The 55,207-nt window shown below is 65.8% G+C and carries 30 protein-coding genes; 18 read left to right on the top strand and 12 right to left on the bottom strand.

Annotated features, from left to right (window positions below; genetic code table 11):
- The 4 genes from K940_RS0117270 to K940_RS0117255 all read right to left on the bottom strand — a co-directional run.
- A partial coding sequence (locus K940_RS0117270; protein ID WP_036528987.1) for a non-ribosomal peptide synthetase occupies positions 1-11,417 on the bottom strand: 11,417 nt, incomplete at its 3' end.
- A 352-nt stretch (positions 11,418-11,769) separates the two neighbouring features.
- Entirely contained in the window at positions 11,770-12,537 is a 768-nt protein-coding gene (gene cobM / locus K940_RS0117265) for a precorrin-4 C(11)-methyltransferase (protein ID WP_028478574.1), read from the bottom strand.
- A 117-nt stretch (positions 12,538-12,654) separates the two neighbouring features.
- Entirely contained in the window at positions 12,655-13,080 is a 426-nt protein-coding gene (locus K940_RS0117260; protein WP_028478573.1) for a PPOX class F420-dependent oxidoreductase, read from the bottom strand.
- 83 nt (positions 13,081-13,163) lie between these two features.
- Positions 13,164-13,490, bottom strand: coding sequence for a hypothetical protein (locus K940_RS0117255; protein WP_028478572.1), 327 nt, complete (start codon positions 13,488-13,490; stop codon positions 13,164-13,166).
- Positions 13,491-13,723: 233 nt separating this feature from the next.
- Between K940_RS0117255 and K940_RS0117250 the strand changes: the two genes are divergently transcribed.
- From K940_RS0117250 to K940_RS34135, 3 genes are all read left to right on the top strand, one after another.
- Positions 13,724-14,971: a hypothetical protein gene (locus K940_RS0117250; RefSeq protein ID WP_196812242.1), complete on the top strand. Its 1,248-nt coding sequence runs from the start codon at positions 13,724-13,726 to the stop codon at positions 14,969-14,971.
- Positions 14,968-15,447: a hypothetical protein gene (locus K940_RS0117245; protein WP_028478570.1), complete on the top strand. Its 480-nt coding sequence runs from the start codon at positions 14,968-14,970 to the stop codon at positions 15,445-15,447. Before K940_RS0117250 ends, K940_RS0117245 begins: the two co-directional genes overlap by 4 nt.
- 81 nt (positions 15,448-15,528) lie before the next feature.
- Positions 15,529-15,996: a winged helix-turn-helix transcriptional regulator gene (locus K940_RS34135; RefSeq protein ID WP_369797519.1), complete on the top strand. Its 468-nt coding sequence runs from the start codon at positions 15,529-15,531 to the stop codon at positions 15,994-15,996.
- A gap of 97 nt (positions 15,997-16,093) precedes the next feature.
- Here K940_RS34135 and K940_RS0117235 read toward each other — a convergent pair whose 3' ends face one another.
- The gene (locus K940_RS0117235; protein WP_028478569.1) at positions 16,094-16,936 is read right to left on the bottom strand and encodes an ADP-ribosylglycohydrolase family protein; all 843 of its coding nucleotides are present in this window, start codon (positions 16,934-16,936) and stop codon (positions 16,094-16,096) included.
- Positions 16,937-17,206: 270 nt separating this feature from the next.
- On the opposite strand from K940_RS0117235, the gene K940_RS0117230 reads away from it, so the two are divergent.
- Together K940_RS0117230 and K940_RS34130 are read left to right on the top strand one after the other, a co-directional pair.
- Positions 17,207-17,659, top strand: coding sequence for an NAD(P)/FAD-dependent oxidoreductase (locus tag K940_RS0117230; RefSeq protein ID WP_231390415.1), 453 nt, complete (start codon positions 17,207-17,209; stop codon positions 17,657-17,659).
- Complete coding sequence (locus tag K940_RS34130; RefSeq protein WP_369797518.1) at positions 17,559-17,768, top strand: hypothetical protein; 210 nt, start codon at positions 17,559-17,561, stop codon at positions 17,766-17,768. Before K940_RS0117230 ends, K940_RS34130 begins: the two co-directional genes overlap by 101 nt.
- A gap of 65 nt (positions 17,769-17,833) precedes the next feature.
- Here K940_RS34130 and K940_RS28795 read toward each other — a convergent pair whose 3' ends face one another.
- Both K940_RS28795 and K940_RS30910 read right to left on the bottom strand, forming a co-directional pair.
- Positions 17,834-19,087 (bottom strand): MFS transporter, encoded by a 1,254-nt coding sequence (locus tag K940_RS28795; protein ID WP_231390417.1) that lies wholly within the window; start codon positions 19,085-19,087, stop codon positions 17,834-17,836.
- Entirely contained in the window at positions 19,080-20,219 is a 1,140-nt protein-coding gene (locus K940_RS30910; protein ID WP_231390416.1) for an aromatic ring-hydroxylating dioxygenase subunit alpha, read from the bottom strand. The genes K940_RS28795 and K940_RS30910 overlap by 8 nt, the downstream gene beginning before the upstream one ends.
- Before the next feature lie 199 nt (positions 20,220-20,418).
- Between K940_RS30910 and K940_RS0117215 the strand changes: the two genes are divergently transcribed.
- The 3 genes from K940_RS0117215 (at position 20,419) to K940_RS28785 (ending at position 23,747) form a co-directional block, all read left to right on the top strand.
- Positions 20,419-21,423, top strand: coding sequence for a serine/threonine protein phosphatase (locus K940_RS0117215; RefSeq protein ID WP_028478566.1), 1,005 nt, complete (start codon positions 20,419-20,421; stop codon positions 21,421-21,423).
- A gap of 236 nt (positions 21,424-21,659) precedes the next feature.
- A complete protein-coding gene (locus K940_RS0117210) occupies positions 21,660-22,943 on the top strand; it encodes an IPT/TIG domain-containing protein (protein ID WP_028478565.1) in 1,284 nt (427 codons plus the stop codon).
- Between the two features lie 156 nt (positions 22,944-23,099).
- Entirely contained in the window at positions 23,100-23,747 is a 648-nt protein-coding gene (locus K940_RS28785) for an NUDIX hydrolase (RefSeq protein WP_196812238.1), read from the top strand.
- A gap of 262 nt (positions 23,748-24,009) precedes the next feature.
- On the opposite strand, the gene K940_RS31735 is transcribed toward K940_RS28785, so the two are convergent.
- Together K940_RS31735 and K940_RS30900 are read right to left on the bottom strand one after the other, a co-directional pair.
- Complete coding sequence (locus tag K940_RS31735) at positions 24,010-24,405, bottom strand: gamma-glutamylcyclotransferase family protein (RefSeq protein WP_081706431.1); 396 nt, start codon at positions 24,403-24,405, stop codon at positions 24,010-24,012.
- Positions 24,406-24,512: 107 nt separating this feature from the next.
- Positions 24,513-25,613, bottom strand: a complete 1,101-nt coding sequence (locus K940_RS30900) for a hypothetical protein (protein WP_051407289.1) — start codon at positions 25,611-25,613, stop codon at positions 24,513-24,515.
- Between the two features lie 370 nt (positions 25,614-25,983).
- On the opposite strand from K940_RS30900, the gene K940_RS32400 reads away from it, so the two are divergent.
- Both K940_RS32400 and K940_RS0117185 read left to right on the top strand, forming a co-directional pair.
- Positions 25,984-26,220 (top strand): hypothetical protein, encoded by a 237-nt coding sequence (locus K940_RS32400; RefSeq protein WP_155980924.1) that lies wholly within the window; start codon positions 25,984-25,986, stop codon positions 26,218-26,220.
- Entirely contained in the window at positions 26,217-26,525 is a 309-nt protein-coding gene (locus K940_RS0117185; RefSeq protein WP_028478563.1) for a hypothetical protein, read from the top strand. Before K940_RS32400 ends, K940_RS0117185 begins: the two co-directional genes overlap by 4 nt.
- A gap of 42 nt (positions 26,526-26,567) precedes the next feature.
- On the opposite strand, the gene K940_RS0117180 is transcribed toward K940_RS0117185, so the two are convergent.
- A complete protein-coding gene (locus tag K940_RS0117180; RefSeq protein ID WP_028478562.1) occupies positions 26,568-27,185 on the bottom strand; it encodes a TetR/AcrR family transcriptional regulator in 618 nt (205 codons plus the stop codon).
- A 93-nt stretch (positions 27,186-27,278) separates the two neighbouring features.
- Between K940_RS0117180 and K940_RS0117175 the strand changes: the two genes are divergently transcribed.
- The 8 genes from K940_RS0117175 (at position 27,279) to K940_RS0117140 (ending at position 37,713) form a co-directional block, all read left to right on the top strand.
- On the top strand, positions 27,279-28,877 hold the full coding sequence (locus K940_RS0117175) for a carboxyl transferase domain-containing protein (RefSeq protein WP_028478561.1): 1,599 nt from the start codon (positions 27,279-27,281) through the stop codon (positions 28,875-28,877).
- Between the two features lie 5 nt (positions 28,878-28,882).
- A complete protein-coding gene (locus K940_RS0117170; protein ID WP_028478560.1) occupies positions 28,883-30,934 on the top strand; it encodes a biotin carboxylase N-terminal domain-containing protein in 2,052 nt (683 codons plus the stop codon).
- Positions 30,931-32,091: an acyl-CoA dehydrogenase family protein gene (locus K940_RS0117165; RefSeq protein ID WP_028478559.1), complete on the top strand. Its 1,161-nt coding sequence runs from the start codon at positions 30,931-30,933 to the stop codon at positions 32,089-32,091. The genes K940_RS0117170 and K940_RS0117165 overlap by 4 nt, the downstream gene beginning before the upstream one ends.
- A complete protein-coding gene (locus K940_RS0117160; RefSeq protein WP_028478558.1) occupies positions 32,088-32,576 on the top strand; it encodes a MaoC family dehydratase in 489 nt (162 codons plus the stop codon). The genes K940_RS0117165 and K940_RS0117160 overlap by 4 nt, the downstream gene beginning before the upstream one ends.
- Positions 32,573-33,385 (top strand): CoA ester lyase, encoded by an 813-nt coding sequence (locus K940_RS0117155; RefSeq protein ID WP_028478557.1) that lies wholly within the window; start codon positions 32,573-32,575, stop codon positions 33,383-33,385. Before K940_RS0117160 ends, K940_RS0117155 begins: the two co-directional genes overlap by 4 nt.
- Before the next feature lie 30 nt (positions 33,386-33,415).
- Positions 33,416-35,350: an acetoacetate--CoA ligase gene (locus K940_RS0117150; protein ID WP_028478556.1), complete on the top strand. Its 1,935-nt coding sequence runs from the start codon at positions 33,416-33,418 to the stop codon at positions 35,348-35,350.
- Positions 35,351-35,393: 43 nt separating this feature from the next.
- A complete protein-coding gene (locus K940_RS0117145; protein ID WP_028478555.1) occupies positions 35,394-36,635 on the top strand; it encodes a TetR/AcrR family transcriptional regulator in 1,242 nt (413 codons plus the stop codon).
- A 205-nt stretch (positions 36,636-36,840) separates the two neighbouring features.
- Complete coding sequence (locus tag K940_RS0117140) at positions 36,841-37,713, top strand: aldo/keto reductase (RefSeq protein ID WP_028478554.1); 873 nt, start codon at positions 36,841-36,843, stop codon at positions 37,711-37,713.
- A gap of 94 nt (positions 37,714-37,807) precedes the next feature.
- On the opposite strand, the gene K940_RS0117135 is transcribed toward K940_RS0117140, so the two are convergent.
- Positions 37,808-38,026: an MbtH family protein gene (locus tag K940_RS0117135; RefSeq protein ID WP_028478553.1), complete on the bottom strand. Its 219-nt coding sequence runs from the start codon at positions 38,024-38,026 to the stop codon at positions 37,808-37,810.
- A 56-nt stretch (positions 38,027-38,082) separates the two neighbouring features.
- Positions 38,083-55,194 carry a non-ribosomal peptide synthase/polyketide synthase gene (locus K940_RS28770; protein WP_255342603.1) on the bottom strand — a complete coding sequence of 5,704 codons (17,112 nt, stop codon included), beginning with the start codon at positions 55,192-55,194 and terminating at the stop codon, positions 38,083-38,085.
- Positions 55,195-55,207: the final 13 nt, after the last annotated feature.

The following is a 55,207-nucleotide window of genomic DNA, read 5'->3' as shown; positions in this document are numbered from 1 at the left end:
TGGTCCAGATCCAACGGAACATACGCCCCACCCGCCGCATGCACCGCATACATACCGACCACCAGATCGACCGAACGACGCATACCGAGCGCGACATACGACTCCGGGCCAACGCCGGCGTGTTTGAGCCAACGCGCCAAACGGTGTACCCGACCTGCGAATTCGGTGTAGGACAGACTCGTCCCCTCGAAGCTCAGCGCGTCGGCATCCGGGGTACGAGCCGCCTGCGCCTCGAACAACGAAACCAGCGTCGCGGCAGCGCCGCCTTCGGGCGAGGTGAGCGCCGCGTCGACCGGGAATACGGTGTCGTTCCACCGTTGGGTCACCAATACCCGTTCGCTCTCGTCCAACAGATCGATGTCGCCGATCGCAATCGACGGATCGGCCGAAACGGCGCACAGGATGCGGAGGAAACGCTCGGCGAAGGCACTGGCGAACAGTTCGTCGAAAAGGTCTGTGGCGTAGACCAGCTCGGCAGCCATCGCCGACTCGGAGCCGGGCGCTTCGCTGAGCGTGAGCTGGAGGTCGAACTGCGCCGCCGGCTGGTCGATGCCCAGATCGGACACAACGAGACCGGGCAGTTCCAGAGTGGTGCGGCCGAGGTTCTGGAACGACAACATCACCTGGAAAAGCGGATGGCGCGCCTGCGAGCGGGTCGGATTGAGCACCTCGACCACCCGCTCGAACGGCACGTCCGCGTGCGCGAAGGCTCGCAGATCGCCCTCACGGACCTGACCGAGCAGGTCGCTGAACGACTCGGCACTGTGTACTTGTGCGCGCAGCACCAGAGTGTTGACGAACATACCGACCAGGTCGTCGAGCGCCTGTTCACCGCGACCGGCGACCGGCGTACCGACCGCGATGTCACCGGAGCCGCTCAACCGAGCGAGCAACGCAGCGAACGCGGTGTGCACCACCATGAACAGAGTTGCGCCATGCATGTGCGCGACCCTGTTCAGTGCTTCGATCAGTTCGCCGGGCACGTCGAACCGGTGGGTACCGGCACGGTAGGACGCCACCGCAGGTCGCAAACGGCCAGACAGGCGCAATTCGTCCGGCAGACCGGCGAGAGCAGCGCGCCAGTAGTCGAGTTGCTCGGAGATCAACGAGGTCGGATCGTCTTCGGAGCCGAGTAGATCTCGCTGCCACATCGCGAAATCGACATAGTGCACCGCCAACGGAAGCCAGCCGGGATCAGCGCCCGACGTCCGCGCGGCATAAGCGGTCATCAAGTCGCGCACCAATGGACGCATCGAGAAGCCGTCGGCCGCGATGTGCTGCACCACAACGACCAGAACATGATCGTTCGGTGCGAGTCGGTAGGCGCGCAGACGTACCGGCGGCTCGGTTGCCACGTCGAAGCCACGTCCGACGAACTCATCGAGGGCGTGCGGCAATCGTTCCTCGGCGACGTCGATGACGTCGAGATCCGGGGCAGCCTTCGTCGCGGACAACACTCGCTGATAGGCCACGCCGTCCTGGGACGGGTAGATGGTGCGCAGCACTTCGTGTCGTGCCACCACAGCTGCGATCGCGCCACGAATCGCCGGGACATCCAAAATACCACGCAGCCGCACCGCGGCTGGGATGTTGTAGGCCGCCGCCCTACGCGATGTGGTCACCGCGGGTTCGGAGATCTCGGCGGCGAATCGGTTGAGGAACCACATGCGCTGCTGCGCGAGCGACAACGGCGGATGCTGCGGTCGCACCTGCGGCGTGAGAGCTCGGCGCGCACCGGTCCCGTGTGATTCGACCCGAGCGGCCAAAGCGGCGACCGTTGGCGCCTCGAACAACGCGCGCACACCTATTCCCGTGCCCAATGCCGCATTCAACCGCGCGACTACCTGCGTGGCGACCAACGAGTTGCCGCCCGACTCGAAGAAGTTGGTGTCGACACCGACCCGGGACACGCCGAGCAGATCGGCAAAGACCTCCGCGACGACTTCTTCGATCGGGGTCGAGGGTGCGCGGAACACGGCGGCTTCGAACGCCGGTGCGGGCAGCGCTTTGCGGTCCAACTTGCCGGAAGCGTTGACCGGGAACGACTCCAGCTCGACCAACGCCGACGGAATCATATAGCCGGGCAGCACGGCATCCAGTGCCATCTTCACCTCGTCGGCGTCGAGCGTCGCCTCCGGCTCGGCGACGAGATAGCCCACCAGGCGGTCGCCGGCATGCGCATCGGAGCGCACGACGACGACCGCCTGCGCGACACTCTGTTGTGCCAGTAGGGCGGCCTCGATTTCACCGAGTTCGATGCGGAGGCCCCGCAGCTTCACCTGGAAGTCGGTACGGCCGAGGTAAGCGAGTTCACCGACTGGGCTCGACGCGACGTTCATCGCGGTGGGCCAGGCGACCAGGTCACCGGTGCGGTACATGCGGGCGCCCGCGGGACCGAAGGGGTTGGCGACGAACCGATCCGCGGTCAGGTCCGGGCGCCCCAGGTATTCCAGCGCCAGCTGATCACCGGCGAGATACAGCTCACCCGCGACCCCCGGCGCGACCGGATGCAAGCGGCCATCGAGGACGAAGACCTGGGTGTTCCACACCGGCCGGCCGATCGGCACCGACACTGTGTCGGCATCGGTGACTTCGTGATATGTCACCTCGACCGCGGCCTCGGTGGGTCCGTACAGATTGTGCAGCCGCGCACCGGTCAACGCACGCAACCGAGCCGCGGTCGAGGCGGGCAGCGCTTCACCCGACGTGAACACCTGACGCAGGCGAGGCGCCAGCAGCTCCTCATTGTTCTCGGTCTCCAACCCCGCAACGAACACCGAGAGCATGGATGGAACGAAATGCACCGTCGTGATCTGCTTCTCGGCAATGATCCGGGCCAGATACACCGGGTCACGATGTCCGTCCGGCTGCGCGACGACCATGCTGGCTCCGGTCTGTAGCGGCCAGAACAACTCCCACACCGACACATCGAATGTGGCCGGCGTCTTCTGCAAGACCGCGTCATCGAGACCGATCGGATACTCGTGTTGCATCCACAGCAGTCGGTTCACGATCGCGGCATGCCCGACCACGACGCCCTTCGGTCGCCCGGTGGATCCCGAGGTGAAGATCACATACGCAGGGTGCTGCGGCCGCAGCGGTCGAGTGCGTTCATGATCGACTATCGGCGCACCGCTGGTCGTAGCGAATCCGGGCTGCTGCTCGATGCCGTCGATGGACAGCAGTGCAACCGACGACTGCCAGTCCAGTCCGAACCCGTCCGCCTCACGATACAAGATCATCTCGGGCCGGGCGGTCGTGAGGATGTAGTCGATCCGGTCGGCGGGCTGATCCGGGTCCAACGGCAGGTAGGCCGCGCCGGTCTGCACAACCGCGTACATTCCGACAACCAGTTCGGTCGAACGTCGAAGCGCGAGTGCCACAACCGTTCCCGGTCCGACGCCTGCGCCGATCAATGTCCTCGCAATGCGGTTGACCCGCTCGTGCAGCTCGCGGTAGGTCCAGCGCTCATCGGCGAACTCCAGCGCGATGGCTTCGGGCGTCGCGGCTACCTGCGCATCGAACAACGAAGCCAGCGTCTGGGCCGGCACTTCACGCGCGGTGTCGTTCACCTCGCTCAACAACCGCGCACGCTCTTCGGGCGCGAGAAGATCGATGTCACCGATCACTACGTCCGGGTCGGCAGTGACGGCCGCGAGGACGCGGTCGAGGCGCTGAGCGAATGCCGCGACGGTCGGCTCGTCGAACAAGTCCAGAGCGTAGGAGAACTCGGCCGACATACCGGCTGTATCACCCAGTTCATCCTGGGTTTCGGACAGAGTGAGTTGCAGATCGAACTTGGCCAGGCGGGCGTCGTAGTCGATACTCTTGACCGAGAGGCCGGGCAGCTCCAGATTGGCGTGTCGAGTGTTCTGAAAGGTCAACATCACCTGGAACAACGGGTGACGCGCCTGGGAGCGAGCGGGATTGAGCACCTCGACCAAACGCTCGAATGGCACCTCCGCATTCGCGAATGCGTGCAGGTCGGTCTCGCGCGCCTGGGCCAACAAGTCCGCGAACGGACGTGCACTGTCCACCTCGGTGCGTAGCACCAAGGTGTTGACGAACATGCCGATCATGTCGTCCAGCGCGGCTTCGCCACGCCCCGCGACCGGCGTGCCGACCGCGATGTCGCTGGCCCCGCTGGAACGGGCGAGCAGCACCGCCAGCGCACTGTGCAGCACCATGAACAGCGAGGCGTTGTACCTGCGTCCCAGCTCTCCCAGAGCCTGTTGGGCCTCGCCGGAGATCACGAAGGGGTAAGTGCCGCCACGATAGGACGCCGCCGCAGGCCGAGGCCGATCCGACCCCAACACCAATTCGTCCGGCAGATCAGCGAGTTCACGAGACCAATACCGAATCTGTTTCGAAATCAACGAGTTCGGGTCGTCTTCGGAGCCGAGTACCTCGCGCTGCCACAAGGCATAGTCGGCATACTGCACCGGCAGCGCCGACCAGGCCGGCGCTTCCCATGACGTGCGGGCGGCGTAGGCAACCATGACGTCGCGAGACAACGGACCCATCGACCAGCCATCGGCGGAGATGTGGTGGACCACCATGCCCAGCACGTACTCGGTGTCACTGATTTCGAAAAGTCTTGCGTGCAGCGGTACTTCATCGGTTACGTCGAAGGCCATGGAAGCGAGATCGACCAGGTGGTCGATCAAGCTGCGTTCGGACACCCGCACCGGAGTGAGGTCGGGCACGATCTGCGCCGCGTCCAGCACCACCTGCACCGGGCCGGAGATGGTCTCCGGGAAAACGGTCCGCAACGACTCGTGTCGATCGATCACATCGATGACCGCGACCTGCAGCGCCGCGACGTCCAGTTCGCCGGACAGGCGGATGGCGACGGGGATGTTGTTGACCGCCGAGGCCGTATCGAATCGGTTGAGGAACCACATGCGCTGCTGCGCCAATGACAACGGCACCTGCTCCGGGCGCTGCCTGGGGACAAGCGCTGTGCGTGCACCGTCACCGGCGTGCGACTCCACCCGTGCGGCCAGCGCCGCCACCGTGGATGCTTCGAAGAGCATGCGCACCGGAACTCTGGTATCCAATGCGATGCCCAGGCGCGAGGCGACCTGCGTCGCGACCAATGAATTGCCGCCCAGCTCGAAGAAATCGTCATCGACCCCGACACGGGCGACGCCGAGCACCTCCTCGAAGGTCTGTGCGACGATCTCCTCGATCGGTGTGGTCGGGGCGCGGAATTCGCGCACCTCGAACATGGGGGCCGGCAACGCCTTGCGGTCCAGCTTGCCGGAGGCGTTGAGCGGGAACTCCTCGAGCACCACGATCGCCGAGGGCACCATGTAGGCAGGCAACGTACGGTGCAGCGCGTTCTTGATGCTGTCGAGATCCACCGGTCCACTTGCGGTGACCACGTATGCGACCAGTTGGTCACCGGCCACGGTGTCCAGGACGACCACCACTGCCTGAGTAACGGACGGGTGCTCCAGGAGGGCAGACTCGACCTCACCGAGTTCGATACGTTGGCCGCGGAACTTCACCTGGAAATCGGTGCGCCCGATGTACTCCAGCACCGCGCGGTCGCCCGGCTCGGCATCACGTGGCAGCACCCACCGCGCCAGGTCACCGGTACGATACAGGCGGGAACCGGGCGCACCGAACGGGTTGGCGACGAAGCGATCGGCCGACAAGTCGGGGCGGCCATGGTAGCCGCGGGCGACCTGCGCACCGCCCAGGTACATTTCGCCGGGTACGCCTACCGGAGCCGGGTGCAGCCCCTCGTCCAGCACGTAGGCCTGCGCATTCCACACCGGACGACCGATCGGCACTGCGGTGGGGGACGTCTCGGCGAGGTGCCACGCTGTGGCGTGCACAGTGAACTCTGTGGGGCCGTACAGGTTGTGCACCGCAGCGCTGGTGAACCGCCGCCACGCGGCGACCGTCTCGGGCGGCAAGGCCTCACCTGCTACCAGGACCGCACGCAGCGACGCGCATTCGGCCGAGGAGGCCGCTCCGAGAAACACCGAAAGCATCGAGGGTACGAAGGAGGTCATCGTCACCCGATGCCGCCCGATGATGTCCGACAGATATATCGGATCGCGATGCCCTTCCGGTGCGGCGATCAGCATGTGCGCGCCAACGCTCAACGGAGCGAACAGCTCCCACACCGAGACGTCGAAGGTGACCGGCGTCTTCTGCAGGATCATATCGGCCGGACCGATCCGGTATTCGGCGGTGATCCAGGCGATCTGGTTGACCACCGAGGCGTGGGTGACCGCCACGCCCTTGGGGCGACCGGTGGAGCCGGACGTGTAGAGCACATACGCCGTATTGGCCGGGCGCAACGGTGCGCGGCGCTCCGCGTCGGTGATCGGCGCGTCGCTGTACTCGGTGAGATCGAGGTCGTCCACCGCTAGCACCGGAACGCTCACGGTGGAGACGGGGTCGGCGGTGGTGGTCAACACACAGACCGGCGACGAACTGTCCAGCACGTACTCGGTGCGCTCGGCCGGATGATCCGGGTCGATCGGCACATAGCCGCCGCCCGCGGTCAGGGTGGCGTAGATCGCCACGAGCATGTCCACCGATCGTCGGATACCGACCGCGACCAGTGATTCCGGACCGACGCCGGAATCGACCAGTTTGCGTGCCAGGCGATTGACTCGCGCGGCGAATTCGGCATAGGACAGTTCGACCTCGGGACCGAACTCACCCGCGCCGCCGTCGAATACGACGGCAGGATCCTCCGGCTGCGCGCGCACCTGTTCTTCGAACAAGTCGAGCACAGTGGTCGTCGCGACGGCATGACCTGTGTCGTTCCACGCGGTCAGTACGCGAGCACGCTCGGCGCTCTCGAGAATCCCGATGTCGCGCACGGTCGTCTGCGGTGCGCTGGCGGCGGCGTCGAGCGTACGCACGAAGCGACGACCGAACTCGGTGACCGTCGGGGCGTCGAACAGGTCGGTGGCGAAGGAGACCACCGCTGTCATGCCGGCGGGTTCACCGCGAACACCGTGGTCCTCGGTAACCGTCCACTGCAGGTCGAACTTGGCGATGTCCACCTCGAGCTCGTCGGCGGTGACCGAGAGGCCAGGCATCTCCAACGTCGCGTGTGACATCTCCTGGAACGACAACATCACCTGGAAAAGTGGGTGACGCGCTTGGGAGCGCGTCGGGTTGAGCACCTCGACCAAGCGCTCGAACGGCACGTTCGCGAAGGCGAAGGCGGACAGGTCGGCGTCCCTGGTGCGGCCGAGGAACTCGGCGAACGTCTCGCCGCCGTCCACCTCGGATCGCAGGACGAGAGTGTTGACGAACATACCGATCAGGTCGTCGAGCGCTTGCTCGCCTCGTCCCGCGACCGGGGTGCCGATGGCGATGTCCCGGGTCCCGGACAACCGCGCCAGCAGTACAGCCAGCGCCGCATGCAGCACCATGAACAGACTGACACCCTGCGCTCGGGCCAGTGCGGCGAGGCGTTGGTGCAGTTCGGCATCGATCTGGAAGCTCACCCGGCCGCCGCGGAAACTCTGCACCGGCGGGCGCGGGCGGTCCGTGGGCAAGTCCAGTTGATCTGGCAGACCCGCCAGAGTTTGGCGCCAGTAGGCGATCTCCTGGGAGGCCATGGACGCCGGATCGGATTCATCCCCGAGCAGCTCGCGCTGCCAAAGGCTGAAGTCCTGGTATTGCACCGGCAGCGGCGCCCAGCTCGGCGCCCTGCCCTCGGCGCGGGCCAAGTACGCCGCGGCCATGTCGCGCGCCAGCGGTCCGAACGAGACGCCGTCGGCTGCAATGTGGTGGACCACGAAAGCGACTGCGTGGTAGGTGTTGTCGTCGGCGCTCGGGTCGGCGACGGTGAACACTCGCACCCGAATCGGCAGCTCGTGCGAGACGTCGAAGCCGCGGGCAGCGAATTCGATCAGCGCGTCAGATAGATCGGTCTCGTCTATCGGTTCGACCGAGAGGCCGAGATCGACCTCGTCGAGCGGAATCACCTGCTGGAATCCGCCGTCGCCGGAGTCGGGAAACATGGTGCGCAGCGACTGCTGACGCTCGACCACATCCAACAACGCCGCCTGCAACGCCGCCATGTCCACCCGGCCGCGCAATCGCACGACGAACGGCAGGTTGTAGGTGGGCACAGTCGGGTCGAACTGGTTGATGAACCACATGCGCTGCTGAGCCAGCGACAGGGGCACTCGGGCCGGCAGCTGCTGGGCCACCAGCGGCGGGCGCGACCCGTCGACCGGGACCGCATACTGCGCCACGTGCGCAATCCCTACGACGGTCGGGGTCTCGAACAGCGCGCGCACGCCGATCCGGGTACCGAACGCCGCACCGATGCGCGCCACTGCCTGGGTTGCGACCAAGGAGTTGCCACCGAGGTCGAAGAAGTTGTCGTCGATCCCGACTCGGTCCTGGTCGAGCACGTCGGCGAAGATGCCCGCCACCACGTGCTCGGCCTGGGTACGCGGGGCGCGGAATTTAGCTGCGGCGGAGTCGAACACCGGCTCCGGCAGGGCTTTGCGATCGAGCTTGCCGCTGGTGTTGAGCGGCAAGGCGTCCAGAATCATGATCGACGCCGGCACCATGTAGCTGGGCAGTCTGTCCGCGATGAAGCTGGACAGCTCCCCGGGGTGGACCACGTGGTCCGGGGTGAGCACGACGTAGGCGGCCAACTGCTGACCGGTCGCGGTGTCGGCAACCTGTACCACGGCTTGGCCGACTGCCGAATGGGCCAACAGACCGGTCTCGATCTCACCCAGTTCGATCCGCTGGCCACGGAACTTCACCTGGAAATCGGTGCGGCCGAGGTATTCCAGTGTGCCGGCACCGTTCCACCGCACCAGGTCGCCGGTGCGGTACATCCGTTCGCCCGTGATCGACAGCGGATTGGCGACGAAGCGATCCGCACTCAGATCCGGGCGACCACGATAGCCACGAGCAAGCTGACGGCCGGCGAGATACAGCTCGCCAGGAGCACCGATCGCCGCCGGACGCAACCGTGCATCCAATACATAGACTTCGACGTTCCACTCCGGGATGCCGATCGGCACGGTCACCGTGTCGGCGGCCGTGGCCTCCCAGTAGGTCACCGACACCGCGGCCTCGGTGGGGCCGTACAGGTTGTGTAGTCCGGCCGGGCTGATAGCACGGAAAGCCGCTGCGGTCTCCGGCGGCAGTGCCTCGCCGATCACGAACACCGCACGTAGCGTGGCGCATTGCGCTCGGGTGGCGTGCGCGAGGAACACCGTCAGCATCGACGGAACGAAATCGGTCACGGTGACGCCGTGCCGTTCGATCGTGTCTGCGATGTACTGCGGGTCGCGGTGCCCGTCCGGCGATGCGACGACCAGCGTCGCACCCGCCAGCAGCGGCAGGAAATAGCCCCACAACGACACGTCGAATGTGGTCGCAGTCTTCTGCAGGTAGACGTCTTCGGCGGTCAACCGGTATTCGTCGAGCATCCACAGCTGCTGATTGACGATCGCGTGGTGCGTGACCGCCACGCCCTTGGGGCGACCGGTAGACCCCGAGGTGTAGATGACGTAGGCGGTGTTGTCCGGACGCAGCGGCGCGAGCCGATCGGTGTCGGTGATCGGGGCGGCGGAGTGTGCCGACACATCGAGAACGTCGATCGCGATCCGGCGAACGCGGTCGGGCAAGGTCGACTCGTCGCTCGACAGGGTCAATACCGATACCGGCGCTGCGCTGTCGAGAATGTAGGCGGTGCGTTCGGCCGGGTGATCGGGATCGATCGGCACGTAGGCGCCGCCGGCCTTCAACACCGCGTGCATGCCGATCACCAGATCCAGCGAGCGGCGCATCCCCAGGGCTACCAGCGATTCCGGGCCGACACCGTCGGCGATCAGAAAGCGCGCCAGTCGATTGACCCGCGCATCGAACTCCGCGTAGGTGAGGGTCGCGCCTTCGAAATCGAGCGCGACGTTCTGCGGGGCCAACCGCGTCCGCTCGTCCAGAAGTGCCGCGAGGGTGGTTCGCGGAACCTCCTGCTGAGAATCGTTCCAATCCAGCAGTGTCTGTTCGCATTCGTCGGCGGTGGCGACCGGCAACGTCCACACCGGCTCGTGGCTGTCGGCGGCGAGGAAGCGATCGAAGAATTCGAGGAAGCGACCGTGATGGCGACGCGCCTCGTCCTCGGTATAGAGGTTGGGATTGGTCTCGAAGTCAATGTGTGTGCGTGATCCGGCGATCGACTGGTAGAAGTTGACGCCCAGATCCTCGATGCTGCCGGTGGACAGCACGGACATCTGGCCCACGATCGAGCCGAGGACGATCTCGTTCTGGAACAGCATGATGTTGACCCACGGACCGAAGAACTCCGTGGTCACCACACCCTCGCCGGCCGCATCGCGGCGAATGTCCTCGTGGCGGTACCGCTGGTGGCGCAGCGCACCCGATACCTCGACCGCCACTTGACGCACCAGTTCGGCAATGGTGGTCTCGTACCCGACCCGCAGGCGCAGTGGCACGATATTGGAGGTGACGCCGCCGGAACGCCGCATCGCAGCGGTGGTGCGCGCGGTGACCGGAAGACTCACGATCACGTCTTCGGCACCGGTCCACTGCGCCAGATAGCCCGCGAAACCAGCGAGCAGCATGGCCGCGGGCGACGAATTATGACGTGCCACGGCGGCTTTCAATTTCGCGTTCTGCTCATCCGACAGCGCGGCACTGGAGATCCCGTTGATCGGCGCCGGTGGCGCGGTCCGGCCCTGCAGACTGGTGCCTTCTTCCAGCCCCGCTACCCGTTCGCCCCAATACGTCTTGTCCGTGGCGAACCGCGTGGTGCCGCGATAGGCCATCTCCTGCTGATACAGCGTGAGCAGGTCGGTGGCCTTACTCGGGGCGGGCTCGACGCCGGTCGCGTATGCCGTGTACAGCTCGGCGATCCGAGTGAGGTAGGTCATCGCGCCGAATCCGTCGAGAGCGATGTGATGCGACCGCAGATACCAGTACCAATGGCCATCAGCGAGCTGCAGGGCCGCGATCTTGATCAACCGGTCGCGAATCAGGTCCAGCGGGCGACTGTAGTCGGCGCGCATCCAGGCCATCGCCGCGGTTCTCGGATCATCTTCGTCCCGAAGATCCAGGTAGAACAGTCTGTCTGTCTCGGCGACGGTGTAGTCGACGTATTGGAATGGCTCGCCGCCACGCTCGCCGACACGCAGAAAACCCGAGCCGAGTTCGTTCGAGGCCTCGATGCTGGCCCGCACTAGCGTCGGGCGATCGAGATCGCCGCGCAGGTCGACGTACTGTGCAATGTTGATCGGCACCCGCGGGTCGACATGCTGCGCGTACCAGATGCCCAGCTGGGCAGGAGACAAGGGAAAGGCCCCCGACAGATCGGATCCCGCTCCGGATTCTGTGTGCTCCCGTTCGTTACCAGTTTCGCCGTCTCCGCCGAAATCCAGCCGGTTCAACCGTAACCTCACTTCCGGAACACCACGTAGCGCTCCCCGACCCATCCGGAACGGACGCCGCCGCTCGGGCGTTACGCCTGGCGTCTCCGGATTCAGTTCCTACGTCAATCAGGTTTTGTGTCAATAGGGCGAAATGCCCATACGAATTATCTGTTCAACAGGGCGATCTTGTTACATGGGCTCGACCATGCCCAGCGCCCACCTGCCGGCTGCGCCGGGGCTCCCGTTACGAATCACCGGAACAATCTACAGTCGCATCCGACACCCAACCAATCGTTGATATAGCAAACAAACATCGCCGCAGTTGAATGTGGTGATCGTCCGAGGGGCGGTGGGATACCCGCCGGCTGAGTCACCGCGGTGACCCCTCGGTCGCTGGGCGATCGCGCGCCGGATCGTAAAGATGTGATTCGGCGCACGATACACCCGGTGCGAGCGCACGACCGACCAGGATCACGGCGGCCTGCCGCAGTCGAGCGGTCTCGACCTGGTCGGCGATGTCGGCCAAAGTGCCCCGCAACACCAGCTGATCGGGTTGGCTTGCGCGATAGACGACCGCAACCGGACAGTCGAGCCCGTAGTCGACGGCCAGTTCGGCTGCCACCGGGCGGACGCGAGTGATCGCCAGATGAAGCACCAGCGTGGCGCCGGTGGCGGCGAAGTTCGCCAGTGCCTCCGATTCGGGCATTGCGGTCGAGCGTGCGTGTGTGCGGGTCAACACCACCGACTGCACCAGCTCCGGCACCGTGAGCTCGGCGCCGAGCAATGCGGCGGCAGCAGCGTAGGACGGTACTCCCGGCGTGACATCCCACGGCACGCCGCGCGCGTCCAGCCGGCGGGTCTGCTCGGTGAGCGCCGAGTAGAGCGAGGGATCCCCGGAACACAGGCGCGCTACATCCTTGCCTGCTTCGGTGACCCGCACCAAGTGATCGGTGATCTGATCGAGGTCCATCTGCCGGGTGTCGATCAGCTCGGCATCCGGCGCGCAATGAGCGAGCACCTCGGGGTCGAGGTATGTACCGGCGTACAGACAAACCGGCGCGGCGCGCAGCAACTCGACCGCCCGCACCGTCAGCAGATCGGCCGCGCCGGGCCCGGCCCCGATGAAGTGCACGGTCATGCGGGCGAGTCTAACCACCTCGTGCACACCAGAATTTCGCCGAGGGAGGCCTCGGCCGATCGCTGACCACGCAGGGTTGCGGCCTTGCCGCCGCTGCTCGCACCGGCGATGGATTGCTCAGGCCGTGACGTCGAAGTTGGCGATTACCTTCGACGGCCGCAACCGGACCACGATCATGCCCGGGCCGCCGTTGCGCGTGCCGAACTCCACGGCCCGATCGTGCCCCATGTAGCGCCCACCCACCTCGGTGGCGACCCGCAACAACTCATCGGGATTCTTCGACAGCGTCACGCTGCCCTGCAACTGCACTTCCCCGTAGGGAGGTTCCTCCAAGTCGACGCAGACTGCGACGCGTCCGTCACGGGCGAACGCCTTGGCCTTGACACTCGAGATTCCAGTCGTGAAGACCAACTCGTCGCCGTCGAGGACGAACCAGACCGGCGTGACCATCGGCCTGCCGTCAGCGGCCACCACCGCCAGCTTGCCGGTACGAGTGCCACGGGTCAGAAAGGCGCGAACATCGGGATCCGATAACGAGGCCACCGACCCAGCCTATTCCTACCGACCTCGAAACCACCCAGAAGCCAGCGACTTGCCCGGTCGAAGGTACCGCCCGGTGGGTCGACTCAATTCCTGGACGGGTTCGAAAGTCTGCGTGAGTAGGTGTACCGGGGAATCACCGTGATCACATCGGCGACGTCGACCAGCGCGCTGGGCACATGGTCGCCGAGATGCCAGAGGCTCGGCACGAACACGGCCTCGGCCTCGGTCTTGCGTGCGGCGACGATCAACTGTGTGACCGGGTCTGCCGTGCCCGGGCCGAACACGATCGTTTTGGACAGGTCGTAGCCGAGACATCGCGCGAGACTGCGGATCTGCATCTCGTGCCACCCCTGGGAGATACCGGAGACGTCGCGACGCAGGTATCCGATAGCTGCCGGTTTCATCGTCATGCTCGTCCCTTCGAAGTAGCGGTGATGTCCGGATACGAGGTCACCGGCCGGCGTCGTGTGTCGTGTTCGCAATCGTGCAGGCCTCGCGCCCTGCTGCCTTCAGCTTCTCTGCAGAGAGACAGCTATACGACTGCGTGTCGGTGGTAATACCTTGGGAAAATCATGGGAAGGTCGGCCACCTACACAGAACGTGCGGCTATCTTCAGGACAGTTTCGGAAGAGAGGCGATGCCCGTGACCGGACGCAACGACCTACTCCTCCAAGCACGGCTACGGATCGAATCTCCGGGATCGCCAGGTCATCCGATGACTCGCCAAGAGCTGGCAGATGCCGTCAACGACCACGTGTTCCGGGCCACGAACACCCGCGGCGCCGTGGACGAGCGTCATATCGGCAAATGGGAGCGCGGCGAAACGACGTGGCCGCGAACGTATTACCGTGCAGCTCTGCGCGCAATCCTCGATGTGGCATCCGATGCCGAGCTGGGATTCAGTCGGCGTCGCCCCCTCACCGGCGACAAGGATGTGACCCGCAAACAGTTCCTTCGAGGTGCCGTGCTCGCTGCTGGAGCGAGCGCAGTACGCGCCAATGCACCCAGTGGGACGGAGTTGATCGAAGCAATCGCCGGCCCCACCGGCCACTACCGACGCATGGAATCGTCGGTACCGTCCGACCAGGTTCACCCGGCCGTAGAAGCACACCTCGATCTGGTAGACCATGTCGTACGAGACCGGCTGAGCTCTTCGAACGGATTCCGGGCGTTGTCCGAAGTCGCCGGCCTGGCCGCGTGGCTGGCTGCAGACTGTGGCGACGACGCGACCGCGCGTCGTCGGTACGCAGAGGCGATCCGGCATGCCGAACGCACCCACCATCCCCTTCTGGTTTCCTACATGACTGCCAGTCTCGGGCACTATGCCGTCGAGACCGGTGATGCACACGCCGGTTTGACGCTTCTTCGCACCGCCTCGTCGTACATGGACCGCGCCGTCCCCGACAGTGCTGCCGCATGGATGGCGTCACTGTTGGCCGTCGCGTACGCGGCAACCGGTGACCGAGCCAATACTCTTACATCGCTGCATCGCGCCGAACGGCTGGCCGATCGCCAACGCGGTGAGCCCAGGTGGCCTTGGGTATTCGTGTTCAGCGGGCCGAAGGCAGCCCGCTACCAAGCCAGCGCTTTGGCCCGGATCGGTGACCACCGCGGCTCCCGCGCTGCATTCATGGCCGCACAGCCCGCACTCACCGCCGCGAAACCCCGTGCTCTCGCGCAGGTCGAGCAGGCCCACGTTCTGGCGCGCACGGGCGACGTCGAAGGCGGATGCGCCCTGGCTACCGAAGCGTTGCACACCGGGCTGCGGTACCGCAGCGAGCGGATCACCAGGCTCGCGAGGGAATACCGGGCCAGCCTCCCAGCACGTAGCCAGGAAGTCCGGGCTCTCGATGACGCATTGGCTGCCCTCTACGTGCCGGTCGAACGATGACACGAATAGCCATCACCGGCCACCGGGGTCTGTCCAAGGAAACCACTGCCCTGATCGACGCCCGGCTGCGCGCGGAGCTCGGTACCCACGCAGGCAGGGAGCTGGTCGGTGTCAGCTGCCTGGCAGACGGCGCCGATTCTCTGTTCGCGCAGGCAATTCTCGACTTCGGTGGGTCGCTGGTGGTTGTCGTACCCGCCCGGAAGTACCGCGAAAGCCTTCCCGATATACATCACCCCGTGTACGACGAGTTGTTCTCCGCTGCGGATGAGGTGATCGAGCTGGATCGTGTGGAGTCGAATTCACAGGCACACCAAGCTGGCAGCATTCGAATGCTCGACGAGGCCGATGAACTGTTCGCGGTGTGGGATGGGAAGCCTGCGCGCGGCTACGGCGGTACAGCCGATGTGGTCGCTGCCGCGCACGAGCGGCGGGTACCGGTCACCGTGGTGTGGCCGGAGGGGTCGGTCCGGGACTGATTCTGCAGGGCGGATCGGCTCCGTACGCACAAACATGCCGGTTCGGGTTGGATAGTCGAAACTGTCGGTCACTGCGCGACCGTGCCCCGGTGCGCCGGCCTATGTGGGTTGTGTGCCCTTCTCTTTCATCTGCGCCAGTGGGGCGATCGACTCGGTGCCAGGCTCTGGAGGCAACCGAAGCGCCCTGACAGCGAACGAGATGGCGTGGTACCAGCCGCAGATCAAGACCAGCTCGAGCAGCGCATCCTCATCGGCGACAGCGGCCAGGTTCGCCCATGTCTCGTCGGACAGATCGTAGTGCCGGCGGAGCTCCGGGACAACTCGACTCCGACCTTTCGCCAGCTACAGCACCGATGCGACGGCGTCTCATCGAGCGTGCTGGCAGACAGACTTCGCGAGCTCGGACAGGCAGACCTCGTCCAGCATGCCGGCGACGGCTACACACTCACTGGGCAAGGCACGACACTTCTCGAATGTCTTGCCCAGCTCGACGCGTGGGCCGGCGACTGGCGCCCAAGGCGCCAGATTGACCGCGCCCTCTGCAGCTAGGCGCCGTCACGCGGCGGCGAGGGTCCTGTCGGCGCCGAACAGGCCGAGGTCGATGCCCACCCGCTTGCACCGGCGCGTATTCGATAGCGAGTATCGATCAGGAGAATTCAGCCAGCAGGCGAGTATCCACCTGCCGCAGGTAATCCCTACCGTACGCACCGTTCTCGAGACCATCGACCAAGGAGTTCGGCAGATCCTGCTCGATATCTGTCGCGCGAGAACCGGCGGCGAGCGCGATCGTCGCGACTGTGTCCACATCTCCTGTCCAGGCCACCGCGGTGTGCAAGACTTGGCTGAGCCTGGTACTCATCGACAGCGCGGTGAGCGCCGCACGTACGCTCATCCAGCCCTTGGATCCCACTCTGCCGCGCCACGGTCGCGCCCAACTCCGGTCGAGTTCTGCCCCAATCCACTCCGGCAACTCCGCGACCGGCCCGAGTCGATGATGACAGTAGTGCACTGCCAGCGCCGCGGCCTGCGCGGCAGCGATCCCGTCCGCGGTGTCGTGGGTGATGCGCGCCTGTTCCAGTGTGTAGTGCAGGACATCGTCCACGGTCGGCAACAGTCCGATCGGCCCAGCTCGCATTGCCGCACCGCTCTTGTCGCTCACTGGGTCGATACGGGCCAAGAGGTCAGCGCCGCTGTGTACGGTGTCGAGAAACAGTTGGAAACGTCGGGCATAACCGTCACGCGGATCCCGGTGATAGGCCCGCACAAAACATTCGGCCAGCGCCTCTCGACCCCATGAGTCCCCCGAAATGAGCAGTTCCGCAATCGCCAGCGTCATCTGAGTGTCATCCGTGTAGGCGCCCGGCCGCACACCGAGATGCGTCGGATGCTGGACGTACCCCGTCAAGAGGTTGCGCTCGGCAATGAAGTCCGGATCGGCGTATTCGAACCCCGCCCCGTACGCATCCCCAACCGCCAGCTCGATCAGCATATCCCCTCCAGATCGCGCCGACATTGCGTAGAACGCCCTACACGACAGTACTATCCGAACTTTTGGGCTCGCAATGTTCGCGCAGCGCACCGAGTAATAGGCTCATCGAGCGTTGCGCGAGGTGTCGACATATACCCGCTCACATCCGGTCCGAGCGCACGACCACGAATCGAGACCCCGGATCGAAATCGAGCTGCTCATGATAGCTCACGGGGTGCCCGGGTATGCCAGAGATTGTGATGCGGCTGGCGCACCCCTAGGAGGACAGCTGTGACTTCCCCCGAGATCCAACAAACACAGGTGCTCGTGGTCGGTGGCGGCCCAACTGGAATGTTGCTCGCCGGTGATCTCGCACGGTCCGGGCACTCCGTCACAGTGCTCGAGCGCCGACCGATGATCAACCCGTCCAGTCGGGCATTCGCCACCATGGCACGAACCCTGGAGGTACTCGACAGTCGCGGGCTCGCCGAAGGCCTGCTGGCCGACGCTGGCACCGCCGACCACGTGGACCTGTTCTTCGGGGGTGCGGTCGACTTGTCCCACCTACCCTCCCGCTACCGCTATGTGATGATCGCGCCACAGACCGCCATCGACGCCGCTCTCGAGTGCTACGCCCATGACCATGGTCCTCGATACCACGCTCGCACAGGCCCGCCGAACGGAGACCGGACCCACAGTCCTCGTCCGTCCGGACGGCTATATCGCCTGGGCCGGACCCAGTAGCCGCCGCACAGGACCACGAGGATGGGAGACCGCGTGGTACGGGTGGATAGGGCCGCCTACGTCACGGTCCGGGCGTCGCGGTAAACGAAACCCAACCCGCGACAACTGAGACCGCAACCTCTGGACCCAGCTGGATCGTCTCCACGAGCGCGCCACAGTCACAAGCTTCGAAGCTCAGGTCTTGCCATCGGTCGAAAGAGCGTGCTGCTCGGAATGAGTGGAGGGCAGCGTGTTGCACCATGTTTCACTGGCGGAGCGCACAGCAAGCAGACCCGACAAAGAGATACCCACCATCAGGGCCAAAGCCCAACTCCAGCCGGAGCCGCTGTCCACGATGAACCCGAACATCGGCTGTAGCACAGCCGATGCAACGAAAACTCCGGCATTGAGCACTGCGAGAGCGGTAGCCGCGATCTCGACGGGAACGGACTCTTTCAACGCCGCGAACGACACCGTCACCTGAGACGCGGCGGCACCCACCACGATGTACAGGCCCAGGCCTTGCCAGCCCGGTTCCCATGGCAGGAGGGCAAGGCCCATCCAGCCGGCCACCGCCATCCAACTGGTGGCCAGCAGAAAAGGTTTGCGGCGCCCGATCCGATCGGACCACACGCCGATGGCCAGACAACCCAGGCCATACACTGCAAGCGCCGCAGTGGTGTATCCGGCGGCAACAGTGTTGGACAGCCCGCGAGTTTCGGTGAGCAACGGGACACCCCACAAACCAGCGAAGGCGTAGAAGGTGCCGTTCGTGCCAGCGGTCGCCGCCAGCAACGGCCACAGTTCGCGCCGTCGCAGCGCGGCGCGTAGACCGCCGCGAACTCGACTCGCGCGACCGGCCTGTGTGCCGAAGCCGTATGGCGGCCGATCACGCACCACAGCGGCCACCGCAACCGACAGGACGAGTCCGGCCAGCGCCGCCATCGCAAAGATCTGCCGCCAGTCACAACGCTCCAGCAACCACGCGGTAGGTGAACCTGCTCCGATCGCGCCACAGGTGGCCGCCAACATCGTTACACCAGTGACCAGGCCGTAGCTTTCGGGGCGGAACCAGGACGCGTTGTACTTCATGATGCCGACGAACACCACCGACAAACCCCCGCCGGTCAGCATCGGTCCCACCGAAGCCATCGGTGGGTTCACCGCACCGGCCAGCACCAGGGATCCGCCTGCGGTCACGAGGGAACCAGCGGCAACACACGATCGGACGCCGTAGCGGTCCACCAATATCCCCGCTGGGATCTGCGCCACCGTATACACCCAGAAATGCCATGCGGCAAGCGTTCCCAGCGTGGTCGCATTGGCTCCCAAATCGGCGGAGAGATCCTCTGCCGATGTGGCAGGAGCGAACCGATGGAAGAACCCGAGCAGAAAGCAACCCGCCAGCACCGACCAACCTGCCAGGCGACGAGTGCGAAGGCTATGCACCAAGGACCTGATCCAATATCCAATTGTCCAAGCGGTGGACGACGTGTTCCTCGGGCAGATAACAACCCGGCGCCGAGGAGTTCAGACCTTTCTGCTGATGCTCGGTGATCCAGTCGTCCTCTTCGATCACTTGGTCGAGCCGTTTGTAGTAACGCTTGGACAATTCGTCGAAGTCGGTCCGCTCGGTCGTCGAGGTAGGGAAGGAGTAACCGACGCGGACTCGCGTGCGAGTCGCGGATTCCGGAATCTTGTGGATCCACCACATTGTGTCTTGCGCAGTCACGACAAAGAACCCAGGCAGAAGGATGGAGAAATGAGTGCCTCGAGAGGCCGCGCCGGTCAGACCCCTGGTGTGGGGAAAGCCAGTACGTCGCTCGCTCGGATGCAGAGCCGGAGTGTGTTCCGACTCGTGGTAGACACCGATCCAGTTGCCCTCGGAAAGAGGACTGGTCACTGGCTGCGCGCCGATCGAACTGCGGTGGATGTGTTTCGTATGCAACGTTTCCATGTCGACCTCGACATACAATTTCCAATTGGAATCGAGAACATACTCTCGTTGGTTGACCGCAATCATCTGCGCGGTCTGGTGAGGAACCGCGACAGTGGAAGTGAAGTTGCCGAGATAGTCGTCGAGAGTGGGCGAGTTCGCTAGATCTCCAAGATGCACGAAGATCAGCCCCTCACGGATCCCGGAAGGCACCCGAACCAGGTTCTTGCCCAGCCCTGGGAGCTCGTGTCGGCCGTATTGGTCGAGCCCTGGTGCATATTTGAGAACCCCTTCGAGGGAATACGTCCAAGAATGGTAGGGACAGCGCAGCGCACGACAGTTTCCTGCCTCCTGGTCGAGGATCAAAGATCCGCGGTGACTGCAGGAATTACGGAATACACGCACTTCCCCATCGTCCCCACGCACAACCAGCAGGGACTCACCCAACAAACGCAAGGTGAAGAAGTCGCCGGCTTTGCCCACAGATGAGGCAAGTCCTGCGAAATGCCACGCAGGACGGAACATGGTCTCTATCTCCCGCTCGAACCACGCATGGTCGGTATACACCCAGAAAGGCATGGTTTCGGCGTGCTCCCGGGGAAGGCGCGTCGCCGCATATAGAGCTGGATCGAAGATGTCTGACACTGTGCGCAAAACGATTTCCCTCCCCATCAAGATCGTCTAGCTTAGAGTATACGTTGTGCTACGCGTGCGCAATTGCTGAAGAATCCGCTGATCGTCTGATAGACGGTCCGTACATCAGGGCACAGGTCTCGCCTCCGTGGCCGACCTCGATGATGACGGTGCCACCAGTCGAAGTACTGGCCGGTGGCAGAATCGTGCAATGACAGCTGTCAGAACTGCCCGCCACCAAAGACTCTCGACGTTCTTGGCTTCCCGCAGTGATTTCGAGCTCACCGAGCTCGTCGACACCTCACCGGTCACAACCGTGAGTGTGGGTGGGGCCTCTGCGATCATCGACATCGACAGCTTTCCGGTATTCACCAAACGCATCCCACTGTCCGACCGGGAGCTCGCCAATCCGGGCTCCACAGCGAACCTGTTCGACCTGCCGATGTTCTGCCAGTACGGCATCGGCGGCCCTAGCTATAACGCATGGCGCGAGCTGGCCGCGAACATCATCGTCACCGACGCGGTTCTGGCCGGCGAGACACAGTCGTTCCCTGTGCTCTACCACTGGCGTGTATTACCCGGCCGTTCAGCAGTCGCAGCCGAACACGCCGATATCGACACCGTGGTCGCTTACCAGGGCGACAGCCCGGCCGTGCGAGCCCGGCTCGAAGCGCTGGCCGCCGCACCGTGCAGCCTCGTGCTGTTCTGCGAATACATTCCACACCCGATTACAGACTGGCTTCGAGAAGACCCCGTGGGCAAGGCCGCCACGGTCGAACGACAACTTTCGGAAATCGTGACTTTCCTGCGCGATCGGGAATTGCTGCACATGGACGGACATTTCGGCAACATGCGCACCGACCTGGAGCGGATCTACCTCAGCGACTTCGGGCTGGCCACATCGCCGCAATTCGACCTGTCGGCCGCCGAGCGCGACTTCGTCGAACGCCACACCAACCATGACGCCGACTATGCCGCCATGCGACTGGTCAACTGGCTGGTGACCGACGTCTGCGGGATACCGATGTCGCCCAGCAACGGCTCCATCACCCGCAACGAGTATGTACTTCGGTGCGCTGCCGGTCACATCCCGGAGGACGTGCCACCGGTGGTGGCCGCGATCTTGACCCGGCACGCACCAGCCGCCGCGAAGATGAATGCGCTCCTGTGGAGACTGTTCGACGGCGACATCCACACGGAGTACCCCGACATGTGAGGGAGACCGGGCCGCTGTGCTTCTCGTACCCGGCTCCTCAGCGGCAGCCGCTGTCATCTCGGGACCGGATGGCCGCAGCCATGAGTCCGAGACGAAAACCGGACCCGGATTCGTTGCGCAACCGCGACCGGCAATGCGTTGCGGAAACGCCACCGCCAGTGGATTACTGGATACAGCGGTATCGCAGCCGATGGATATGCGCTGCAAGACGAGATCTTTCCCCTCGGAGGCCTTGGATGGCACCGGTGCTCACCTCGCTCAACCCCAGTTTCGGGCCTCCGGCCGGGGGAAACACGGTGCAGATCTTCGGAAGCGGGTTCACCGAAGGAGTGCCATCGACCGTGCGGTTCGGTACAACGGCAACCACCTTCACCATTGTTTCCGACACTCACATCGACGCCAGCGCCCCACCTGGCGCCGGCACCGTCGAGGTCACTGTCGCCGCCGTGCCGAGCGGTACCAGCAATCCGCTGCCCTACACCTACGGCGGCGCCGGGCTGCTGTTCTTCACCGATGGGATCGACACCGGCAATGTGTACTCGGTGCCGCAGACCGGGGGCACACCAACCCTGCTCGCGTTCGGACTGAGCATTCCCGAAGGTCTCGTCCGGGTCGGAACCCTCCTGTACTTCTGCGAGTTCTTTGCCAATCGAGTGTCGACGGTGCCGGTCACCGGTGGCACAGCGACCCCCTTGGTGACCGGACTGTCGCTCCCCACTGATATCACCGTCTCCGGCAACACCCTGTTCATCGCCGACCCGGGCCACTCCGATCGAGTGGTGTCGGCACCGATCACCGGCACCGACACCCCGACTATGGTCGCCACCAGCCCCACCGGCATCTTCTGGATCACCGATGGGGCGCCGACCCAACCAGGAATGACGCCGGTCGCGGCGGGTCTACCAACGGCACCCGTGCTCACCTCGCTCACACCGAGTTCAGGACCCACAGCCGGGGCCAACACGGTGGAGATCTTCGGCAGCGGTTTCACTGGCGTCGGTCCGTTGATCGTGCGGTTCGGGTCGACGGCAACCACCTTCACCATCGTCTCCGACACACGGATCGACGCCATTGCCCCACCCGGCACCGGAACCGTCGACGTCACCGTCGCCGCCCTGCTGAACGGCACCAGCAATCCACTGTCCTACACCTACGGCGGCCTGCTGTTCTTCACCGATACCAACTTCATCGGCACTGTGTTTTCGGTGCCACGAAACGGTGGCACACCGACTCTGGTGGCGACCGACCTGAGTACTCCCGTTGGCCTCGTCCGGGTCGGCGAGCTGCTCTATATCTGCGAGCAAGGGACCGCCCGGGTATCGACGGTGCCGGTCACCGGTGGAACGGCGACCCCCTTGGTAACCGGTCTGTCGCTCCCAACGGATATCACCGTCTCCGGCAGCACCCTGTTCATCACCGACCAAGGCACCGATCAGATCGTGTCGGCCCCGATCACTGGGACCGCGACGCCCACCGTGCTCGCCACGAGCCCCACCGGCGTATTCGCTATCACCACTTGAGCGCCCGCTCGATGCCGAATCCTTTGGTGCTGACCGCCACACGGTAGCGCCTCCGGCACTCGGCAAGATCGCCCCGGACCGCGTCCGCGCCGGCACAACGAGCTCGGAACTCGATAGCAAGGGAGGCTTTGGTACGTCTGAACTACCGTCGAAAGTGTGACCGGCACCCGATGGACAATTCTTGGTGAGAACCTGGTGGACGAGAACCGCCATGTCCGGCTGTCAACAGCTGACGTGCGGCTGCCGAGCGGAGTCGAGTTCACTCAATATGTCGCTCGAATGCCCCGATGCGCAATGACGCTGGTACTCAACGACGACCGGGAGGTCCTATTGATGTACCGGCACCGGTGGATCATCGATCAGTGGGTGTGGGAGCTGCCCGGAGGCTACGTCGACCACGCCGAAGACGTCGCCGATGCCGCCGCACGCGAGGTAGAGGAAGAGACCAGCTGGCGTCCGCGGTCGATGCAGCACCTGGTGACCTATCAGCCGGCCGTCGGCACACTCGACCAGCCGCAGGAGATCTACCTTGCACGCGGCGCAGACCTCACCGAAACGCACCCGGATATGGAAGGCCGAGGTGATTCGGTGGATACCACTCGATGGCGCGATGCAGATGATCGACCGCGGTCAGATCGTCGGCGCAGCAACCGTGGTCGGTATCTATCGGGCACTCACCTTGCCCTAGCCGACGCCGAAACACTGGCTGGCTTTCACCGAGGTATAGGCGGTGCCGATGTACGCCAACGGTCCGGGACGGTGGGCATCATCGCAGTCGAATACTCGCTAGGCAGCGTTCGGTGACTGGCACAGGACCTGCTGTTGGTTCGCGCCTCATCTCCATGGGCTTCCACAAACCACCCGATCCCCGCGCGACAGCACGCCGAGAAACCGAAACAACGGGTTCTCGCTGTGTCGCTCTGGCTCTACTTCGTGAGCCGCCAACACGGCTGCCATTGCGGCGCCCTCGGCCGGCAAGTTCAGGGCTCATCGGCAACCGCGGTAGTGTGAATCGATATCCGCCTGGAACGACGAGAAGCCTTGCGCAACTCGTGCTTTGGAGCTGTCAATCACCGTCTCGACTCAGCCAGTCCCTGCATCGTTCGAGATACTCTGCCAGATGCCGGACAATAAACTCACGGCAGTTCCAGGTACCCGGGCTGACCTCGAGTTGCCAGGCATACACCCACGCTTCCGTGCCGTCGTTCAGTGTGACGAGTTCCAACGAGTAGTCAGGATCTTCGAAACGGTCCAACCGCATCCACTCAGTCGGTGTGAGGTCGGTAAACGTGAGACCGACTGTCCTGATTCCGGGCCTTGGGACAAGTCCCGGATACGGCCGAAAGGGGAGCGGAGCACAGATCCAGTCATCGAGTTCGCCGGGTCGCGTGTGTGGAACTCGACCGATCAGCGTCCGCACGACCTCGAGTATCTGGAGTGTTCCATATGCAAACAACGGCATCGTGGTTGTTGATGCGAGGCCCCCAGGCCCGAGAATATCCGACCGGAGAACGTGGACGCGGGCCGCGGTGGATGACATGAATTCTCTCCTGGCAGCCGGTTCAGGACTCAATTGGATCGCTCGATGTGTTCGACTTCCCATCGCAGGGTGACCGATTGCCCGGGCCGCAAGTAGTTCCGGGTGAGAGTCACGACCACATCCGTTCCGTCATTGTCCCAGATAAGATCCTCGGATACGGATTGCTCGGTACCGTTCACCTGCTCCTCGAGGACTGTGTAGGACATCAGCCGACCAACAGAATTGTGGCGAATGGTGAGCGTCACGTGTCGGGTGTACCGCGGAATGCACTGACGCCAATAGTGATCACTCACGAACTGTCCTCCGGTGCATTCGTATGCGATGGTGCCGGTATCGCCGGGCTGAATCGGTGGCGATATCTGGCACGCGAACTTGGCCAAACCGGTGGTGTCATGAATCCGCTGGATCAGTACTTTGCGGTGGCCAGCGGACATCGGCGCGATCGCGATGGAATTGGGTGTGTGCTCGAACCACACCTCACGTGGGATTCTGGTGATGGGCCTACTACTCATATTGAACAACTCGTGCTGGTAGCGCACGACGCCTTGTCCACCTTCGCCAATCGAGATATCGACTTGCATCGTGAGTTCCACAAGTTGACCGGCGAGGCTGGCGATACGGGCGGACTCTTCAGGTGGCAGCCGCAGGACACGGGCGAGAGCAACGAGCTTCTTCGTGATGCGCTGAAGCGAATCGGGGATCTCATCGCCCGCCGAGTGGAAGGCTCCGTCGAGCCTCACCGCGCCGTGTGGTTGGTGGGATTCCGCTGGGGTCCATTCGGATCGATCGGCGTCGGGAGTCCGAAAAGCTTCACTGACAGCTCGTACCAGCTGACCGACTCCTGATTTGTCGGAAACAGGTAGATCATCGTCGGGAACGAGCTCGAAGAGCGCTGCAGCAGTCCAGTCGGGGAACATGGCTTCGAGGATGCGGCAGTGGTCCGGGTAGGGAAGGCCCTTCAGCTCACCGGCCAACCACTGATGAAGTTGACCTCGACTCGGGGCGGTACCGACGAGGTCGGTGTCGATCAGACCTGCCGCTCGATCATACTCACGACAGAAGGTCGCATACTTCTGCCAATGACGTTCCCGAAGAAGTTTTTTCAGCCTGATTGCCTTCGCTGCACTCACGTCCCTCCGTCGTAGCGCGCCACAGTTCAGCGTAGAGGATGTGACAAAGAAGCGACAGGACGCTGCAGTGCGCGACCGACACGCGCTAGGCGTGACCGTGATGGGGTCGCGGGAGGACGCCACGCCGTAGTTGTTTCGAGTCATGAGAAGACTCGTCGGCGAGCCGACCCAAATGGCTGACCAGCAATCGGAAACCGTGTGCGATAGCCGCTTTCCAGATACCACGAACAAACCGGGCGATCTGCGATTGTCGCTCGAAATTCTCTCAATCCAAGCGTATCTGGTCGCGGATGTGCGGATGAGTAGCGGCAAGCCTGTTCGACGGCGGCAGCGACCCAGCAGACCTAGCGACTCGTCGCCAGAAGCCGAGATGGAAGTTCTGACCCGATTGGCTGCCGCGCTGCGAGAAATGCCCGAAACACCAGTAGCGGTCGAGAAGCCAGCCCGCTGGTTTCGACGTGCTGATGGAACGTTCAGCCCGATCTACACCGACGGCCACGTAGGCCATCGGTTTTCGTGGACGCAGATGCTTGCCGCCGCAGGCGCGGACAGTGTCGATGTTCCCGGACTGTGGGCAGCAACGACCTCACCCGAGGAGCACGCATGAGACTTCAACCTGCCGCTATCGGCTATCTGCGCTGCGACGTGTCCGGTTTCCGGCAGCAATGGCACGAAACCCAGATTCGGAATCTGGCGCGCCGCTACGGCTACCGGTTGCTCAAAACCGTCACCTTCACCAACCGCACCGACGACCGTGTTCAGCGTCTGATCGCTGTCGTGCTCGCCACCGACGCCGAAGCGGTGTTCGTCCCCGGTCTCGACCACTTCGGCGACACCGTGCCCGCTCGACTCGTCGCGGTAGCCGACCTCAACACCGTCACCCCCGAACAGACCTGGTCACGGCGACCATAACTATCCAAAACCGCCCGATCTCGGACGCTGGGTGCGAGATCGTCAGGAGCTGCTGCCGAGCGCCCGGTCGTTCAAGGCGGCCAGCACCATGCGGCGCAGGACCGGCCGAGCCCGGACGGCGGTCGCCGTGCTCACACTGTGCGGTGTCGAGTTGATCAGGCCGAAGGCGGCGTGTGCCTGTACGCGCGCCGTCTGCTCCGGTAGTTCCGGATGCAGTTCGCGCAGCACCGTCACCCAGATCTCGACGTACCGCCGCTGGGTGCGTCGGATCTCGCGGCGCGCGGCGCCGGGCACACTGTCCAGATCACGGTCCTGAATGCGGATCAGCTCGGGCTCGCCGAGCGCGAAGTCCAGATGGTGGTCGACCAAGCCGGACAGCGCCTGTTCGGCCGAACTCGTCGACGCCACCACAGCGCTACCACCCTCCAACAGCCGCTGGCTGACCCCGGCGAGCAGCTCGACCAGCAATGCCTCCTTGTTCGGGAAGTGCCGATAGACCGCGGGTCCGCTGATACCGACTGCGGCCCCGAGATCATCCAGGCGCACGCCCAGGAAGCCTCGCTCGGCAATGAGCTGGGCGCCCGCCTCGAGCAGTTGCGCCCGACGTTGCGCTTTGCGCTGGTCACGACGGGTTGGTGCGACAGATTCCGCTTGGGTCATACAGAGTCCCCTCCGTCGCGGTGGACATTTCGGTTAACCAACACTAACCTGAATTCCAGTTATCAGCGACTAACTGGATGACAGGATGGCGTGATGACCCTTACCGAAGCGCCTGTGGACAACCGCGCCGCGCACTCGGCGCTGGTGCGCGATCTGCGTGCCCGACTGACCGCCACGGCACTCGGCGGGCCGGCCAAGGCTCGCGAACGCCACACCGCACGCGGCAAGCTGCTGCCTCGACAGCGGGTGGACCAGCTGCTCGATCCGGGCAGCCCCTTCCTCGAGCTGTCGCCCCTGGCTGCCACCGGGTTGTACGGCGACGACTCGCCCGGCGCCGGGATCATCACCGGAATCGGCCGAGTATCCGGGCGAGAATGCGTGATCGTGGCCAACGACGCCACGGTCAAAGGCGGCACCTACTACCCCATGACGGTGAAAAAGCATCTGCGTGCGCAAGAGATCGCGCTGCAGAATCGGCTGCCGTGCCTGTACCTGGTCGACTCCGGAGGGGCCTACCTGCCACACCAGGACGAAGTCTTCCCCGACCGGGAGCATTTCGGGCGCATCTTCTACAACCAGGCGACAATGAGCGCCAAGGGAATTCCACAGATCGCGGCCGTTCTCGGCTCGTGCACCGCGGGCGGCGCCTACGTACCGGCGATGAGCGACGAAGCCGTGATCGTGCGCAATCAGGGCACGATCTTCCTCGGCGGACCGCCGCTGGTGAAGGCCGCGACCGGCGAAGTTGTCACTGCCGAGGAGCTCGGCGGCGGGGATCTGCACGCACGGATGTCGGGCGTCACCGACCATTTGGCCGACGACGACCAGGACGCGCTACGGATCGTGCGTCGCATCGTGGCCACACTCGGCCCCCGCGCCGACACCCCCTGGACGGTTCGGCCCACCATCGCGCCCGCGGCACCGGAATCGGAACTCTACGACGTGGTTCCGGTCGATCTGCGCACCCCGTACGACGTGCGCGAAGTGATCGATCGCGTGGTCGACGCTGCCGACGACGGCCACAGCAGTTTCCACGAATTCAAGGCCGAATACGGCACGACCTTGGTCACCGGATTCGCGCGCATCCATGGGCATCCGGTGGGCATCGTGGCCAACAACGGGGTGTTGTTCAGCGAATCCGCGATGAAAGGGGCGCATTTCATCGAACTGTGCGACCAGCGCCGCATCCCACTGCTGTTCCTGCAGAACATCACCGGCTTCATGGTCGGCCGCGACTACGAAGCAGGCGGCATCGCCAAACACGGCGCGAAGATGGTCACCGCGGTGGCCTGCGCGCGGGTACCGAAACTCACGGTCGTCATCGGCGGCTCCTACGGCGCCGGCAACTACTCGATGTGTGGACGCGCGTATTCGCCACGGTTCCTGTGGATGTGGCCGAACGCGCGTATCTCGGTGATGGGCGGCGAGCAGGCGGCATCGGTGCTGGCGACGGTGCGCGGCGATCAACTCGACAGCACGGGTGAACCGTGGTCGGCTGCCGACGAGGAAGCGTTCAAGAACCCGATCCGGGACCAATACGAAGCCCAGGGCAATCCCTACTACTCCACCGCACGGCTGTGGGACGACGGCATCATCGACCCCGCCGACACCCGAACGGTGCTCGGCCTGGCCCTGTCGGTGTGCGCGCAAGCGCCGCTGGAACCTGTCGCCTACGGCGTGTTTCGGATGTGATCGGCATGCTCGACACCTCCATTCCCGTGGCGTTCGACACCGTGCTGGTGGCCAACCGTGGCGAGATCGCGGTGCGGGTGATCCGCACCTTGCGCACCATGGGGATCCGCTCGGTCGCGGTCTACAGCGACGCCGATGCCGACGCCCGACACGTCCACGAAGCCGATACCGCGGCGCGCCTGGGTCCCGCCCCTGCCAGAGACAGCTACCTCGCCATCGACGCGATCGTGGCCGCCGCACTGCGCACCGGAGCGCAGGCGGTGCATCCCGGCTACGGATTCCTGTCGGAGAATGCGGCGTTCGCCGCCGCGCTGGCCGAGGCGGGCATCGTCTTCCTCGGCCCGTCCGCCCGGGCGATCGAAGTGATGGGCGACAAGATCGCGGCGAAGAACACCGTCGCCTCCTTCGGCGTCCCGGTGGTACCCGGTATCGCCGCACCCGGCCTCACCGACGACGAGCTGATCGCGGCGGCCGCCGAGATCGGATATCCAGTACTGATCAAGCCCTCCGCCGGCGGCGGCGGTAAAGGTATGCGTCGGGTGGACGAGCCGGCGGGACTGCCGGACGCGCTGCGGGCCGCGCGGCGCGAAGCCGCCGCCGCGTTCGGCGACAGCACACTGTTCCTGGAACGCTTCGTCACCCGACCCAGGCATATCGAAGTGCAGATCCTCGCCGATCGGTTCGGCACGGTGTTGCATCTGGGTGAGCGCGAATGCAGCCTGCAACGCCGCCACCAGAAAGTCGTCGAAGAAGCCCCCTCGCCCTTGCTCGACGAGGCGACCCGAGCCAAGATCGGTGCCGCCGCCTGCGACACCGCGCGCAGTGTGGACTACACGGGCGCGGGCACTGTGGAGTTCATCGTCTCCGCGGACCAGCCCGAAGAGTTCTTCTTCATGGAGATGAACACCCGCCTGCAGGTGGAGCATCCGGTCACCGAACTGGTCACTGGAATCGACCTGGTGGAATGCCAGATTCGGGTCGCGGCCGGGCAGCAGATCGCGGCACGGCAGGACGATATCCGCATGGTCGGCCACGCCATCGAAGCCAGGGTGTATGCCGAAGACCCGGCGCGTGGGTTCGTGCCCACCGGTGGTCCGGTCCTCGACCTCGTCGAACCGGAAGGCTCAGGGGTGCGGGTCGATTCGGGGTTGCGGATCGGTGCGAACATCGGCGGAGACTACGACCCGATGCTGTCGAAGGTCATCGCGCACGCCGGTGATCGGTCCTCCGCGCTGGCGAAGCTGGACCGGGCGTTGGCCGATACCGTATTGCTGGGCGTGCCCAGCAATATCGCGTTCTTGCGCTTCCTGTTGGCCGACCCGGACGTGGCAGCCGGACGCCTGGACACCGCCCTGCTCGATCGGCGGGTGGCCGACTTTCGTCCGCCCGACATCGGCGACGACGAGTTCGTGGCCGCTGCAGCCTACCGCTGGCTGCGCCGCTGGCCGACGACGCCGGTCGATTCATGGGCGGTCCCGTCCGGGTGGCGGATCGGGGACGACGCATCGACTCCCGTGCGTCTGGCCGGCGGTGACCGGGTGGAGCACATCCACCTGTCCGGCACACCCGACGACGGTGCGGTACGGATCGGCGATGGCGACGCAACCACCCTCACCGCGACCTTCGCCGGAACCGCCGACATCGGCGTGCTCACCGTGACCACGGCCGGCCTGCGGCGCACCTACCGGATCGCCGAACACGACGACTTGCTGTGGATCGCCGGGGCGTCCGGAACCGTCGCGCTGCGCGAGGTCGCCGAGGTCAGCGCCCGCGGCGACGACGCCCACGTCGGTGACGCCGAGATTCGTAGTCCGATGCCGGGCTCGGTGATCGCGGCGCCGGTCGGCTCGGGTGACACCGTCGCCGCTGGCGATCCGGTGATCATCGTGGAGGCGATGAAGATGGAGCACTCGCTCGGTGCGCCGGTCGCCGGAACCGTCGAACTGCTGGTCGAGGCCGGCGCTCAGGTGCGCCTCGACCAGGTGCTCGCGCGCGTCGTCGCCGCGGATCGACAGAATCACGTCGCACCGACCGAACCCGGAGGAATTCCGACATGACCGACTTCCTGTCCACCGGCGCCCTGCCGCAGGAGTATCGCGACCTCGCGCTGACCGTGCGCGACTTCGCACAATCGGTGGTCGCACCGGTCGCCGCCACCCACGATGCGAATCACACCTTTCCCTACGACGTGGTCGGGGGAATGGCCGACATGGGGCTGTTCGGCCTGCCGTTCCCCGAAGAGTACGGCGGCATGGGCGGCGACTACTTCGCACTGTGCCTCGCACTGGAAGAACTGGGTAAAGTCGACCAGAGCGTGGCTATCACGCTGGAAGCAGGCGTGTCGTTGGGTGCGATGCCGATCTACCGGTTCGGCACCGACAAGCAGAAACAGGAATGGCTGCCGCAACTGACCAGCGGGCGCAATCTCGCCGCCTTCGGGCTCACCGAGCCAGGCGCCGGCAGCGACGCGGGCGGCACCAAGACCACCGCGATCGCCGAGGGCGGTGAGTGGATCATCAACGGCAGCAAGCAGTTCATCACCAATTCCGGCACCGATATCACCGTCCTGGTCACCGTGACCGCCGTGACCGGACAGACCGACGGTAAAAAGGAGATATCCACCATTCTCGTGCCGGCCGACACCGCCGGTTTCGTCGCCGAACCCGCATACAACAAGGTGGGCTGGAATGCCTCGGACACCCATCCGCTCAGCTTCACCGACGTCCGCGTGCCCGAAGAGAACCTGCTCGGCGAGCGTGGACGCGGCTACGCGAACTTCCTGCGCATTCTCGACGAGGGCCGGATCGCCATCGCCGCGCTCGCGGTCGGCGCTGCACAAGGGTGCGTGGACGAGAGCGTGCGCTACGCCGCCGAACGCGTGGCATTCGGCCAGCCGATCGGGCGCAACCAGGCCATCTCCTTCACCATCGCCAGGATGGAGGCTCGGGCGCACGCCGCCCGGACGGCCTACTACGACGCCGCGGCCCTGATGTTGGCGGGCAAACCGTTCAAGAAGCAGGCGTCCATCGCGAAACTGGTGGCCAGCGAGGCCGCCATGGACAACGCACGCGACGGGACGCAGATCTTCGGCGGCTACGGCTTCATGAACGACTACGCGGTCGCCCGGCACTACCGCGACAGCAAGATCCTGGAAATCGGCGAAGGCACCACCGAAGTGCAACTGATGCTGATCGGCCGGGAGCTGGGATTGTGACCCGACACACCGTCGTGCAGCGGGGACTGTGGTTCGAGGAATTCGACACCGACGTGGTCTACGAGCATCGGCCGGGCCGCACCATCACCGAAGCGGACAATGTGCTGTTCACCACCCTGACGATGAACACCCAGGCACTGCACTTGGACGCGGCGTTCAGCGAGCGACAGCCGCCGTTCAATCAGCGGCTGGTGAACTCCATGTTCACGTTGTCCACCCTGGTCGGACTGTCGGTAGCCCAACTGACGCAGGGCACCCTGGTGGCGAATCTCGGCTTTTCGGACATTGCGTTTCCGAAGCCGCTGTTCCACGGTGACACCATGTACGCCGAAACGGTGGTCACCGGTAAGCGGGAGTCGAACAGCCGCCCGCGTGAAGGCATCGTGACCCTCGCGCACACCGCACGCAACCAACACGGTGACATCGTCGCCACCGCGGTCCGCAGCACACTGGTCCGCAAGGCCCCGAACCAGGGCGCCCGATGACCTGGCAGATGGCGGGTCCGGCGTGGTTGTTCTGCCCGGCCGATCGCCCGGAGCGCTATGCCAAAGCAGCGGCGGCAGCCGATGTGGTGATCATCGACCTGGAAGACGGTGTCGCCGACGACGCCAAGGCGGCAGCGCGCACCGCGCTGGTGGACACACCACTGGATCCCGCGACCACGGTGGTGCGCGTCAACCCGGCAGGCACTACTGAGCACGCACTCGATCTCACAGCGCTGGCCGATACCGACTACCAGCGGATCATGCTGCCGAAATACGAGTCGGTCGAACAGATCACCGCGCTGGGCGACTGGGCGGTGATCGCGCTGATCGAATCGCCGTCGGGCGCGCTCGGGGTCGAACACGCGGTGCGCGAGCGCAACACGATCGGCGTCATGTGGGGCGCCGAAGACCTGGTCGCAGCATTGGGCGGTACCTCCAGCAGGCGTGCCGACGGCGCCTACCGGGACGTGGCCCGGCACGTGCGCTCCACGACGCTGCTCGCCGCGAAGGCGTATGGAAAGTTCGCGCTGGATTCGGTGTACTTGGACATTCGCGATCTGGACGGCTTGGCCGCCGAGGCCGACGATGCAGTCGCCGTCGGCTTCGACGCGAAGGTGGCGATCCATCCGAGCCAGGTGCCGGTGCTGCGAACGGCCTATACGCCATCGCACCAGCAGGCCGACTGGGCACGGCGACTGCTGGCGGAGGCGCCGAACCATCGCGGCGTCTTCACCTTCGAGGGCAGAATGGTGGACGGCCCCGTCTTCCGGCACGCCGAGCAGATCGTCCGGCGTGCCGAGCGCGCCTGAAGACCGAGTCCCGCAGCCACGAGGAGCGCGATGCGACCACAATGGGTACCCACCGAGCGAGACATCGCCGAGGCCAGAATCACCGACTTCGCCCGCTCCGTCACCGAGCGCACCGGTGAGCCGGTCGCGGACTATCATGCGTTGTGGCAGTGGTCGGTGACCGATCTCGCCGGGTTCTGGCGCGCAGTGTGGGACTACTTCGACCTCGGTCCCGTCGCCGGCGAGGTGTTGACCGGCACCGACATGCCCGGTGCACACTGGTTTCCCGGCACCCGACTCAACTACGTCGACCAGGTGATCCGCCACCTGCGGACCGACCGACCCGCAATTGTCGCGGTCGGCGAGGACGGTCCGATTCGCGAGCTGTCCTGGGCCGAATTGCTCCACCAGACCGCAGCCTTCGCCCGTACACTGCGCTCCCTGGGCGTGCGCCCCGGCGACCGCGTCGTGGGGTACCTGCCGAACGTCCCCGAGGCGGTCGTGGCTTTTCTGGCCAGCGCGAGTATCGGCGCGGTGTGGAGCGCCTGCGGGCAGGACTACTCGCCGAAGGCGGCGCTGGATCGATTCGGGCAACTCGCGCCCACGGTGCTGGTGACTGCGGACGGCTACCGATTCGGCGGCAAGACGTACGACAAGCGCGCCGACATCGAGCAGTTGCGTGCCGGTCTGGGTTCGTCGGCTGCCACGGTGGTGGTGCCGAGGCTCGGGCTCGAGCTGCCGGACACACTGTCATGGACAGATGCGATCGCCGATCCGACGGGGGCACCGGCACTGGCCACGGAGGCCGTCGAATTCGACCATCCGCTGTGGATCGTGTTCTCCTCCGGGACGACCGGGCTACCCAAGGGCATCGTGCACGGCCATGGCGGCGTCCTGCTCGAACACCTCAAAACCGTTGCGCTGCAGACCGATATCGGCCCCGAGGACACGTTCTTCTGGTACACCACCCCGAGTTGGATGATGTGGAATTTCCAGATTGCGGGACTTCTGGCCGGCGCGACGATCGTCTGCTACGACGGTAGTCCTGCCCATCCCAGCCCGGACACATTGTGGCGCATCGGCGCCGACGTGGGCGCCACGGTTCTGGGTACCAGCCCCGGCTATGTGCTGGCCTGCATCAAGGCAGGCTCCGTGCCACGCTCCGACCACGACCTGTCCGCACTCCGCACCGTCGGCATCACCGGGTCTGCGCTGCCCACGTCGTCGGCGCTGTGGTTGGGCACGAATATCGGCGAGCATGTGCAGATCAGCGCGATCAGCGGGGGCACCGACGTGGTGTCGGCGTTCGTCGGTGGCGTGCGGACCGTGCCGGTGTGGCCGGGCGAGCTGTCGGCGCCCTATCTCGGCGTCCACCTGGATGCCTACGACGACGGTGGACGACCGGTGCGCGGCGAGGTCGGCGAACTCGTCGTCACCGCTCCGATGCCATCCATGCCGGTCTCCTTCTGGAACGATGACGACGGAAAGCGCTATCACGCGGCCTATTTCGATATGTTCCCCGGCACCTGGCGACACGGTGACTGGATCACCATCACCGACCGGCGCAGCGTGGTCGTGCACGGACGCTCCGACGCCACACTCAATCGACATGGCGTTCGGATGGGCAGCGCGGACATCTACCAGTGCGTCGAACAGCTGCCGGAGATCACCGAGGCGCTGGTGATCGGCGCCGAGCAACCCGACGGCGGCTATTGGATGCCGCTGTTCGTGGTGCTGGCGCCCGGAGCAGAGTTCACCGATGAGCTGAAGACGCGGATCACCAGCGCTATCCGGGCCGAGGTGTCACCACGCCACGTGCCCGACGAGATCATCCACGCCCCTGGTATCCCGCATACCCGCACAGGTAAGAAGCTGGAGGTGCCGATCAAGAAGCTCTTCCAAGGCGCCGACCCGGGCAGCGTGGCCGAACCCACCGCGGTCGACGACCCGTCGCTACTGGACTGGTACCGCACGATCCGTCCCTGACGCGGAAATCCCGCCATACGACCAGCTCGTTACGATATTCGACATGAGTGTCGACAACCGCCCTACGGCGCGGAAGGTCAGCAACGGCGACTCGGCACCTCGGGAGATCCGACGCAGGCCGAAGAATCGCCGAGCACAGATCGCAGCCGCTTCGGCTGCTGCGTTCGGCGCCCTCGGCTACCACGGCGTGAGCATGGACGACATCGCCTCCGGCTTGGGGATCAGCTCCGCGGCGCTGTATCGCCACTACCCGAGCAAATACGCCCTGTTCCGAGAGGAATTGCTGCGGGTGGGCCGCGCGATGACCGAATCGGTCGAACTGTCCGAGGACTGGGCGGATCGACCGGCCGAACAGCAACTGCGCCAGGTGCTCGACGCACTGATCGCGGTCACGATCGACAACCGTCCGACAGCAACCCTGGTGCGGTGGGAGGGCAGGTACCTCGAATCCGAGGACCAGGCCACCCTCGAGCGCCAACAGGCAGCAGTCCTCGGCGCCCTGGGCAGTCGCGTGGCCACGCTGCGCCCGCAGACCTCCGACGACGACCTGCGAGTACTCCAGGCCGCATTGCTGAGCACGATCACCAGTATCGCCGACCACCACACCACAGTGCCGGCGAAATCACTTGCCCGCCTGTTGCATTCGGCATGTTGGTCGATCGTGTCCGCGGACCTGCCGGCGGAACACGCGGTCGAGAAGATCACGCCCGTGGTGATCCCGGACTCGTTCAAACACGAACTCCTGCTCCGCAAGGCAGTGGAACTGTTCCATGACCGCGGCTACCCGAATGTAAGTGTGGAGGACATCGCCACCGCCGCGGGCCTGTCGGCCGCGTCCGCGGTATATCGGTTCTATCGGGGCAAAAGCGACATTCTCGCCGCAGCGTTCCGCCGCGCTGCCGAACAAGTGTCCGCGGTGATCGGCCCCACCATCGCGGCAGCACGCGACTCCGAAGAGGCACTCACCGCGTTGATCGCCCAGTACGTCGCCGGATCGTTCGCCGAACGCGCCCTCAGCTTCGTGTACTACACGGAATTTCAGCACGTTCCGGCCGAGGAACGCACCGTGCTGCGCAATATCCAGCGCCTCGGCATCGAGGAGTGGGCCCGGCTCCTACGTGAGGTACGCCCCGAACTCACCTCGGCCGAGTCCCGCATCCTGGTGCACGCGGCCTTCGCGATCGTCGTCGATCTGGGCCGCGCATTCGGCGACAAGCCGCTGGCCGCGCCGGACCGAGTGCGGCTGTTGATGCAGCTGGCACTGTTCGGTCGTCCAGCGCAGTAGCATCCTCGTCGGCCATCCCGAGCCGCCCGGTACCGCGCGAACCCACGACCGATGCCACGAGACCACCCCTGAACCGGGACGCACGCACAGGTCGGGGAATCGACCCGACCGCGGCACTGTTGCGCCAAGAGTGGCTCGTCGCGCGCATCGGCCCACCGGTCACGCCAGCAGCCACGCACTGACCAACGCCGGAAGGAGCGATCTCATGAGCACAGATCTCGACGCCCAACCCGCGGCAGCTGCCGGCACCTTCGCCCTCGGGGGTGTCCTTCCCGTCCATCGGCTCGGGTTCGGCGCGATGCACCTGACCGGGCCCGGTATCTGGGGTCCGCCCAAGGACCCGGACGAGGCGGTCCGTGTGCTGCGCCGAGTTGTCGAGCTGGGCGTGAACTTCATCGACACCGCCGACTCCTACGGTCCGTTCGTCAGCGAACACATGATCCGCGCCGCGCTGCACCCCTATCCCGAACACCTGGTGATCGCTACCAAAGCTGGCATGACCAGGCCGGGACCCGGGATCTTTCGTCCGGTGGGCCGACCGGAATACCTGCGTCAGCAGGCCGAACTGAGCCTGCGCCACCTCGAAGTCGATCGCATCGACCTCTACCAACTGCACCGGATCGACCCCCGGGTTCCGCTGGTCGACCAGGTCGGCGAACTGGTTCTGCTACAGCAGGAAGGCAAGATCCGCCATATCGGCCTGTCCCAGGTGACCGTCGAGCAGCTGCGTCGAGCACGCGAGATCGCCACCATCGTCTCGGTGCAGAACCTCTACAACCTCGCCGATCGCAGCGACGAGGACGTACTGGACTACGCCGAACGGGAGAACATTGCGTTCATCCCGTGGTATCCCATTGCCACCGGGGAGCTCGCCGGTCCGGAAAGCCCCCTGGCAGCCATGTCCGCGCACCGTGGCGCCACGCCCGCCCAGCTGGCTTTGGCATGGCTGTTGCGCCGGTCACCGGTCATGCTGCCGATTCCCGGCACGTCCAGTGTCGCCCATGCGGAAGAGAACGTCGCCGCGGCACGAGTCACCCTGACCGACAGCGAGTTCGAGGAATTGGCCGCGCTCGCTTGATCAGCGCAGCCGTTCTCGACGCCTGGCGCCGACCTCCGGTGGGCGCCAGGCTGCGGCCGAGCCAGTTACCGGGCTTTCGCGCGCTACCCAGGAGTCAGTGCCCCGGACTGGAAATGACATCGATGAGCACGTGGGGACCCCGCTCCCGCCAGTGCATTTGCACATAGCGTAGGCAAGCTGCGCGGTCGGTGGCGCCGTAGGCGACGGTCCAGCCGCCGGGCACAGCGGCGAAGACCGGCCACAGCGAATGGTCGCCCTCCGCATTGACCAGGACATAGAACTGGACCTCGTCATTGTCGAATCGATTGTCCATTCGGTGCGCCTTCTTCCTCGTCGAAGTAGGGTGTTCCTCAATCCGGGCGGGGTGGCTCAGGTCCGGTCGGCATCGGCCAACACTGCGGTGAGCACGTGGCCGATTCGAGCCAGTGCGGCTTCCGACGTCATCCGCCAATGCGATGCTTGGACCGCATGGTTGTGCACCGTGCCGTCGACCGCGTCCGCCCAACTTGCGGCGCCCGCGGCGCCGGTCGGGTCGTCGAGCCCCGCGGTGAAGTACACCAGGTTGCCCTTGAACGGACGTGGCCGGTAGCGCCGGATCAAGGTCAGCGACGTGGCGCCCGCGGCGACCACTCGCTCCAGACGATCGACACCGAACGAGGCGAACGGCTCGGGCAGTTCGGCGATCCGGTGGGCCAGCTGCGCAAGCTCGAGTTCGGCGTCTGCGTCGGAGGCCGCGTCACCGAGCAACCCGCCCAGCAGATCCGCCACCGGCGCCGCGACCTGCTCGGTGGCCGCGATGTCGCGCCGGCTGTCCATCATGGCCAGCACCGCCACCCGCTGTCCGAGCTGCTGCAACTGCACCGCGACCGCATGGGCGAGCACACCACCCAACGACCAACCCAGCACGTGATACGGCCCCTCGGGTTGGACGGTGCGAATCTGCCGTACGTAGTCGCGCGCCCAATCCTCGATCGATTCGGGCAGCTGGGCCGCAGAGTTCAAAACCGGCGACTGGATGCCGTACACGTCCCGATCGGGGTCCAGATGAGCCGCCAGGCCCGCGAACGACCACGCGACTCCTCCGGCGGGATGAATACAGAACAGCGGCTCACGCGCACCGCCCGTCCGCAGCGGAAGCATCACGTCGAACGCGGCCTCGGCATGTACCCGGCCACGGCCGGCCCAGTGCTGCTCCAACCGAGTGATCAGGCGAGCTGGGGTCGGCGCGGTGAACAACCACAGCACCGGAATCTGTTCGCCGAGCGCCGCAGTTGCGGTCGTCGCCAACCGAGTTGCCAGCAGCGAGTTGCCACCGCGTTCGAAGAAGTTGTCGTCCAAGCCGATCCGTTCGACGTCGAGCACGTCGGCGAACACCGCACACACCTGATGTTCCAGATCGGTTTCGGGTGCACGGAAGGCGCCGGCGCCCAGATCGGGGCGCGGCAGGGCTGCCCGATCGACCTTGCCGTTGGGGGTGAGCGGCAACGACTCCAGGCGCCGTAGCACCGCTGGAACCATATAGCTCGGCAGGGTATCGGCCAGCGCGCCTCGCACGTCGGCTGGATCGAGCTGTTCGACCGCGGTGAAATAGCCTACGAGCACAGCATTCTCACCATGCTCGTCGTGTGCGACGACGATCGCCTCGCCGACCCCGGGCTGTGCGCGCAGCGCATGCTCGATCTCGGCGAGCTCGATGCGGTAGCCGCGCACCTTCACCTGGAAGTCGCGCCGTTCGACGTACTCGAGGTTGCCGTCGGCTCCCCAGCGCACCATGTCGCCGGTGCGGTACAGCCGCGTTCCCGGGACGCCGAACGGGTTCGCGACGAACCGTTCGGACGTGAGCCCGGTAGCCCCGTGGTATCCGCGAGCCAATTGCGCGCCACCCAGGTAGAGCTCGCCGGTCACCCCAGTGGGAACGGGATGCAGACGGTCGTCCAACACGTAGACCTGGTTGCCTGATTCCGGGGTGCCGATCGGTACCAGCGCATGCGGGGTCGCGCCGGTCGTCCGGAACCGAGTCACCGAGACGGCGGCCTCGGTCGGCCCGTAGAGATTGTCGATCCTCGCCGTGGTGAGCGCCTCGATTCGCTGGACCGTCGGGCTGGGCAGCGGCTCACCGATGACCAACAGCCTGCGCAGCGAAGGCGGCAAGCGACGGGATCCCGAAGCCTCGGCCACCATTGCGAGCAAGGATGGCACCGCGGTCAGTGTCGTCACCTGGGCGGCACGCACCACATCGAGCAGGCCCGCCGGATCGCGCTGGGCATCGTGCGGTGCGAGCACGATCCGGGCTCCGGCACGTGGCGCCCACCAGAATTCCCACAGCGAAAGGTCGAATGCGGCCGAGGTCATCAGTAGAACCGCGTCGTCGGCGCCGAGCGGGTATTCCGATTGCATCCAGTCCAACTGGTGTGCAATGGCGGCATGCGGGACCGCCACCCCCTTCGGTACCCCGGTCGAACCGGAGGTGAACACGACGTAGGCGGTATTCGCCGACGACAGCGGCGCGAGCCTTTCGTCGTCGCGCACCGGCCGATCGGCCGCCATGGCATCCACGGTCGAGATATCGAGCACCACACTGTTGTTCGACACGGTTGCCGCCGACATCGGCGCTCGCGCCGAGGTGAGCACCACCTGAGGGCTCGCGGCCGACAACACCCGTTCGGTGCGTCCGGCCGGGTGTGCCGGATCCAAAGGAACATAGGCGCCGCCGGCCGTCACCACCGCATACATTGCGACCAGCAGATCGACGCTGCGCGGCATGGCCAACGCCACCACTGTTTCCGGGCCGACTCCACGCCCGATGAGCACTCGTGCCAAATGGTTGACCCGCGCACCGAATTCGCGGTAGGTCACCGTCCGCGTGCCGGCGACCAGTGCGACCGCCTCCGGTGTTCGGGCGACCTGCGCTTCGAATGCCGACACCAGCGTCGCCGGGGTGAAGCTGCGCTCGGGCCGGTTCCACGCCACCAGCATGCGCTCGGTCTCCGCAGGATCCAACAGCGCGAGGTCCCCGACCGACCGTCGCGGGTCCGCGCAGACCGCGCGCAGCAACCGCTGTAGGCGATTGGCGAACCCGGCCACCGTGGACTCGTCGAACAGCGCCGTGGCGTAGGTGATCGACGCGGCCATGCCCGCCGCCGTGCCATCCGCGCGGTAACGGTCGGTGATCACCAGGTGCAGGTCGAACTGCGAGACCTCGGATTCGAAATCGGCCGCAGTGGCGGTCAGTCCTTCCAACGAGAAGTCCGCCTCGGTCTGGTTGTGGAAGGAGAAGCCGACCTGGAACAGCGGATGCCGTGCGGTGGAGCGTTCCGGATTGAGCACCTCGACCAAGCGCTCGAACGGCACATCGGCATGCGCGAAGGCCGCGACGTCGGTGGCGCGTACCCGCTCGAGCAGCTCGGCGAATCCGTCGCCGGCATCGACCCGGGTCCGCAACACCAAGGTGTTGACGAACATGCCGATCACGTCGTCGAGGGCTGCTTCACCACGACCAGCGATCGGGGTGCCGATAGCGATATCGTCCCCGCCGGACAATCGGGCCAGCAACACCGCGAACGCCGCGTGCATCACCATGAACACCGTCGCCCCCGATCCGCGGCCGAGGTCGATCAGCTGTGCGTGCACCGTGGGGTCGATTGCGAAATCGACATGCCCGCCGCGTGTGGAGACGATCGCCGGGCGTGGACGATCCGCCGGCAGGGTCAACTGGGCCGGCAGCTCGGCCAGAGTCTCACTCCAGAACCGGATCTGGCGCGACAGCAGCGAGTCGGGATCGTCCTCGGCGCCGAGCAGCTCACGCTGCCAGATGCTGAAGTCGGTGTACTGCACCGGCAGTGGCGACCACTCTGGCGCCGCGCCCCGCTTTCGGGCGGCGTAGGCGACCATGACGTCACGCGCCAAGGGAGCGAGTGACGAACCGTCCGCGGCGATGTGGTGCACCACCACCACGAGCACATGGTCGGTGCCCGCGTCGCCCGCTTCGCCGTCGACCGGTGCGAACAACCGGGCACGCACCGGGATGGCTTCGGTGACATCGAAACCGCCACCGACGAAATCCGCGACGGCCGCGGCGAGATCATCGGTGGACACCGCAATGGGCGCGAGCACCGGCGTGTTCGCGTCAGCGGGCAACACCAGTTGCACCGGTCCGGACTCGTGCTGGGGGTACACGGTGTGTAGCACTTCGTGGCGGGCAACGACATCGCCGATGGCGGCGTTGAGCGCGGCGATGTCCAACTCCCCGGTCAGCCGCACCGCGAGCGGGATGTTGTACGCGGTGGACTGCCGATCGAGCCGGTTGAGGAACCACATCCGCTGCTGTGCCAGCGAAAGCGGTGCCGGAGCGGCGCTCGAACGCCGGGCGAGCACCGGCCGGGAACGCTCACCCGAGAGGGTGGCGACTGCGCGAGCGAGCGCCGCGACCGACGGATGCTCGAACACCACCCGAACCCCGACGCCCACCCCCAGGCGAGCACCCAGCCGCGAAGCCAGCTGGGTCGCGGTCAGCGAGTTACCGCCCCGAGCGAAGAAGTCGTCGTCCAAACCCACGTCGCCCTCGAGACCGAGCACTTCGGCCACGGTCTGCGCCACCACCAGTTCGGTCTCGGTCTGCGGAGCCCGGAAGGGCGCGGCATGCAACTCGGGCTGCGGCAATGCCTTTCGATCCAGCTTGCCGACCGGCGTCAAGGGCAGCTCGTCGAGCACCAGCACACTGCTCGGGACCATATAGGGCGCCAGCGAGCGGGCGGCATGGGCCAGCAGCTCGGCGGTATCGATGGTGCGGCTGCCTGCCGCGACGACGTAGGCGACCAGAGAAACCGCTCCCGAAGCATCGGTGTGGCCCACGGTGACTGCGGTATCGACAGTCTCGTGTGCCGCGAGCACGGCATCGATCTCGCCGAGTTCGATGCGCAAGCCGCGCACCTTCACCTGGTGATCCGAGCGTCCGACATAGCTCATCGCACCGGATCGCAGCCACCGCACCAGATCACCGGTTCGATACAGCCGTCCACCGGCGGGTCCGTAGGGATCGGCGACGAAACGGGAGGACGACAAACCTGGTCGCGCATGGTATCCCCGGGCCAGGCCCGGACCCCGCAGATACAACTCACCGGTCACGCCGACCGGCACCGGCCGCAGTCGCGCATCGAGCACCACCGCCGACATGCCCTGAATCGGCGTGCCCAGATCCAATGGGTCACCCGGCCGCAATGCCGCACTGATGGTGGTGATCACAGTGGTCTCGGTCGGACCATAGGTGTTGTAGAACGATCGCTCGCCAGCCCACCGGCGCACCGTATCCGCGCCGTACGATTCACCGCCGACAGTGAGCTGACGCAGCTCACTCGCGTCCGTCGGATCGAGGGTCGACAACACCGCGGGGGTGACGAACGCATGGGTCACCCGCTGGTCACGCAGCAGTGCGGTCAGTTCGGCTCCGCCGTAGACCCCAGCAGGCGCAATCACCAGCGTCGCGCCCGCGGGCAAGGCCATCAACAGCTCCAGCATGGACGCGTCGAAGCTGGGTGAGGACACGTGCAGGACGCGGGCGTCGGCGGTGACCTGGTACCGATCTCGTTGGGCACGAGCCACTCCCGCGAGACCACCGTGCGTGGCCACGACTCCCTTGGGAATTCCGGTCGAGCCGGAGGTGTAGATCATCCATGCGGGGTTGTCCACCCGCACGGGCCGACACAGCTCGTCGGCGCCGAGTGGGCGCGCGCTGGTGCGACTCGTGTCGGCGGCGGTCTCAGGGGCATCGAGCACCAGCCAGTCGAGGTCACCGGGCAGCGCAGCGCGCTGCGCCGCGATCGTCAAGCCCAGCGCGGCACCGGAATCCGAGAGCATGTGGCGAATACGGTCCGCCGGGTAGGTCGGATCGACGGGGACGAATATCGCGCCCGTCTTGGCCACCGCCCACAACGCCAGCATGGATTCGATCGAGCGCGGCACCGCCACCGCCACCACGTCCTCGGCTCCGAGACCGCGTCCGACGAGTACTCGGGCCAACCGAGACGACTGCTCGTCCAGCACCCGGTAACTCATCTGCCGCTCCCCCTCGACGAGCGCGACCGCATCGGGGTCGAACGCGACCGCGGCGGCCATCAGCTGCGCCAACGTGCGTGCCGGCGCCGGCGCACCACCACGACGGCCGAGCAACTCGGCGCGTTCGGCGGGCGCCAGCAGGTCGGCCGCCCCGATCGGGAGGTCGGGTTCCGTTGTGAGCGCGCCGAGCAGTCTGCCGAAACGGCGCAGCATCGCTGTCGCAGTGCCGTCGTCGAACAAGTCTGTGGCGTAGTCGAGTTCGACGGCCAGATGACCTTCTGCGTCCGGCTCGGCAGCCACGGTGAACTGCAGGTCGAACCGAGCGACCGGCTCGTCGAACGCGACCGCGCCGAGCGTGAGGCCGGGCACCGCGAACAGATCCGCATCGGCGGCCGGGTAGTTCAACGCCACCGTGAACAGTGGATGTCTCGCTTGCGAGCGCTCGACGTCGAGTTCGTCCACCACATGGTCGAACGGCACCTCGGCATGGCCGAATGCGGCGAGGTCGACCTCCTTGGTCTGCTCCAACAAATCGATGAAGGAACCATCCTGATTCGGCCGCGTACGCAGCACCACGGTGTTGACGAACATGCCGACCAGATCGTCCAATGCCGCCACGCCACGGCCGGCCACCGGGGTACCGATCGGGATGTCGTCGGAGCCGGTCAGGCGAGCCAGCAGCACCGCGAGCGTCGCGTGCACCACCATGAACGGTGTCGCATCCGATCGCGCTGCGAGATCGCGCACCCGGGAGGCGATGTCGCCGCCAATTCTGGCTCGCACGCTCGCGCCGCGCTTGCTCGCCACCGCGGGACGCGGACGATCGGTGGGTAACTCGAGTTCGCCGGGCAATGCACGCAGCGTCTCGGTCCAATAGGCCAGATCGCGGGCCTGCGCGGACTCGCGTTCGGCTGTGCGCCACAGCGCATAGTCCGCGTAGTGCACCGAGAGGTCGGGCCACAGCGGCTGCGAGCCATCGACGCGGGCGAGATACGCCGCCACCAAGTCGCGCAACAGCGGTCCCATGGAGTAGCCGTCCGCCGCGATATGGTGCACGACGGCAACCACCACGTGACTGGTGTCGTGCTCGCGCAACAGCACCGCACGCACCGGTACACCGGCAGTGACGTCGAATCCGGCGCCGAGGAATTCGCCGATCCGCTCCGCCGTTGCGCGACCGTCGAGTGATTCGAGCGCCAAGCGCACCCCCGCGGCCTCCGGCGACAGGATCACCTGGTGGCCGACTCCCGCCGGGTCGATCGGATACATCGTGCGCAGTGTCTCGTGCCGTGCCACGACATCGTCGAATGCCGAGCACAACGCCGCAACGTCCAGTTCGCCCTCGATACGCAGTGCGACCGGGATGTTGTGCGCAGGCGAGACCGGGTCGAGCCGGTTCAGGAACCACATGCCACGCTGCACCGGCGCCAGCGGGATTCGCGCCGGCCGCGGCCCCGCGACCAGCGGCGCCAACTGCTCGTGGGTGTCCTGCACGGTCACCAGTGCAGCCAGGGCGTGCACTGTGGGCGCCTCGAACAGCAGCCGGACCGGGACCCGGCGCCCGAGTCGCTCGCCGAGCCGGGCCAACACGCGGGTGGCGCTGAGCGAGTTGCCGCCGAGAGCGAAGAAGTGATCGTCGACGCCGATCGGTCCGGCACCGAGGACCGATTCGAAGACCTCGGCCACCAACCGCTGGGCCGGCGTCGCCGGGGCGCGATAGGTGACCCGGTCGAACACCGGGTCCGGCAAGGCCTTTCGGTCCAGCTTTCCGGAGGCGTTGAGCGGGAACTCGTCCATGGTCACCAGCGCCGAGGGGATCATGTACGACGGGAGCGTGGCCGCAACGGCGCGGAGAACCTCGGCATCCGACAGCACGGCACCCGGTTGGGCGACCAGGTAGCCGACCAGCTGGTCGTCGCCGGCCGGGGTGGTGACCACTTGTGCCGCCGCTTGGGCGATCGCGGGAACGGCGGCGAGCGCCGCTTCGATCTCACCGAGTTCCACACGCTGGCCCCGGAACTTCAGCTGGAAGTCGGTGCGGCCCAGGTACACCAGCTCAGCGGAGTCCCCACCGTCCCAGCGCACCAGGTCACCGGTGCGGTACATCCGCTCACCCGGCGCACCGAACGGGTTGGCCACGAAACGATCCGCGCTCAGGTCGGGCCGGCCGTGGTAGCCGCGCGCCAACTGCACGCCGGCCAGATAGAGCTCACCGGCCACTCCTGGCAGTGTCGGGCGCAATCGGGAATCCAACACATACACCCGGCTGTTCCACTCCGGAGTGCCGATCGGCATCACGGTGCGGTCGATTTCGCCGGTGACGTCGCGGTAGGTGATACTCACCGCCGCCTCTGTGGGGCCGTACAGATTGTGCAGCCGGGCGGCGCTCACCGCGCCGAAGGTGCGAACGGCTTCGGCGGGCAATGCCTCGCCGATCACGAACAGCATACGCAACGAGTCCAGGTCGCTACGCTGGCGTGTCGTTTCGACATGCCCGGCGAAGACACTCAGCATGGAGGGCACGAAATCGGTGACCGTGACCTGCTTTTCGGCAATCGTGTGGGCGAGGTAGCCGGGGTCGCGGTGGCCGTCCGGAGCAGCCAACACGACGGTGGCGCCGACGCGCAGCGGAAGGAAGTACCCCCACAGCGACACGTCGAAGGTGGTCGCGGTCTTGTGGAGGTAGACGTCTTCGGCGTCGAGTCGATAGTGCGACTGCATCCAGGTCATCTGGTTGACGATCGCGGCGTGCGACACGCTGACGCCCTTGGGTCTTCCGGTGGATCCGCTGGTGAAGACGACGTAGGCCGGATGAAGCGGGTGTATCGGCGCGGTGCGTTCCTCGGCGGCGATCGCATCGTCGGGGTAGTCCTGTAGCGCGACCCGGTCGACCAGGACCGTCGGCATGGTCTCGCCGGTGTCGATCCGGTCGCCGGTCGTGGTGAGCACGACGACCGGCCGCGCCGAGTCCAGGATGTGGGCGTTGCGCTGCGTCGGATGGTCCGGGTCGATCGGAACGTAGGCGCCGCCCGCCTTGAGCACGGCATACATCCCGACGACCAGGTCGAGCGATCGTCGAATCACCAGCGCCACGCGCGATTCCGGTCCCACACCCGTGGCGATCAGGTGACGAGCCAACTGGTTGGAACGCCGGTCCAAGTCGCCATAGCTCATGGTGATCTCGTCCGCCGTTGCCGTCGTGGTGGTGTCGGGCACGAACACCAGCGCCGGATCGTCGGGCGTGGCGGCAGCTTGGGCCTCGAACTCATCGAGCAACATCTCGGCGCCGAACGCCGTGTGCGCGGAATCGTTCCACTCGGTGACCACACGGTGCCACTCGCCGTCATCGAACAGATCGATGTCCCCGACCACCTGGTCGGAGTCGTCGATCACCGCGGCGAGCACGCGAGCGAAGCGCCTGCCGAACGTTTCCGCGGTGGCGGCATCGAACATGTCGGTCGCATAGGTGAGCCGCAGCGTGCCGTCACCGATGGTCAGCTGCAGGTCGAATGGGCTGGTCTCGTAGTCGAATTCGTACTCCGACACCGCAACACCCGCCATGTCCGCGGTGATCGGCTCCAGGTTCTGATAGAACAGCGCGATCTGGAACAACGGATGTCGCGCTTGGGAGCGCGGCGGGTCGAGCGCCTCGACCAATCGCTCGAACGGAATGTCGGCGTGCGCGAAAGCATCCAGGTCTGCCTCGCGTACCCGGCCCAGCACCGCGGCGAAGGTATCGGAGCCCCGCACCTCGGCGCGCAACACCAGGGTGTTGACGAACATCCCCACCAGGTCGTCCAGTGCTGCGTCGCCCCGACCAGCAATCGGTGCGCCGACGACGATGTCGGTCGTCCCGGACAGCCGAGCGAGCACGGTGGCCAGCGCGGCATGCACCACCATGAACTCGCTGGCCTCATGACGCGCAGCAACAGCCGCGATCCCGGCGCGCAGGTCCTCCGACAGCGTCGTCGTGATACTGGCCGCCGCGTGCGAGGCGACGGCCGGGCGTGGCCGGTCGGCCGGCAGATCCACGTGCGCGGGCAGACCTCGCAGCGTCCGCCGCCAGTAGCGCAGTTGGTGGGCCGCCACCGATTCCGGATCGTCCTCGGCGCCGAGCACTTCTCGTTGCCAGAGCGCATAGTCGGCGTACTGCACGTCGAGCTCGGTCCACATCGGTGCGACGCCCGCCGCGCGCGCCGAGTATGCCGCGGCGACGTCGCGGGCGAGCGGGCCCATCGAGAACCCGTCGGCCGCGATGTGATGCACCACCAGAGCGAGAATCCGATCCTGATCGGACACGGTCACCAGTCCGATGCGCAACGGTAGGTCGTCGGTGAGGTCGAACGGGGCCGATACGAATGCGCCGAGTGCGTCCACGGTGTCCAAGCGCTGAATCCGCGGCGTCGGACCTGGATCGAGAATGTGCTGGTAACCGACACCGTCGAGGTCGGGATATACGGTCCGCAGCGTTTCGTGCCTGCCGGTCACGTCGGCGAGGGCGACGGCCAGGGTGTCCTGGTCGAGAGCTCCCGTCAGGCGGACCACCACGGCGATGTTGTACACCGTTTCGGACGGATCGAAGCGATTGAGGAACCACAAGCGTTGTTGCGCGGGCGAGAGCGGCACTCGCTCGGGACGCGGTCGCGCGGCCAGCGCGGGCTTGCCACCGGTGCCGACCAGCTGTTCGACCAGCGCGGCCAGCGCAGCGACGGTCGGCGCCTCGAACAGCAGGCGTACCGGGATCTGGGCATCCAACTCGGCCCCGAGCCGAGCCACGGTCCGGGTCGCGAGCAGCGAATTGCCGCCCAGAGCGAAGAAGTCGTCGTTGCCACCGACGCGTTCGACGCCGAGCAGGTGCGCGACGATCCGCGCAACGGTCGCCTCCACGCGGGTTTGCGGGGCACGGTATTCGGCGGTGGCGAACACCGGTGCGGGCAGCGCCCTACGGTCCAGCTTGCCCGAGGCGTTGACCGGGAAGGCGTCCAACTCCACGAACGACGCGGGCACCATATAGGCGGGCAGGGCGGCGCCCACCGCCGTGCGCACACTGTCGAGATCGATCGTGTGCCGGGGTCGAGCGACGACGTACGCGACGAGTTGGTCACCCCGACGGTCGTCGGCATGCACCGATACCACGGCCTGCGCGATCGAATCCAATGCCGTCAATGCCGACTCGATTTCGCCCGGCTCGATGCGCAGGCCGCGCACCTTCACCTGGAAGTCAGTGCGGCCCAGATACTCCAGCTCGCCATCGGGCCGCCACGCCACGAGGTCCCCGGTCCGATACATCCGCGTCCCGGCAGGTCCGAACGGATCGGCCACGAACCGGTCCGCGGTCAGCTCCGGCCGCGCTACATATCCTCGAGCCACCTGCACGCCCGCCAGGTACAGCTCACCGGGCACACCGACCGGCACCGGCCGCATCCGTGCGTCCAGCACCAGTACTCGCGTGTTGGCCACCGGCCGGCCGATCGGCACGGTGACCAGGTCCGCATCGGTCACCTCGTGCGCAGTGACATCGACCGCGGCCTCGGTGGGACCGTACAGATTGTGCACCCCCGCGCCGAGCACCTCTCGCGCACGCTGCGCGGCCACCGCAGGCAATGCCTCACCCGAGGAGAACACCCGGCGCAGCGACGTGCACTGCGCGGCGCTCGGTTCGGTCAGGAACACGCCGAGCATCGCAGGCACGAAGTGCACTGTCGTCACGCATTGCTCGGCGATCACCTGCGCCACATACGCGGGGTCCCGATGCCCTTCCGGGCGCGCCACGACTACACGGGCACCGAAAGCCAATGGCCAGAACACTTCCCACACCGATACATCGAACGTGACCGGCGTCTTCTGCAACACCACATCCTGCGCGGACAACGGGTGGTCCGCTTGCATCCAGGCCAGCCGATTCACGATCGCCGCGTGCGAGACCGCAACCCCCTTGGGGCGGCCGGTCGAGCCCGAAGTGAAGATCACGTATGCAGTGTGGTCGGCTCGCGGCCAGCCGAGCCGGTCACGCGTGGTCAAGGGATCGGTGGAGTAGCCGGTCAGATCGAGCCGATCGAGCCGAACCTGGCGCGCGGTGTCCACCTCCAGATCGACACCCGAGGTGAGCACGCATACCGGCCGGGCCGTGGTCAGCACATAGTCCAGCCGATCGGCCGGGTGATCGGGATCGAGCGGGACATACGCGCCGCCAGCGAGAGTCACCGCGTAGATGCCGACCATCAGGTCCAGCGAACGACGCATGCCGACGGCGACCGGGGTGTCGGGACCGACACCCTGGTCGACCAGCCAGCGCGCCAATCGACGCGCCCGGCCAGCGAACTCGAGGTAGGACAGGCTGTGGCCCTCGACCGTGACTGCCGGCGCGTGCGGCGTGCTGGCCACCTGGGCTTCGAACAGCGATTGCAGGGTCGCAGCCGGGTCCAACGGCACCGCGGTGTCGTTCCACCGGTCGAGCACCAACGCACGCTCGGACGCATCCAACAGCTCGATATCGCCGACCCGTACGGTTGGGTCGGCGACCACCGCTTGCAGCACACGAACGAAGCGCGCTGCGAACACCTCGATGGTGTCACGGTCGAACAGATCCGTCGCGTACCGAACCACTCCGCCCAGTGTGGTGGCCTCACCTCTCGCGCCGTGTTCGGCGATTTCCATGGCCAGATCGAACTGCGCGACCTGGTTGTCCAACGGGTATGCCGAGACCGTGAGATCGGGCAGGCGCAATACCGTGTCGTCGCGGTGGCCGAAGGTCAGCAGAGTCTGCACAATGGGCGAATGTGCCTGTGATCGGACCGGATTCAGTTCTTCGACCAGTCGCTCGAAGGGCAGCTCCGCGTGCGCGAAGGCGCTCGTGTCGACCGCACGCACCCGGCCGAGCAACGCAGCGAACGACGTGTCCGCCGCGACCGGTGTGCGTAGTACCAGTGTGTTGACGAACATGCCGACCATCTCGTCCAACGCTTCTTCGCCGCGCCCGGTCACCGGGGTCCCGACGGCGATGTCGTCCACGCCGGCCAGCCGAGCCAGCAAGGTCGTGAACGCGGCATGTAGCACCATGAACGTCGATACCCCGTGCCCGCGGGCGAGGTCGGTGAGCGAGCCGGTCAGATCCGTCGGGATCGCGAACTCGACGGTCGCGCCTCGCCCAGTGGCCACTGGCGGGCGCGGGCGGTCGGCGGGCAACTCCAGGACCGGCGCGAGTCCGGCGAGCTCGGCTCGCCAATAGTCGAGCTGACCCGAGAGCACGGAATCCGGATCGGTTGCCGAACCGAGCACCTCGTGCTGCCACAGGGTGAAGTCCGGGTACTGGACCGCCAGCGGTTGCCACTGCGGCGACTGTCCCACCGCGCGAGCGGTGTAGGCCGTCATCAGGTCGCGCGCCAAGGGAGCAATGGAGCCACCGTCGGCGGCGATGTGGTGTACCACCACCGTGAGCACGTGATCTCCGGGTGTAACGCGGAATAGAATTACCCGCAATGGAATTCGGCGCGCCAGGTCGAAGCTGTCGGCGGCCGCGGCCAGTACCGCTGCGCGCAGCCCGGACTCCGACACCTCGATCGCCGGCAATTCCAGTTCGGGCAGGTCCGTGCCAGAGAGCACCACCTGGGCAGGTCCCTGCTCGTCGGCCGGGAACACGGTGCGCAGCGCTTCGTGCCGATCGATCACATCACCCAAGGCAGCCTGCAGGGCGTGGCGGTCGAGTGCGCCGGTGAGTCGCATGGTGATCGGCAGGTTGTAGACACTCGAGTCGGGGTCGAGCCGGTGCAGCAGCCACATTCGGTTCTGCGCCATCGACAATGGAATGCGCGCCGGCCGCGCCTGCGATGTCAGCGCCAGCCGCGTGGTGGTCTCCGGCCGCATGGCTCGTGTGAGCACCTGCGCCAACTCGGCGACAGTCGGCGCCTCGAACACTTCGCGAACGGTGAGGGCACAGCCCAGTGCCGTGTTCGCGCGAGCGACCAATCGCATGGCCAGCAGTGAATTTCCACCGCGGGCGAAGAAGTCGTCGTCCGCGCCGATCCGGTCCGCGCCGACCAAGTCGGCGATCAACGCGGCCAGCACCGCCTCCGCCCCTTCCCGCGGGGCGCGAAATGCTGTGGCGGTGCCGGTGAATTCGACCGCCGGCAGCGCCGACCGATTCAACTTACCGACCGTGGTCAATGGCATCTCGTCCAGCACGACCAGCTGAGAGGGCACCATATACGCCGGCAGCTGCGCGCGGACCTCGGTGAGTACCGCTTCCGCAGTGCAACCGGCGCCGCTGACGTAGCCGACCAGGTGTTCGTAACCCGCGGTATCGGCGGCGACGACCACCGCGGCGTTCGTCACCCCGGCCGCGGCGGCAAGAACGGCCTCGATCTCACCAAGTTCGATGCGCTGACCACGCAGTTTGATCTGGAAGTCATTACGGCCCAGGTATACCAGGTCACCATCGCGGTTCCAGCGCACGATATCGCCGGTGCGGTACATCACCTGTCCCGACGGGCCGAAGGGATCGGCAACGAACCGCTCGGCAGTCAGCCCTGGGCGCGCGTGATAACCGCGGGCCAGCTGATCTCCGGCCAGATACAGCTCACCGGAGACTCCGGTCGGGACCGGACGCAGTCGGCCATCCAGCACGTAGGCCCGGGTGTTCCAGCATGGACGACCGATCGCCACCTCACGACCGGATTCCGCATCGGCATCGGTGAATTCGTGATAGATCGCCGAAATCGCAGCCTCGGTGGGACCGTAGGCATTGTGCACGGCGCCGTCGAAGCTGCCGTGGAGCGCCTCGAGCAGATCCGGGGTGAGCGCCTCACCGCCACAGTGCAAGTGACGGAACGAGCGCAGCGCGTCTCCCATGCCCTCACCGATCAGGGCGGCCAACACCGACGGTACGTATTCGGCGATGGTGATCCGGTGCGTGCGCAACAGATCGGCGAAATATGCCAGGTCCAGGTGGCCGGCCGGGCGGGCGATCACCACCGGCGCTCCCACCGCGATCGGCAGGAAGCATTCCCAGACCGAGACGTCGAATGTCAGCGGTGCTCGCTGCAGAATCCGGTCGGACGCGGTGACCTCGTAGCGGAATTCCAGCCAGCGCAGCTGGTTCATGATCGCACGATGGGCTACGGCGACGCCCTTGGGTCGACCGGTGGAGCCGGAGGTGAACAGCACATAGGCCGTATTGTCCGGGCGCAACGGCGCGATTCGTTCGTCGTCGGACACCGGCCCGTCGTCGAGGCCCTCGAGTTCGAGTTCGTCCAGGTCGAGCACGCCCACGCCGTCGAGTTCGGACAGCACCGCCCCACCTGCGGTCAATACCAGCCGTGGCGCGGCAGTTTCGACCACCTGCATCAGGCGGTCGGCAGGATGTGCGGGGTCGATCGGCAGGTAGGCCCCGCCCGCACGAACGATGGCATACATCGCCACGAGCATGTCGACCGAACGCAACGCGGCCAAACCCACGATGGTCTCCGGCCCCACGCCTTCGGCGATCAGCCGCCGCGCCAGTCGGTTGACCCGGGAGGCGAACTGTGCATACGTCAGCTCGGCGCCCTCGTAGTGCACGCCGACATCGTCGGGCGTGGCCGCAACGCGCGCGGTCAGCACATCGTCCAACGTCTGTGCCGGCACGGGGTGCGCGGTCGCGTTGCGCTCCGACAACAACAGTCTGCGTTCGGTCGCCGACATCAACTCGATGTCACCGACCAGCGTGCGAGTATCGTTCAGCATGGCCTGCAGCACCCGCTGGTAGACGGCCAGGAACTCCACAACGGTCGGTTCGTCGAACAGGTCCTGGGCATAGTGCAGGTGCACATCGATGCCGTCCGGCGCCCCGTCGGCGGTATGGCGCTCGGTGAGTGTCCAGTCGAGATCCAGCTGAATCGGCGCCGCACCGACCTCGACCGCGGCAATAGCCAACTGCTGCAACTGCAACTGTGGCGCGGCATGATTCTGTACCGTCAGCGCAACCTGATACAGCGGTGCGTGCGCCTGCGAACGGACCGGATTCAAGGTCTCGACCAACTGCTCGAACGGCACAGCCGAATGGTCATAGGCGGTGAGGTCGGAGGTTCGCACGGCAGCGAGCAGTTGCGCGATGCTCGCGTCCGGCGCGACCTCGGCGCGCAGCACGAGCGTGTTGACGAACATGCCGACCAAATCGTCCAGGGCTTGCTCACCCCGCCCCGCGACCGGGGTGCCGATCACGATGTCGGTGCCTGCACCGTAGCGACCGAGCACGATGGCCAAGGCGGTGTGCAGCACCATGAACGGCGTCACCCGATGCGCGGCAGCGAGCTCCTGAATACCTTCGTGCAGGGCGACATCCAGACGACCGGTCATGGCGCCGCCCCGATTCGTCGCGACCGCAGGCCGGGGCCGATCCGACGGTAGGGTCACCACCTCGGGTAGTCCGGCCAACCGATCGGTCCAATAGCTCAGCTGGCGCGAGATCGCCGAATCCGGGTCGGCGGCGGAGCCGAGAGCACCGCGTTGCCAGATGGCGAAGTCCGCGTACTGGACGCGCAACGGCTGCCACGTTGGTGTTTCGTTCGCGCAACGCGCCACGTAGGCGTGTGCGAGATCTCGGGTCAGCGGCGCGAACGACCACCCGTCGGCGGCAATGTGATGCACGACGAAGACCAGGATGTGCACCTGTCCCCCATCAGGGGACACGTCGTCGCGAACGCGCAACAACTCCACACGCAACGGCACGTGCGTGGTGACGTCGAAACCGGTCCGCGCCGCGCGTGCGACGCGGTCGGCCACCTCGGCGGCAAGGACCGACCGCACCTCCAGCTCGACCGGCTCGGTCTCGACGGGAAGTACCACTTGGGATGCGACGCCATCGTATTCGGGATAGATCGTGCGCAAAGTCTCGTGCCGTGCGAACACGTCTGCGATGGCCGCCGCGAGAGCGGCTACCTCGAGCGCTCCGCTCAGGCGCAACGCGAACGGGATGTTGTATCCACCGCTCGCGGTGTCGAACCGATTGAGGAACCACATGCGCTGTTGTGCGATGGACACCGGGACCGGCTCGCTACGCTCCTGCACCGCAAGCGACGGCATCCGGGCCGACGAAGCCTCGCTCGGCCGATCGACGCTGATCCGCCGAGCCAACGAGCGCACGGTAGACGCGTCGAATATCGTGCGCACGGCGACCTCGACGCCGGTCGCCGTACTCAACCGGGCAGCGAGCTGGGTGGCACTGAGCGAGTTGCCGCCCAAGGCGAAGAAGTCGTCGTCCGCTCCGACGCCGGTCACACCGAGCAGCGCCGTGAAGGTTTCCGCGACAAGTATTTCCGCCGCGCCCCTCGGAGAGCGGGATGGTGTGATCTGTGGTGCGGGTGCGGGGAGGGCGGTGCGGTCGAGTTTGCCGGAGGCGTTGAGGGGCAAGCGGTCGAGGACGACGAAGGTGGTGGGCAGCATGTAGGCCGGCAGGGTGCGGGCCAGG

The sequence above is a fragment of the Nocardia sp. CNY236 genome (assembly GCF_000482385.1).
Lineage (GTDB): Bacteria > Actinomycetota > Actinomycetes > Mycobacteriales > Mycobacteriaceae > Nocardia.
Note: the sequence above shows the minus strand (reverse complement) of the source record. Positions and strands in the feature narration are given on the sequence as shown.

Excerpts from the sequence above, each read along its gene's own strand:
- cobM (WP_028478574.1), bottom strand. The coding sequence starts at position 12,537 with ATGACCGTGCACTTCATCGGGGCCGGGCCCGGCGCGGCCGATCTGCTG.
- K940_RS0117255 (WP_028478572.1), bottom strand. The coding sequence starts at position 13,490 with ATGACGATGAAACCGGCAGCTATCGGATACCTGCGTCGCGACGTCTCC.
- K940_RS0117245 (WP_028478570.1), top strand. The coding sequence starts at position 14,968 with ATGACACGAATAGCCATCACCGGCCACCGGGGTCTGTCCAAGGAAACC.
- K940_RS0117235 (WP_028478569.1), bottom strand. The coding sequence starts at position 16,936 with ATGCTGATCGAGCTGGCGGTTGGGGATGCGTACGGGGCGGGGTTCGAA.
- K940_RS34130 (WP_369797518.1), top strand. The coding sequence starts at position 17,559 with ATGGTCCTCGATACCACGCTCGCACAGGCCCGCCGAACGGAGACCGGA.
- K940_RS0117215 (WP_028478566.1), top strand. The coding sequence starts at position 20,419 with ATGACAGCTGTCAGAACTGCCCGCCACCAAAGACTCTCGACGTTCTTG.
- K940_RS0117210 (WP_028478565.1), top strand. The coding sequence starts at position 21,660 with ATGGCACCGGTGCTCACCTCGCTCAACCCCAGTTTCGGGCCTCCGGCC.
- K940_RS31735 (WP_081706431.1), bottom strand. The coding sequence starts at position 24,405 with ATGCCGTTGTTTGCATATGGAACACTCCAGATACTCGAGGTCGTGCGG.
- K940_RS32400 (WP_155980924.1), top strand. The coding sequence starts at position 25,984 with ATGGAAGTTCTGACCCGATTGGCTGCCGCGCTGCGAGAAATGCCCGAA.
- K940_RS0117185 (WP_028478563.1), top strand. The coding sequence starts at position 26,217 with ATGAGACTTCAACCTGCCGCTATCGGCTATCTGCGCTGCGACGTGTCC.
- K940_RS0117180 (WP_028478562.1), bottom strand. The coding sequence starts at position 27,185 with ATGACCCAAGCGGAATCTGTCGCACCAACCCGTCGTGACCAGCGCAAA.
- K940_RS0117175 (WP_028478561.1), top strand. The coding sequence starts at position 27,279 with ATGACCCTTACCGAAGCGCCTGTGGACAACCGCGCCGCGCACTCGGCG.
- K940_RS0117170 (WP_028478560.1), top strand. The coding sequence starts at position 28,883 with ATGCTCGACACCTCCATTCCCGTGGCGTTCGACACCGTGCTGGTGGCC.
- K940_RS0117165 (WP_028478559.1), top strand. The coding sequence starts at position 30,931 with ATGACCGACTTCCTGTCCACCGGCGCCCTGCCGCAGGAGTATCGCGAC.
- K940_RS0117155 (WP_028478557.1), top strand. The coding sequence starts at position 32,573 with ATGACCTGGCAGATGGCGGGTCCGGCGTGGTTGTTCTGCCCGGCCGAT.
- K940_RS0117150 (WP_028478556.1), top strand. The coding sequence starts at position 33,416 with ATGCGACCACAATGGGTACCCACCGAGCGAGACATCGCCGAGGCCAGA.
- K940_RS0117145 (WP_028478555.1), top strand. The coding sequence starts at position 35,394 with ATGAGTGTCGACAACCGCCCTACGGCGCGGAAGGTCAGCAACGGCGAC.
- K940_RS0117140 (WP_028478554.1), top strand. The coding sequence starts at position 36,841 with ATGAGCACAGATCTCGACGCCCAACCCGCGGCAGCTGCCGGCACCTTC.
- K940_RS0117135 (WP_028478553.1), bottom strand. The coding sequence starts at position 38,026 with ATGGACAATCGATTCGACAATGACGAGGTCCAGTTCTATGTCCTGGTC.